The 57,671-nt window shown below is 41.3% G+C and carries 47 protein-coding genes (2 of these 47 cut by a window edge); 42 read left to right on the top strand and 5 right to left on the bottom strand.

Annotation, left to right across the window (positions count from 1 at the left end; genetic code table 11):
- From BLP87_RS04290 to BLP87_RS04380, 19 genes are all read left to right on the top strand, one after another.
- Positions 1-376: the 3' end of an ABC transporter substrate-binding protein gene (locus BLP87_RS04290; protein WP_074461597.1), read on the top strand. It extends 743 nt beyond the left edge of the window; only the last 376 of its 1,119 coding nucleotides appear in the window; the start codon falls outside the window, past its left edge; its stop codon occupies positions 374-376.
- A gap of 82 nt (positions 377-458) precedes the next feature.
- Complete coding sequence (locus tag BLP87_RS04295; protein WP_074461695.1) at positions 459-1,970, top strand: sugar ABC transporter ATP-binding protein; 1,512 nt, start codon at positions 459-461, stop codon at positions 1,968-1,970.
- Positions 1,970-3,028: an ABC transporter permease gene (locus BLP87_RS04300; RefSeq protein ID WP_074461598.1), complete on the top strand. Its 1,059-nt coding sequence runs from the start codon at positions 1,970-1,972 to the stop codon at positions 3,026-3,028. Before BLP87_RS04295 ends, BLP87_RS04300 begins: the two co-directional genes overlap by 1 nt.
- Complete coding sequence (locus BLP87_RS04305) at positions 3,025-4,056, top strand: ABC transporter permease subunit (protein WP_074461599.1); 1,032 nt, start codon at positions 3,025-3,027, stop codon at positions 4,054-4,056. The genes BLP87_RS04300 and BLP87_RS04305 overlap by 4 nt, the downstream gene beginning before the upstream one ends.
- Positions 4,057-4,221: 165 nt before the next feature.
- Positions 4,222-5,406, top strand: a complete 1,185-nt coding sequence (locus tag BLP87_RS04310) for a nucleotide sugar dehydrogenase (protein WP_074461600.1) — start codon at positions 4,222-4,224, stop codon at positions 5,404-5,406.
- Positions 5,407-5,441: 35 nt separating this feature from the next.
- The gene (locus BLP87_RS04315) at positions 5,442-6,281 is read left to right on the top strand and encodes a metallophosphoesterase (protein WP_074461601.1); all 840 of its coding nucleotides are present in this window, start codon (positions 5,442-5,444) and stop codon (positions 6,279-6,281) included.
- Positions 6,282-6,509: 228 nt separating this feature from the next.
- A complete protein-coding gene (locus tag BLP87_RS04320; RefSeq protein ID WP_074461602.1) occupies positions 6,510-7,376 on the top strand; it encodes a TFIIB-type zinc ribbon-containing protein in 867 nt (288 codons plus the stop codon).
- A gap of 48 nt (positions 7,377-7,424) precedes the next feature.
- Complete coding sequence (locus tag BLP87_RS04325) at positions 7,425-8,648, top strand: adenylosuccinate synthetase (protein ID WP_074461603.1); 1,224 nt, start codon at positions 7,425-7,427, stop codon at positions 8,646-8,648.
- A 584-nt stretch (positions 8,649-9,232) separates the two neighbouring features.
- Positions 9,233-9,892 (top strand): glycosyltransferase family protein, encoded by a 660-nt coding sequence (locus BLP87_RS16290; RefSeq protein WP_242871810.1) that lies wholly within the window; start codon positions 9,233-9,235, stop codon positions 9,890-9,892.
- On the top strand, positions 9,882-10,844 hold the full coding sequence (locus BLP87_RS04335) for a glycosyltransferase family 2 protein (RefSeq protein WP_074461605.1): 963 nt from the start codon (positions 9,882-9,884) through the stop codon (positions 10,842-10,844). The genes BLP87_RS16290 and BLP87_RS04335 overlap by 11 nt, the downstream gene beginning before the upstream one ends.
- Before the next feature lie 8 nt (positions 10,845-10,852).
- Positions 10,853-11,668, top strand: coding sequence for a glycosyltransferase family 32 protein (locus BLP87_RS04340; RefSeq protein WP_074461606.1), 816 nt, complete (start codon positions 10,853-10,855; stop codon positions 11,666-11,668).
- Positions 11,669-11,701: 33 nt separating this feature from the next.
- A complete protein-coding gene (locus BLP87_RS04345) occupies positions 11,702-13,429 on the top strand; it encodes a hypothetical protein (RefSeq protein WP_143002086.1) in 1,728 nt (575 codons plus the stop codon).
- Entirely contained in the window at positions 13,426-14,847 is a 1,422-nt protein-coding gene (locus tag BLP87_RS04350; protein WP_074461608.1) for a flippase, read from the top strand. Before BLP87_RS04345 ends, BLP87_RS04350 begins: the two co-directional genes overlap by 4 nt.
- A gap of 138 nt (positions 14,848-14,985) precedes the next feature.
- On the top strand, positions 14,986-15,618 hold the full coding sequence (locus tag BLP87_RS04355; protein ID WP_074461609.1) for a hypothetical protein: 633 nt from the start codon (positions 14,986-14,988) through the stop codon (positions 15,616-15,618).
- 85 nt (positions 15,619-15,703) lie between these two features.
- Positions 15,704-17,461, top strand: coding sequence for a hypothetical protein (locus tag BLP87_RS04360; protein ID WP_074461610.1), 1,758 nt, complete (start codon positions 15,704-15,706; stop codon positions 17,459-17,461).
- A complete protein-coding gene (locus tag BLP87_RS04365; RefSeq protein WP_074461611.1) occupies positions 17,461-18,429 on the top strand; it encodes a glycosyltransferase family 2 protein in 969 nt (322 codons plus the stop codon). Before BLP87_RS04360 ends, BLP87_RS04365 begins: the two co-directional genes overlap by 1 nt.
- Positions 18,430-18,448: 19 nt before the next feature.
- A complete protein-coding gene (locus BLP87_RS04370; protein WP_074461612.1) occupies positions 18,449-18,949 on the top strand; it encodes a hypothetical protein in 501 nt (166 codons plus the stop codon).
- A gap of 36 nt (positions 18,950-18,985) precedes the next feature.
- Positions 18,986-20,647: a hypothetical protein gene (locus tag BLP87_RS04375; RefSeq protein WP_074461613.1), complete on the top strand. Its 1,662-nt coding sequence runs from the start codon at positions 18,986-18,988 to the stop codon at positions 20,645-20,647.
- Complete coding sequence (locus BLP87_RS04380) at positions 20,622-22,040, top strand: hypothetical protein (RefSeq protein WP_074461614.1); 1,419 nt, start codon at positions 20,622-20,624, stop codon at positions 22,038-22,040. Before BLP87_RS04375 ends, BLP87_RS04380 begins: the two co-directional genes overlap by 26 nt.
- Before the next feature lie 61 nt (positions 22,041-22,101).
- Here the strand turns inward: BLP87_RS04380 and aroA are convergent, their stop codons facing one another.
- Positions 22,102-23,433 (bottom strand): 3-phosphoshikimate 1-carboxyvinyltransferase, encoded by a 1,332-nt coding sequence (gene aroA, locus BLP87_RS04385; protein ID WP_074461615.1) that lies wholly within the window; start codon positions 23,431-23,433, stop codon positions 22,102-22,104.
- Between the two features lie 17 nt (positions 23,434-23,450).
- Complete coding sequence (locus BLP87_RS04390; protein ID WP_074461616.1) at positions 23,451-24,545, bottom strand: prephenate dehydrogenase/arogenate dehydrogenase family protein; 1,095 nt, start codon at positions 24,543-24,545, stop codon at positions 23,451-23,453.
- A gap of 241 nt (positions 24,546-24,786) precedes the next feature.
- Between BLP87_RS04390 and fusA the strand changes: the two genes are divergently transcribed.
- The 18 genes from fusA (at position 24,787) to BLP87_RS04485 (ending at position 48,625) form a co-directional block, all read left to right on the top strand.
- Entirely contained in the window at positions 24,787-26,877 is a 2,091-nt protein-coding gene (fusA, locus tag BLP87_RS04395) for an elongation factor G (protein ID WP_074461617.1), read from the top strand.
- Between the two features lie 273 nt (positions 26,878-27,150).
- Complete coding sequence (locus BLP87_RS04400; protein WP_074461618.1) at positions 27,151-27,903, top strand: DeoR/GlpR family DNA-binding transcription regulator; 753 nt, start codon at positions 27,151-27,153, stop codon at positions 27,901-27,903.
- A gap of 16 nt (positions 27,904-27,919) precedes the next feature.
- Positions 27,920-28,825, top strand: a complete 906-nt coding sequence (gene pfkB / locus BLP87_RS04405; RefSeq protein WP_074461619.1) for a 1-phosphofructokinase — start codon at positions 27,920-27,922, stop codon at positions 28,823-28,825.
- Positions 28,826-28,841: 16 nt separating this feature from the next.
- Complete coding sequence (locus tag BLP87_RS04410) at positions 28,842-30,755, top strand: PTS fructose transporter subunit IIABC (RefSeq protein WP_074461620.1); 1,914 nt, start codon at positions 28,842-28,844, stop codon at positions 30,753-30,755.
- Positions 30,756-30,833: 78 nt separating this feature from the next.
- The gene (locus BLP87_RS04415) at positions 30,834-31,097 is read left to right on the top strand and encodes an HPr family phosphocarrier protein (protein WP_026513795.1); all 264 of its coding nucleotides are present in this window, start codon (positions 30,834-30,836) and stop codon (positions 31,095-31,097) included.
- A gap of 34 nt (positions 31,098-31,131) precedes the next feature.
- A complete protein-coding gene (ptsP, locus tag BLP87_RS04420; RefSeq protein WP_074461621.1) occupies positions 31,132-32,835 on the top strand; it encodes a phosphoenolpyruvate--protein phosphotransferase in 1,704 nt (567 codons plus the stop codon).
- A 917-nt stretch (positions 32,836-33,752) separates the two neighbouring features.
- Positions 33,753-34,565: a GNAT family N-acetyltransferase gene (locus tag BLP87_RS04430; protein ID WP_074461623.1), complete on the top strand. Its 813-nt coding sequence runs from the start codon at positions 33,753-33,755 to the stop codon at positions 34,563-34,565.
- A 97-nt stretch (positions 34,566-34,662) separates the two neighbouring features.
- Entirely contained in the window at positions 34,663-34,974 is a 312-nt protein-coding gene (locus BLP87_RS04435; protein WP_074461624.1) for a TIGR04076 family protein, read from the top strand.
- Positions 34,975-34,986: 12 nt separating this feature from the next.
- Positions 34,987-35,571: a DJ-1/PfpI family protein gene (locus BLP87_RS04440; protein WP_074461625.1), complete on the top strand. Its 585-nt coding sequence runs from the start codon at positions 34,987-34,989 to the stop codon at positions 35,569-35,571.
- Positions 35,572-35,857: 286 nt separating this feature from the next.
- Positions 35,858-38,893 (top strand): glycoside hydrolase family 2 TIM barrel-domain containing protein, encoded by a 3,036-nt coding sequence (locus BLP87_RS04445; RefSeq protein WP_074461626.1) that lies wholly within the window; start codon positions 35,858-35,860, stop codon positions 38,891-38,893.
- A 207-nt stretch (positions 38,894-39,100) separates the two neighbouring features.
- Positions 39,101-40,486, top strand: a complete 1,386-nt coding sequence (argH, locus tag BLP87_RS04450) for an argininosuccinate lyase (protein WP_074461627.1) — start codon at positions 39,101-39,103, stop codon at positions 40,484-40,486.
- Between the two features lie 23 nt (positions 40,487-40,509).
- Positions 40,510-41,595 (top strand): aspartate-semialdehyde dehydrogenase, encoded by a 1,086-nt coding sequence (gene asd / locus BLP87_RS04455; RefSeq protein WP_026513783.1) that lies wholly within the window; start codon positions 40,510-40,512, stop codon positions 41,593-41,595.
- A gap of 17 nt (positions 41,596-41,612) precedes the next feature.
- Entirely contained in the window at positions 41,613-42,989 is a 1,377-nt protein-coding gene (locus BLP87_RS04460) for an ATP-binding protein (protein WP_074461628.1), read from the top strand.
- A complete protein-coding gene (locus BLP87_RS04465; protein ID WP_074461629.1) occupies positions 42,982-45,084 on the top strand; it encodes a DNA topoisomerase in 2,103 nt (700 codons plus the stop codon). Before BLP87_RS04460 ends, BLP87_RS04465 begins: the two co-directional genes overlap by 8 nt.
- A 1-nt stretch (position 45,085) precedes the next feature.
- Positions 45,086-45,760: an LbetaH domain-containing protein gene (locus BLP87_RS04470; RefSeq protein ID WP_074461630.1), complete on the top strand. Its 675-nt coding sequence runs from the start codon at positions 45,086-45,088 to the stop codon at positions 45,758-45,760.
- A 224-nt stretch (positions 45,761-45,984) separates the two neighbouring features.
- Entirely contained in the window at positions 45,985-46,677 is a 693-nt protein-coding gene (locus BLP87_RS04475) for an iron-sulfur cluster assembly scaffold protein (RefSeq protein ID WP_026513780.1), read from the top strand.
- A gap of 22 nt (positions 46,678-46,699) precedes the next feature.
- Positions 46,700-47,719 carry a GGGtGRT protein gene (locus BLP87_RS04480; protein ID WP_074461631.1) on the top strand — a complete coding sequence of 340 codons (1,020 nt, stop codon included), beginning with the start codon at positions 46,700-46,702 and terminating at the stop codon, positions 47,717-47,719.
- A 333-nt stretch (positions 47,720-48,052) separates the two neighbouring features.
- Positions 48,053-48,625 carry a VanZ family protein gene (locus BLP87_RS04485; RefSeq protein WP_074461632.1) on the top strand — a complete coding sequence of 191 codons (573 nt, stop codon included), beginning with the start codon at positions 48,053-48,055 and terminating at the stop codon, positions 48,623-48,625.
- A gap of 66 nt (positions 48,626-48,691) precedes the next feature.
- On the opposite strand, the gene BLP87_RS04490 is transcribed toward BLP87_RS04485, so the two are convergent.
- Together BLP87_RS04490 and BLP87_RS04495 are read right to left on the bottom strand one after the other, a co-directional pair.
- Positions 48,692-49,732, bottom strand: a complete 1,041-nt coding sequence (locus BLP87_RS04490) for a GGDEF domain-containing protein (protein ID WP_074461633.1) — start codon at positions 49,730-49,732, stop codon at positions 48,692-48,694.
- A 113-nt stretch (positions 49,733-49,845) separates the two neighbouring features.
- A complete protein-coding gene (locus tag BLP87_RS04495) occupies positions 49,846-51,309 on the bottom strand; it encodes a GGDEF domain-containing protein (RefSeq protein ID WP_176756602.1) in 1,464 nt (487 codons plus the stop codon).
- Positions 51,310-51,489: 180 nt separating this feature from the next.
- On the opposite strand from BLP87_RS04495, the gene BLP87_RS04500 reads away from it, so the two are divergent.
- From BLP87_RS04500 to BLP87_RS04520, 5 genes are read left to right on the top strand one after another with little or no spacing between them, the layout of a single operon-like run.
- Complete coding sequence (locus BLP87_RS04500) at positions 51,490-51,939, top strand: NfeD family protein (RefSeq protein WP_074461635.1); 450 nt, start codon at positions 51,490-51,492, stop codon at positions 51,937-51,939.
- A 25-nt stretch (positions 51,940-51,964) separates the two neighbouring features.
- Positions 51,965-52,879, top strand: coding sequence for an SPFH domain-containing protein (locus tag BLP87_RS04505; RefSeq protein ID WP_083334472.1), 915 nt, complete (start codon positions 51,965-51,967; stop codon positions 52,877-52,879).
- Between the two features lie 34 nt (positions 52,880-52,913).
- A complete protein-coding gene (locus BLP87_RS04510; protein ID WP_242871811.1) occupies positions 52,914-54,665 on the top strand; it encodes an ABC transporter ATP-binding protein in 1,752 nt (583 codons plus the stop codon).
- Complete coding sequence (locus BLP87_RS04515; protein WP_074461638.1) at positions 54,662-56,470, top strand: ABC transporter ATP-binding protein; 1,809 nt, start codon at positions 54,662-54,664, stop codon at positions 56,468-56,470. Before BLP87_RS04510 ends, BLP87_RS04515 begins: the two co-directional genes overlap by 4 nt.
- Positions 56,467-57,360: a metallophosphoesterase family protein gene (locus BLP87_RS04520; RefSeq protein WP_083334473.1), complete on the top strand. Its 894-nt coding sequence runs from the start codon at positions 56,467-56,469 to the stop codon at positions 57,358-57,360. The genes BLP87_RS04515 and BLP87_RS04520 overlap by 4 nt, the downstream gene beginning before the upstream one ends.
- Positions 57,361-57,363: 3 nt before the next feature.
- Here the strand turns inward: BLP87_RS04520 and BLP87_RS04525 are convergent, their stop codons facing one another.
- On the bottom strand, positions 57,364-57,671 hold the 3' portion of the coding sequence (locus BLP87_RS04525; protein WP_074461639.1) for a hypothetical protein. 82 nt of this gene lie beyond the right edge of the window; 308 of the gene's 390 nt are visible here — the last part of the coding sequence; its start codon lies beyond the right edge, outside the window; the stop codon is at positions 57,364-57,366.

The following is a 57,671-nucleotide window of genomic DNA, read 5'->3' on the forward strand; positions in this document are numbered from 1 at the left end:
CAATGTTGTTATCTGTCAGAATGATAACGAAGCATTCGGTGCTATAGATGCTATGAAGGCAGCAGGTGTTTCATACGGTGTTGACGGTGATGTTATCGTTATTTCCTTCGATGCTTGTACAGCAGGTCTTCAGAAGGTTCTCGACAAAGAGATCAACGCTGACTTCCAGTGCAATCCTCTTCAGGGACCCGATTGTCTTAAGATAATACAGGCTCTTCAGGGCGGACAGACTGTTGAGAAGCAGACATTCATGGAAGAGCCCTGGTTCGTATCAGAGGATGTTCTTAAGGACATTTCTTACAAGAACAATTCAGGCAAGGATGTTACAGAACCCCTTATCGTAGTTGATAAAGCAACTGTTGATGAAGCATATTGATTTTGTTCATTAGAAAAGCAATTAAAATAGGGTGGTTCATATGAACTGCCCTATTACATTTAAACAGAGAAAGGTATTATTTATGGAGCAAAATGAACTAATTGTTATGCGTGACATAGTGAAAGCTTTTCCGGGTGTAATAGCACTTAATCACGCACAGCTTACACTTCATAAAGGCGAGATTCACGCACTGATGGGCGAAAACGGCGCAGGAAAGTCTACCATCATAAAATGTCTCACGGGCGTGTATGAGCGTGATGCCGGCGAGGTTTACGTGCAGGGCGTGGAAGGAAATGTCTTTAACCATTCTACGGAAGATGCACAGAAAGTAGGAATAGCAACTGTTTATCAGGAGGTCAATCTTTGCCCGAACCTCTCGGTTGCGGAAAATCTTTTTATCGGACGCGAACCCGTGACCAAATTAGGAACGGTTGACTGGCGTACCATGAATAAGAGGGCAAAAGAGATAATGACGGGGCTTGGCATATCTATTGATGTGACGGTTGCTCTGGAAAATTATTCGCTTGCGATCCAGCAGATGATAGCTATTGCAAGAGCGGTAGATATGGAATGTAAGGTACTCATTCTCGATGAGCCCACATCTTCACTTGATGACAACGAAGTTGAAAAGCTTTTTAACGTAATGAGGGATCTTAAGGCAAAAGGAGTCGGAATAATATTTGTCACACATTTCCTTGAACAGGTTTATGCGGTGTGCGACAGAATCACGGTTATGAGAAACGGAAGCTTCGTAGGAGACTATTCAATAAGCGAACTTCCCAGAGTTAAGCTGGTAGCTGCCATGCTCGGAAAAGATTTTGACGATCTTGCGGCGATAAAGCCTGAGGGAAATGTCGAGATAAATCCCGAGATAATGCTCAAAGCAGAGGGGCTTAGCCATAAGGGAACGGTAAAGCCGTTTGATTTTGAGATTCACAAAGGCGAAGTAGTGGGAGTTACAGGTCTTTTGGGAAGCGGGCGAAGCGAGATGGTGCGCTGTATCTACGGCGCAGACAAAGCTCAGACCGGTAAAGAGTATATAAAGGGAAAAGAGATCAATATAAAAGCACCTATCGATGCCATCAAGGAGGGTATGGCTTATCTTCCCGATGACAGAAAAGCCGACGGATGTATAGGGGATCTGTCTGTCAGAGATAATATCATTCTTGCGCTTCAGGCAAGAAACGGAATGTTTAAAAAAGTTTCAAGAGCAAAACAGATTGAGATCGCTGATAAATTTATAGATATGCTCCAGATAAAGACTGCGAGCAGAGAGACGCCTCTTTCACAGCTTTCGGGAGGAAATCAGCAGAAGGTTATTCTTGCAAGATGGTTGTGTACACATCCTGATTTTCTTATTCTTGATGAGCCTACAAGAGGTATTGATATCGGAACAAAGACGGAGTTCCAGAAGCTTATTTTGCAATTTGCACAAGAAGGAATGAGTGTGGTATTCATATCTTCCGAGATAGAGGAGATGCTTCGAACCTGCACCAGAATGTGCGTTATGAGAGATGGTGAAAAAGTTGGGGAAATCGACGGCGATATGACGCAGGAAAGTGTGATGAGTGCGATCGCGGGAGGTGAGAAGTGATGGAAAAAATAAAGAAACTAACGAAGCAGCAGTTGTTTTTGCCTTTCTTCTGCCTTCTTTTGGTTCTACTTATAAATTTGATAAAGAATCCGGCATTTTTCAGTATCGGTATTCAACATGGAGTGTTGTATGGAAGACTTATAGATATTTTGAACAGAGGTAGCGAGATAGCAATACTTGCGGTGGGGCAGACGCTTGTTGTTGCTGTATCTGCGGGAACAGATATTTCTGTGGGATCTGTTATGAGTTTATCTGCTTGCGGAACCTGTATGATGCTTGCAGGCTACGGCGTTAACTCGACAACAGAACTCGCCGTTCCGATGGGAGTGGGAATCCTTTTCGGAATATTTTTAGGCGGTGTGTGCGGTGCAATGAACGGTGCACTTGTTGCCAAGTTAAAGATACAGCCTATGGTCGCTACACTTATTCTTTTCACTGCGGCAAGAGCCATCGGCCTTCTTATGTGTAACAATCAGATCACATATATAAGATACGAGCCTTACAAGTACCTCGGTAATTTCATACCGGGATGTCCCGTTCCGACAGCCATCTTTGTTACTATAGCGGTTATCGCGGTTGTGACGCTGTTCCTTAAAAAGACGGCGCTTGGCCTTTACATTCAGTCGGCGGGTATCAATAGCAGAGCGGCGAGGATTTCCGGTATCAATTCGGCACTTATATGTTTCCTATGTTATGTGATCTGCGGTGTCTGCGCGGGAATCGCGGGAATGGTCGCAAGCAGTCGAATTTATTCAGCCGATTCCAACAATATCGGACTTAACTATGAGCTTGATGCGATCCTTGCGGTTGCACTTGGCGGAAACTCACTTGGCGGCGGTAAGTTTAATCTTGCCGGTGCGGTGATAGGAGCGTATACAATTCAGGCCATCACGACAACGCTTCTTGCCATGGGTGTTTCGACGGATCAGGCGCCTGTTGTTAAGGCTATCATAGTTATTATCATCGTAGTTGTTCAGGCACCTACTTTTAAAGAGTGGATCGCAAATGCTGAGGCAAAAAGAAAAGCACTTAAGGTGGAAGGAGGTCAGCAGGCATGAAGAGTTTAAAGAAATTCAGCGGAAACACGCTGCTCCTTTTGATCACCATAGTTCTTTTTGTTGTGATGTATGCGGCAGGATGTGTTGTTTATTCGGCTAAGGGATTTACACATGTACAGACATTTTTAAATCTCCTTATTACAAATGCGGGACTTATCTGCGTTGCTTGCGGAATGACCTGTGTAATGCTTACGGGAGGAATTGATATTTCGGTTGGATCGCTTGTTGCGATGGATTGTATGATCCTCGCATATGGAATGGGCGTAAAGGGATGGCCCTGTATTCCGCTTATTATACTCATACTTGTTATAGGACTTGTATTCGGCGCGGTTCAGGGATTTCTTATCGGATATCTCAAGATTCAGCCGTTTATTATTACAATGGCAGGCATGTTCTTTGCAAGAGGTATGACGGCGGTCATCTGCACGGATCAGATATCTATCACACAGCAGATGAATCCTACGTTCTATAAATGGGCAAATGCCAAGATAAATCTTCCGAAGTTTCTTGGTTATGTAAACAAAAAAGGTAAGACTGTAGTTCCTTTTATCAGACCTACGGTAGTTATAGCGATTTTGGTCGTGGCACTTATTTTTTTCCTACTTAAATATACTAAGTTTGGAAGAAGCCTGTATGCGGTTGGCGGAAACCAGCAGTCGGCTACAATGATGGGACTTAATGTCAAGACTACAAAGATGAAAGCCTACATGCTTTCTTCATTCCTTTGTTCCATCGGAGGAATATGCTATTGCCTAAATACTATGTCAGGTTCCGTTCAGCAGGCACTCGGATTTGAGATGAATGCGATCGCGTCGGCGGTCATCGGCGGAACGCTTCTTACAGGCGGTGTCGGCAACGTTATCGGATCGCTCTTTGGTGTTCTCATAAACGGAACAATCTCGACGCTTGTAACAACCAACGGAAAGCTTTTATCAAGCTGGAGTAATATTATGACGGCGGCGCTTCTGTGCTTCTTCATAATTTTGCAAAGTCTGTTCGCCTATTTCAAAAATAGGAACAGCAGATAAATATATTGTGTGTGAGCCACCCCGCGGATTGTATAGTCCGCGGGGTGGAGCTTTTTATACCTTTAATTTGCTTTACAAGACGTTTTTTATTAAAATGATTCAGGAGTGCGTGCGCTCCATATAAAATGGGTTTATAAAAATACCAAAAATTCAGAGGTGAATATAATGAAGATAGCTGTAGTTGGGACAGGATATGTTGGGCTTGCGATGTCAGTTCTTCTTGCGCAGTACAATGATGTAGTGGCAGTGGATATTGTTCCTGAGAAAGTTGACAAGATCAATTCAGGAATCTCTCCGATTGTTGATAAGGAAATTGAAGAATATCTTAAAAAGGGGAATTTAAGACTTACGGCAACCTGTGATCTTGCACAGGCTGTTAGGGATGCCGAGTTTGTTGTTGTTTCGACACCTACTAATTACGATGAGAAATTAAATTATTTTGATACGTCTTCCGTAAAGAGTGTTATAGATAAGGTGAGAAAAGAGAATCCGGATGCGTTTATCGTTATCAAATCAACGATTCCGGTTGGATATACCGAGTCGGTAATGGAAGAGTATGAAACGGATCACATTCTCTTTTCACCGGAGTTCTTGAGAGAGGGACGTGCGCTTTACGATAATCTCTATCCTTCAAGAATTATTGTCGGTTTCGATACCGATTCCGAGGAGGCTGCTGAAAAGGCAGAGCTGTTCATGGGGCTTCTTAAGCAGGGAGCACTTAAAAAAGATATTCCGACACTTCTTATGAATACGACAGAGGCTGAGTCGGTTAAGCTTTTTGCAAATACGTATCTTGCACTCAGAGTTTCATTCTTTAACGAGCTTGATACATATGCTGAGGTCAGGGGACTTAACACCAGAAATATAATCGACGGTGTGTGCCTCGATCCGAGAATAGGCGATTTCTACAACAATCCTTCGTTTGGTTACGGCGGATATTGCCTTCCTAAGGATACCAAGCAGCTTCTCGCAAACTATGAGGATGTTCCGAACAATCTCATCACTGCGATCGTTGATGCGAACAGAACTAGAAAAGATTTCATAGCGGACAGAGTATGGGCTCTTCATCCCAAGAAGGTCGGTGTTTACAGACTTACAATGAAGGCGGGTTCCGATAATTTCAGACAATCGGCGATTCAGGGTATTATGAAGAGAATCAAGTCTCGTGGTATCGAGTGTGTTGTTTACGAGCCTGCGCTCAAGGAAGACAATTTCTTTAATTCAAAGGTTGTTCGTGACCTTGATGAGTTCAAGAGAGAGTGCGACTTTATTATCGCAAACAGGATAACGCCCGAACTTCAGGACGTTGTTGATAAGGTTTATACAAGAGACCTTTTTGGGAATGAGTAAGCGTTTGTTATTGATGTAATAGAATTTGTAGTATTATGAAAGCTTTTTTTAGAAATAATAAGAAAATACTCTTAAAGTTGCTTGCGGTCATTGCAATAGTAATGATTGCTGCAACAATATGGTATGAAGTGCCTGTAACGGAGCATATAACAATAAGCGGAGAGGGAAAGATTGGTTTTCCCGTAAGATTTGCTCTGGTTACGGACCTTCATTCCTGCTATTATGGCAAAGATCAGTCGCAGCTTATAAGGATGATCGACAAAGAAAAGCCTGATGCGATTCTTTTGTCGGGTGATATATTTGATGATAGATTGGGGCAGAAAAATGCGCGGATATTTATCGAAGGTGTGGCGGACAGATATCCATGCTTCTATGTTACAGGGAATCATGAGTTCTGGAGCAAAAAAGAAGATGAGATGAAAGAGTTTCTTGCATCAAAAGGAGTTACTGTGCTTGAAGGAAATGCAAGAAACATAAGCATAAACGGAAATGATATTGATATATGCGGAGTTGACGATCCGACATATATGACTGAATCAGAGTGGGAAGAGAGGCTTGACGGGGCGGATAAAGAATCCAATTCCGAGAATTACAGGATTCTTTTATCTCACAGACCGGAGAAAGTTGAAGCTTACAAGAAGTATGATTTTGATCTTATCCTATGCGGACATGCTCATGGCGGACAGTGGAGAATTCCTTTTACGAAAAGAGGCGTGGCTGCACCAAATCAAGGGCTTCTTCCTGCATATGTCGACGGATTGTACGAGCTTGATGACGGTTCGGAGATGATCGTCAGCAGAGGACTAGCAAGAGAGCGTATGCCATATCCGAGATTTTTTAATCATCCGGAAGTGGTAATCATAGATATTGGATAAAAGACAGTGGAAAGAGTCACATATTGTGGCTCTTTTTTTCTGCGCTTTTTTACTTAAAAACAGATTTACTGAGATTGAAATTAGTTTGACTTTGTGATAAAATGTTAATGTTTTATTACAAAAATGTTTCTTGGATAATAAAAAAATCTAAGAAATATCAAATGAGGGGATAACGCTGATGCATAAGACTGATTGATTAGTACTATGTGAAAGGGGAAGAGTAGTGAAATGATAACTTACAAGTGCAGAAATTGTGGTGCACAGCTTAAGCTTTCCGACGCGGGGGGATTTACATGTCCATACTGCGGAAGCAGGTCTTTTATGTCGGATTCGGAGCTTAAGGGTAATAACGAATTTCGTAAGAAAATGGTTACTTATTACAGTGCAAGAGCAATGGAAAAGGAGAATGATTATTCGGGCGATACGCTCTGGGAAGAGACGGGCAGAGTTGAATATATAATGGAAAATGGCAGTGAGCTTACGATTGCTTATATGGATAAGTATGAGTATCCGCGTATGACTTGCTATTTAGCTATGAAAAATGTTGTTTATATATTTGATAATAACGAAGAGGCAGATCTGTTTCTGTGGGGACTCGACAGTCTTGTTTTTCCTGAAGCGGATATGAAACTTGACAGGTGCTTTCCTGTACTGAGACAGCGAGTGTCACTTGAAGGCGGAAAAGAAGTTTTGGTATTTGTGCGTAAGCCCTACTTTTATCCGGCTGAAGTTTTTGCGCCGTTTGAACCGGAGCATTTGGCGTGGGTTATCTCTCGAATGGAAAATATGTGTTGCGCGCTTGAATATTCGGGAGTTTCTCATGGTGATATCAGCACGTTTAGCGTATTTGTAAATCCGCTGACGCATGAAGGAATGCTTTTTGGCGACTGGAGGAAAGTGGGAGTGAAGAGATCGAATTTGGATCTTAAGCTTGTAAGAGAGACTGCAAAAAAAATCATGGGCGGAAACGGACAGCCTGTGCAGCTGACAGAGTTTTTGCGATCCATGCCAAGAAGAGATGCATACGAAGATTTTGAATATTGGGACACCGTCATCGAGAGGGGATTTGGCGGTCATAGATTTAAAAAGTTGTAAAAAGATATAGGGGAGAGAAGAAATGGGTTATGGAAGTGATTTGAAGTTATGAGAACGGTTGCCGTTATTGGAAAAAATTTTGGCGATGAGGGAAAAGGTCTTGTCTGTGCGAGCCTTTCAAAAAAGGCAAAAAACACTCTTATTGTTAAACATAACGGCGGGGGGCAGGCCGGACATACTGTGGAGAGTATAGATGGTAAGCGGTTTATACATCATCAGATAGGATCGGGAGCAGAGTTTGGAGCGGCAACATTGCTTGCGGACACATTTATGGTCGATCTGTATCAGCTTACGGAAGAAGTGAACAGCTTTGAACATATATATGGCATCATACCGGAAATTTATGCCGAGAAAACTACGCATATTACGGTTATTGATGATGTGCTTAGAAATATGTTCATTGAGTCAGCGCGCGGAGCAATGCGCCACGGAAGTTGCGGCATGGGGATTAATGAATGTAAGATGAGGCAGGCGGAAGGTTTTTCTCTGACTCTTGAGGAAGTAAGAGACCTTAATCCGGGAGAACTTTTTCGAAGACTCAAAAAATTCCGCATTGAATATGGACAAAGGGATATAGAAGCGCTCAAAGCCAAGTTCAAGAAGAATAATCCGGGTGAACATGCCGATTATTACGATATGCTCACGGATGACGGAGTTCTTTTTACCTATGTGAAATATCTGAAAGAGGGTATGAGGTCCATCAAACTTGTTGATGCAAGTAAGGAATGGCTTTCGGGATATGAGCAGATAATATTTGAAACGGGGCAGGGACTTCTTCTTGATGAGGATTATACGATTTATGCACCTCACCTTACGCCGTCCAAGACAGGGCTTCACAATATTGCGCAGTTTCTTGAAAAGAGAGAGATGCTTCTCAATGAATTTATCTATGTCACAAGGCCTTATGTGACAAGGCATGGAAACGGACCTTTGCCGCATGAGATAAAAAGGGAAGAACTCCCAGGAGTCGGCAAAGACAGCACTAACATGGATAACGAGTGGCAGGGCAGTATCCGCTATGCAAAACATGAGAGCTTGCAGAGCTTTGACAGGCCTGTAAGAGATGATGTAAAGAGCGTCTTGCATATGAAATGTATGCGTGGTGCAATGGTGTCGATTCTTTTGACACATTTGGACGAAACGAATGATATTGTTTATTTCCACGATGGCGATATTCATTCGGATGATCTTGTGAAAAAGCTGCTGGAAGATTATGGATATACGAGGGTATACACGTCACACAGCAGATTTGATGCAGATATTGCAAAATGATATAAAAAAAAATAAATAACCGCGCGGTGCTTGAAATAATAAGCACTACGCGGTTATTTGCGTAGTGCAATAAAAATTTGTAAATAAAAATATTAGATTGATAACCAAAAACTTTTGCAGTACAATGGATAACGATTGTTTTTGAAATCATCTTGTTTTGAATATGTTTTAACGTTTTATGCAGTATAATTTTAAGACTTTTAGGACTTGCTATGTTGAATGACTTGGTAAAAGGGAAACGAGTTTTATTTATTACTACAAGAAACATTGATTATATTCGTAATTCCCAAGAAAAGAAATTATTAGAAAAAAATGCAGAATCTGTGGAGTTTATCTATTCCACAAAGCACAGTTATCCATTGCGTCTGTTGGATATCTACGGCAATATTGTTTATGAAAAAGTAAAAGGTCTTTTTCATAAAGGCAAGATTTATGATTGCAATATTGTATTTATCGGGTTTGCACCCCAATTAGTTCTACCTGTATTCAAAAGTTTTTTCCACGAAAAAAAAATTATTATTGATTTTTTTATTTCTGTCTATGACACCATGATATGTGACAGGCAGAAATTCAGAGATGGCGGAGTGATCGCAAAAATCTGTAAATTTTTTGACGAGATCACTTTGAGATTTTCCGATTATGTGATCACAGATACCAAGGCGCAAGCCGATTTTTTTATTAAAGAGCTTGGAGCGGTTTCGGAAAAGATTGAGACAATCTATCTTGAGGCGGATGAAAAGATTTATTACCCGCGAACGCAGGTAAAGTCTGATGAGCTGAAAGATAAGTTCGTGGTCTTGTATTTTGGCAGTATCTTACCTCTTCAGGGGGTAGATGTTGTATTGGAGACCATAAGAAAGCTTAAGGGTAGAGATGATATTTTCTTTGATATCATAGGCCCTATTCCCCAATCTTTGCAAAAGCCGATTCAATCCAATGTGCGTTATACGGATTGGCTTTCGCAGGAGGAACTTGCGGAAAGGATTGCAAGCGCGGATCTTTGCCTGGCAGGACATTTTAACGGCAGCATAGCTAAAGCTGACAGAACAATTCCGGGAAAAGCCTATATTTATGAGGCAATGAAAAAGAAAATGATCCTTGGGAACAGCAGTGCAAACAGAGAATTATTCAGGGAAGATGCAATGCATGGTTTTGTCACTATGGGAGATTCTAATGAAATGTGCAGGTTATTGCCGGAATATATAAATAAAAACGAAAGAGAGCAGAGTAAAATTGCTTATTAGCGTGATCGTACCTGTTTATAACATTGAAAAATATATTGGAAAAGCAATTGAAACAATTATAGGTCAGACTTACAGGGAGTTGGAGATAATACTTGTAGACGACGGATCGACGGATAGAAGCGGTGAAATATGCGAGTTTTATGCCGGTAAAGACGATAGGATCGTAGTTGTTCATCAAGAAAACGGAGGTCTCTCAAAGGCCAGAAATACCGGGACAAAAATTGCAAAAGGAGATGCGATTGCCTTTATTGACGGTGATGATTATATACATCCTTGCTATTTTGAGATACTTGCAAAAAATCTTACGGAGCACGATGCCGATATCTCTGTATGCGGAATGCAAGTCGTTTCCGAGGATGAATATTCGAAGCTGATGTCGGTAAAAAATGTTGAAGATTCAGCTATAGATATTTCTTCCAAAGAAGCGATAGAAGGTATGTTATATCAGAAGCTTTTTTCACTTTCTTCATGTGCTAAATTATACAAGCGAAAGATTGCTAAAAGTCACTGCTTTCCGGAACGGGAACTTTTTGAAGACTATTATACCGTCTATAGATTTTTTACCGAAGCAACTGCGGTTACATACACAGATGCCCGTTTATATTACTATCTGAAAAGAGCAGGAAGCATTACCAAGAAAAAATATTCGCATCAGATGATGGATTATATAAAGCACGGAGAGCAGGTGACCGATCATGTTGAACGAAACGGGCGTCTTCTTTTTGATGCTGCGATTTCCAGACTTGTATGGGCCTGCTTTTATATAGTTACTCATATAGATGATTCGTCGAAGTACAGAGAAGATGAAGAATATTGCTGGAACTATATAAAAAAATACAGAAGGAAAGTTATCAAAGATAAGTCCGCAGTAAAGAAAGAAAAGATTCTTTGCGCACTTAGTATGTTTGGTAAAAGGCCATTAAAACTTGTATATAAAATGTCGTTGAGGTGAAAAAAACTATGATTCCAAAGATTATACATTATTGCTGGTTTGGCGGGAATGAAAAACCTGAAAGTGTCCTTAGATGCATAGAGTCATGGAAAAAATATTGTCCGGATTATGAAATAAAAGAGTGGAATGAAGATAACTTTGATATAAACATCAACAACTATGTAAAAGAGGCGTATCAAAACTCTTTTTGGGCATTTGTCAGTGACTATGCAAGGTTTTTTGTTTTATACAAATACGGTGGATTATATTTTGATACCGATGTAGAACTGATAAAACCTATCGATGACTTGGTGGAAGAAGGCCCTTTTTTTGCGAGAGAGCATAAGGATAAACTTATAATCGCAACAGGGTTGGGGATGTGTGCACTACCGGGAATGAATCTGTACAAAGAAGTTTTGGGATATTATGACACAATGCATTTTGTATATGAAGACGGAACTTTTAATAAAAAAACCGTCGTGGATCATGTGACCAAAGTGCTTGTCAAAAATCCAAATGAGTACAAGAATATGGATACTGTTTTTAAAATTCAGGATATAAGCATATATCCCAAAGAATTTTTTTGCCCCATTGATTATCTTACGGGAGATGAAGAGTATACCGAGAATACAAGGGCGATTCATCACTATGATTCGACATGGCTGTCTGAAGGTGAAAAGGAGATCAATCAAAAAGTACGTAAAGTAAATAAGAGGTTTGGTCACAAAATAAGTTTGGTTTACAAGATTTTACTTGAGACTGATTCAATATATAAAGAGGATGGATTAAAAGCTTCTTTTCGCCATATAAAGATCAGAATGAGAAACTGGTCAAAAAATATGTGACAGAACAAAATTGAAAAGGAAGATATGACGGCTTTGGGAAAAAGAAAAGATACTTATTATGCTTTGATATGCTTTTTTGTGTGTTTTATTCCAAGGATCATCATCAATTTGGGAATAAAGGCGAGTACCGGAGGACACGATGATCTTGGTTTTTTGGCTGTACCCTCTTACTTGGCGGGATATGACTGGAGTGGAGTAATCAAGCATACATCATATTATGGATTTGGTTTTTCAGCTTTATTTATGACTCCTATCATAAAGATATTCGGCGGCACACCTTTTTTGATGTTTCAGATCATGTGGGCGACAGTTGCCGCATTTCAGTCTCTTGTGGCGGTAGCGGTATATTATATAGCGTACGATCTCTTTGAATATAAAGACCGGAATTTCTGTGCGATATCAGGAATAATAATGTCTTATCTGACATTCTGCTCGTCATGCAGATTGGAAAACGATTCGGTTATGCCTTTGTTTATATGGGGAATTATTCTGATATTGTCATTGCTGATAAAAAGTGATGAACACAGAATGGAAAAAACTATTTGTCTTGATCTCGTGGTGATTTTTTTACAGTTTATGCATACAAGATCTGTTATTATATGGATCGCGTTGTCTATTGTTGTTATTATCTACAGAATCATGGAAAAAAGATGGCCGGTGTGCCCCAAGACTTATTTGGCAGGTATGGTGATCGGAACATATCTGGTTAAAAAAACAGTTTCTTATGTCCAGACGGTTGTCTGGGGAACTACCGATCTTGCCAATTCTTCCGCGGGTTTGAAAAACCAGTTGCTTAGCGGTGCGGAGTCGGGAAGTGCCATTGAGTATATCAGATCTTTTGTTTTCTTATGTGCAGGTGAATTGTTCACCATAATTCAGTTTTCAAATATATTATTTGCGGTAGGGCTTGTTTCAATCCTGTTTTTCTTGTTTGACAAAATAAAAAGAGATGACAGAAAATCAGAATTTTATAGTCTTATTTTTCTTTTGATATTATTTATGGGAATGTTGGGAGCTTCGGGGCTTTATTGGAACGAAGATGCAAGGAATGCAATGGCGTCGGGGGAGTTTTCAAAGGGGTTCTTTTATTTGAGGTATATTTCTACATTTGCCATGCCTATAGCCTTTTGGGGAATTGCATTAACGCGTGATATCAATATGAAATATATGGCGTTACTATCTTTTTTTTATATAGTATTATGCCTGTTTGTTATCAGCAATATAGGTGCGTTACCCAATCAGGATTTATGGGCGACTTTTGCATCAAAATATAAGGGAAACTTTAAATCTATGCTTACCCAAAACGATCTTTCAATTGTGAGCATAGTCAGTCTGTCTGTATTCTTTTTCTTTTGGTTGCTATGCAGAAAACCAGGCAAGATCAAAGCATTGTCAATGATATTTTTGCTTGTTGCGACTTTTTATAATTATACTTATCAGATCCAAAACGGCGCAAAGATGTGGGGAGAAAGCGTATATAACAGCGTTGACGGATTAAGAACGCTTAATACGGCTTTTCTTGATGATTTTAATATCTATTGCAATGATGATATTCAAAAATATGCGCTCCAGTTATCTTATCCCAGGATAGCGGTGAAAGATTATGAGGATTATAACGGTGAAAAAAAATCGGTATTGATATCTCGTGATACGGATGGCATTAAAAAGACCGATCTTTATTATGTTATCTGTGATGACGAAGTGATTTATTTTTCTGATGCCGAAACAAAAAAATCAGTCTTGGAGCGGATAAATAAATGAGTACGATTAAAAAAAATTCTATACTGAATGTCCTTTATACTCTGGTCAACATTCTTTTTCCCATAGCTGCAAGCGTCTATGCGGGAAGGGTACTTATGGCGACAAGAGTCGGAACCGTGACTTATGCGCAAAACTATGCGTCATATTTTATAATGATTGCGTCAAGCGGAATGGATATATATGGCATCCGTGAAATATCAAAGATAAATAAAGGCGATTCAAAGAAGGGGGAAGTGGAAAAAGTTTTTAATGAGCTTTTTTCCATAAATTTCTTTCTGACTTTATTCGCACTTTTATGTTATGGCATTATAAATATTTTTAGAGGTAATGCGATCAATCCGATTTATCTTGTATTTGGGCTTCAGATTCTTTTTAATTTTTTTAATGTTGATTGGTTTTATCAGGGAATTGAAGATTACAAATATATAGTTAAACGAGGCGTGATAGTAAAAACATTGGTCCTTATAATGATCTTTTTGACTGTAAAAAGTGAGAAAGATTATGTTATCTATGCCATGTGGATTGCATTGGTCGGCGTGCTTAATTATATATGCAATTTATGGAATCTGATGAAGCAGATAAAGATCAGGATTGTGGTTGTGGGATTGCGTAAGCATTATATGCCCTTACTTATGCTTGCGGTCAGTACATGGTTATCGCTGTTCTACAGCAAACTGGATATATCAATGCTTGGAGTGATGAAAGGAGATACCGCTGTAGGATTGTATTCTACGGCACACAGGGTTATCTTCATGATTGTTACTGTTTCAACGGCGGTCTCGAATGTGTTTTTTCCCAAAATGAATGTTCTTTACAAAGAGAATTATGATAAGTTCTGTAAGCTGATCACGGCGGGAATTGAGTATATTTCGGCGATTGTCTTTCCGATGATAATCCTGTGCATTTATTACGCCGGAGAGATGATAGTTTTTCTGTGGGGAGAGTCTTTTAAGGGGACGGAATATATTTTATTGTTCCTTATACCGATTGCTTTTTTTCAGAGCTTTGGAAATTTGTTGTGCTATCAGCTGATGATATGCATAGGAAAAGAAAAAGAGCGTATACCTGCATATGCAATCGCATGTATTTTGAATGTTATATTGAATATATTGCTTATACCAAAGTTTGGGGCGATAGGGGCAGCCATAGCGTCGTCTTTCTCCGAGATGTCAGTGAATCTGGTGCAATTTATTTATGTGAGAAAAATAATCAATATAAGGGTAGCGCCAAAGAGTGTGCTCGGAATTTCGACTAGCATTTTTTTAACTTTTATTATTACGGCTTTTATTCACCATATTGTGACAAATTTTATTCTGGGAATGATTTTTTCTGTTGCCGGAATAGCGACAATTCAAGGAATACACGCTATTTTTATAGATAATAGCAATATTAAGGATAAAATATTAGAAAATATTTAAAGTAGCTTTAATTGTGAAAAAAATTCGAAAAATACGAATAGAAGTTTACAAAGGATAAAATTGTGCTATTATAAGACACATGCGAAAAGCAGAAGATTCTGTTTTTTCGTAAAAAAATAATAAGGGAGAGCATTTGTTATGAGTATTAAAACATTTAAGAGAATTCTTGCAGTAACAATAGCAACTTCAATGCTTGCTATGCCTCTTACTGTAGGAGCGACTGACTCAGCTGACTCAACAAGTTCTGATTCATCGGTGACAAGACACGAAGCAGCCTCTGTTAAGACAACCAGCGAAGTCTCTGTTAATGATTCAGTAGTACAGAACGAACTTCCTGGTATTTTTGAGATTACTGCATCGCCTGCGGTTACAGGTATTGCAGTAAGAGGAACGGCAGCTCAGATTAAGCAGAAAGCAGGTCTTTCAGGTAATGAATCACCTCTTGTAAGAGCTTATTCGGTAGAACGTAAGAAAAGCCCTGCAGTTTATGCAAGCTTTGATGCAGCTGCATCAATTGTTGGAGGTAAACTGGTCGGCGGAATCAATGTTGACCTTGGTAAGGTTGCAGAGGGAAAGTATACAAAGCTTCCTGCAGAAGTTTCTGTTCCTGCAACAATTGGAATAAAGAATTATAATCCTAAGCTTAATTATTATGTTGCTAAAGTAGTTTCCGGTGGAGCAATCGAACTCATTCCCGTAAGTGTTGAAAAGGGAATGGCTACGGTTGATATTACCGGAGGATTGGCCGGATATGGCCTCATAGTAAAGTAATCTTTATGACTTTGAGGAATATACAATTTTATATTGGAGGGGGAATGACAGATACAGTCATTCCCTATTTTATAGTGAGGGGTGCATGAATATAAAAGAAAGCAGCTTTAGCTACATAGCGGTAGTTGCGGTAACTTTGGTTTCTCTTGTGTGTTTGTGCATGTATGGTATTCAGGGAATATACAGCTTTTCATTGTTCCCTGATGAATTCGGCTATTGGGCCGGTGCGGCAAAGGTTTTGGGATATGATTTCAGTGAGATCACATCAATCGGATCATTTTATTCATTTGGCTATTCTTTGATACTTATGCCTGTAATGAAGATTTTTTCTGATTCCGTGCTTGCATATAGGGCAGCAGTAGTTGTTAATTTACTGTTGCAGGTTTCATCTTTTTTTATCTTTACTAAAATAGCGGATAGGTTATTTGAAAATACCGACAGACTGACCGGGGCGATTCTGAGCGGAATTGCGGTCTTATATCCTTCGTGGGTGTTTTATGTACAGATGACTATGTCCGAAGCGTTGCTGTTCTTTATGTATACGCTTGTAGTTTTTCTCATGATGTTTTATTTGGATAATCCTTCTGTTTATGCGGGAATTTTAGTGGCGATAGCTGCTATATATGTATATTCCGTGCATATGAGGACAGTGGGGATTCCGATTGCGGTTATTTGCACTATTTTGTTTGATTGTGTTTTGAGGCAAAAAAGACATGGATCCGGCAAGTGTTTTTTAATTGCAGGCATGTCTGTGTCACTTATTATTTGTGGTTTTATCCTTTGTCTTTTTCTAAAAAAATACATGATTGGAGTTTTGTACTCCGGTGGTGCCAAGAATGTTACGGCAATAAATGATTATTCCGGACAGATGTCCAAATTTGCCGAACTTTTTACCGTTGCCGGGATAGGCAGATTTTTTGCAGCCATGTCAGGCAAGGTATTATATCTTGGATGTGCAAGCTTTGGAATGGGTTATATTGGTATCTATGCCCTTGTTAAACGCGTAATACGCAAGGATGTGAAGGCATTATTTGTTTTGCTGGCATCTCTTTTCCAGTTTGTGGTGATGTGTATTTATCTTATTCACAGTGCTGATGTTGTAGAGGAACGGTACGATCTTTTTCTTAACGGCAGATATATTGATTATGTTGTACCGCTTCTGACAGTGATAGGGATGAATGAAGTTTTGCATTGCCGCGTAAATATAAGGATAATTGCAAGTCTTGTATCAGTGATGATAAGTTCTGCTGCAATTTCCTGTATGGTGGTTTTGAGAAATAAAGTTGGGATGAGAGATCCGCATGGGATGCTTATGGTAGGCATGAGCTATTTTATGGATGAAAAAAATGTCAGACCTGCACGGACGATTATAATCAGTACCGTTTTTGCATTACTTGTCATGTTTGTGATGATGGGGATTGCATTGTTTTATCAAAAGAGTGGAAATTTTTATGTTTTATGTATTATTCATCTGTTTCTTATTGGACTGTCTTATAATGCGTGCGATCATTTCATTTATATCGGACAATCATATATATATGGCGACATACAGGTGGCTGATGAAATTGCGGGTTTACGTAAAGAAGGACATAGTGGGGAAGTAATTTTAATATATGAAGGCGGACTTGAGTATATTGACACGGTTCAGTTTAGGCTTCGTGATGAACATATCGGAGTGATCTATGCAGGTATACGTGGAGAGTTGTCGAAACTTAAGGACGATGATCTTGTTTTGGTTGATTATGAAAGTGATCTGAATGCAGAGCTTTCTAAAAAATATGACAGTTCATGGGAATCGGGACATTTTGAGCTATATTACAACAAAGTTGGGAGAGAAAATTAATGAAGCTTATTATTCAGATACCATGTTACAACGAGGCAGAAACGCTTGAAGTTGCGCTTAACGACCTGCCAAAACACATAGATGGAATTGATGAGATTGAGTATCTTATCATCAATGACGGAAGTAAAGATAATACAGTAGATGTTGCCAGAAAATGGGGTGTCCAGAACATAGTAAGCTTTAAACAGAATCAGGGGCTTGCTAAAGGCTTTATTGCGGGACTGGACGGATGCCTTAGAAGTGGCGCGGATATTATTGTAAATACTGATGCAGACGATCAGTACAAAGGAGAGGATATCGAGAAGATTGTACGCCCGATACTTGACGGTGAAGCGGATATCGTTATCGGAGCAAGACCTATTGATGATACCGAGCATTTTTCTTTTGTGAAGAAAAAGCTTCAGCATTTTGGAAGCTGGATAGTAAGAAAGGCATCGAGTACCACAATTCCCGACGCACCGAGCGGTTTCAGAGCTTTTTCAAGAGAAGCTGCAATGAAGCTCAATGTAGTAAATGATTATACATATACCTTGGAGACCATTGTTCAGGCCGGAAGAGAAAAAATCCCCATGACGAGTGTTCCGATCAGAACAAATGCCGAACTTAGACCGTCAAGATTGTTTAAGAGCATTTGGGGATATGTAAAAAAATCAATGATAACCATACTCAGAGCATATGTCTTATATAAACCTCTTAAGGCGTTTTCATTGTTGTGCCTGCCGTTTTTGACAGTAGGAATGGCTATAGGTGTAAGATTCCTTTGGTTCATGGCTCACGGAACAAGCGGCGGACATGTTCAGTCTCTTATACTTGGATGCACGCTCATAATAATCGGCTTTTTGATTTTTGTAATAGGTGTTATGGCTGATACACTTGCTGCAAACAGGCGTATTTTGCAGGATGTGCAGTTCCATGTAAAGAGTATGGAATACATGAGAAGAGCCGGTGGGAATCAATTTGAGATATAAAAATTGGGGAGTTGAATAAATGATATCATATGTAAAAAGAATTGAGAGAATCAGAATTATAGTCGGATTGTTGCTGTTCTTTGGTGCTTTGTGTTGTTATTGCCTCAATATATCAGCTTCCGAGCAGGTAACCGGGAGTTTACAGACGGTAACGGAAGACATAGTTGCATACGATTCAATGGATGTATCTTCGGGAAGAGTAGATATTAAAGCGGGCGAAATAATACTTGTTGCTGACGAAGATTCGGAATGGTTGCATGTTTTATATCAGGGAAGCAATCTGTATATAAAGAAAACTGATGCTTCTGCCTTTGGAAAACTTGAAAATGAGGACGCTGCAAAGGAACTTGAGAAGACTGCACAAATGGATAAATCTTGGATAGAATCCTATATTGTGCAGATGAAAGCTATAAGAAGCGGAAGGATATGGAGAACTGTCATAGCGGTAATGATCGTAGCGGTCATTGTATTTATAGTGATGAATAGTATCAGAAGAAATACTTCTGGAAAAATAAAGTAAAGGATAGTTATACGTTGTAGTTCTGTATATTTTGCTATGAAACGAGATGAGAAGAAAGTAGATTATTGTTTGAATCATATAAGCGGAGGGAAAGATTCTTTTGAGGATTTAAAAAACAGGATATATGAATATATTAATCCGGAGCCTGACAAAGGCTCCGATTATCTTGTTGATTATCTGGTAAGAGTCCTTCTTTTTTTGTTCCCGTTATATGTTTATGACAGTGTCGGAGTTATGGGGATATCCATGAAAGATATTCTTTTTGGCATTGTTGTTCTTATTATGACCGTGCGTTGTATAAGAAGTTTGCTTCGGAAAAAGATCTGTTTGGGAAAGAAAGAGCTTTTTATACTTGGAATTTTTGTAAGTGTGCTGGCATGTTTTTGTATACAGACAATAGCGCTGAGTGCTGAGGTTTCGCATACATATTTTTATGTCGGGATGTTTCTTTTGCCGTTTTGTGTAGGCTTTATTGAACGTAGCAAAAAATATTATATGAATATATTTGTTTCATCATACATCATTGTATATCTGAGTATATTTATATATATCTTTACAGCGAAAGCGACGTTTCTTGGTTTTGAAGAATATCTTGATGAAAGTTACAGGCTTGTGCCTTCTTTTTTACTTAGCAGTGCTGTTTGTGCCTTTTTATATATCATCGAAGAAAATAAGAAGAAGCAGATCTTATATCTTGTGCTGGAAGCGGTCGGATTGATTGTCCTTTTTCTGTACGGAGATACGGTGGCATTTATGATGCTGCTTATTTTTTTGATGTGTCTTCAGTTTGTAAGAAGAGCGACAGTGAACTTTGTTAAGAAGAATCTGATCCTTTTGTTTGTATTTGCCTTTTGTGCATCCAATGTTCCGATACTTGCGCGTTTTGGAACAATCGGGATCAATAGATCGTTTAATCTTAAATATAGTATTTGCATAGATATGTTTATTGCGATAGCCTGCTTTTTTATTGCCGGATATTGGGATCGTATTCCAAAAGATCATAAGGAAGATTGCATTGTTATGGTGAAATTTTCTGCAATATTTAAGCAAGCTGTTCTTATACTGATTGTTCTTCTCGGTCTATGCTTTGTTTTTGGAAGTAAGGCGGATAGTCTTTTGGGAGGATTCGGAGGAGAGGTTTTAACGGGATTTTCCGGGGCTTTATGGGATTCTGTCAGCAGTTCATACGGTGAATTGTGGCATGTGCTTGAAGTATATGGAATTGTCGGAAGTGCGGTGCTGATCATATTCTCTGTGTTTATCTTGAATATACTTTATAAAGCCTGGAAGAATCATGAGACAACAGAAGAAGAGAAGGGATATATCATGATAACTCTTCTTTTTATAGTGCAGAGTTTATTTTATCCTTTTACTTCTGTGTCAATGCCTTCATTTCTGATATTTGCGGGATTTGCGTTTAAGGCGGCATGGAAGAGTAATTACATATCGAAAGATGAGAAAACAGATTCGGGCAACAGTTTTGATGCGATTTCAAAAATGGAGATTTTCTTTATAACAGTATTTTCATCGGCACTACTTGTTTTGGTAGCTTTTGCATTATATAGGACCTTTGTTCCTGCAGGCGCCGAAGGCGGTGACAGCTCACTTGTGCAGACAGTGATCGAGCAAAAGGAACAACAGACTATAACTATGGATGAGAAAGAGAATAATAATGAAGAGAAAGAAAATGGCTTATAAGAATAAAAAGCTTGGGCGGGGATTGTTTATTGGATTAATGTGCCTGATAGGAATAACCATTATTATCGGAGCTGCGTTTATTGTGCTAAGGCCTTACAAGATTACACTTGATCTTGGTGACGGATCGGCACCTATGACAAAAATATACACGGTAAACGCGGGAAAAATAGATTTGGGCATACCTAAACGTTCAGGGTATAGATTTACGGGATGGACAGGTTCGAACGGAACCAAACCGCAGATAGATATTGCAGTCGGAAACGGAGTGCTTGGAAATCTCTGCTATACAGCCAATTGGTCAACCAATCTCGATGTTACATGTCAGGACTGGATAGTTGATAAGAATGGAAATATGATACGAGAGATAACTGATGAAGTCGATCGGTTTCTTGATGAAGGCGGAAGCTCAAAGGAATATACTGTCCAGAAAAGGACTGTTCAGGTTAAAAAGGGAACGGTAGTGAGCGCGTCGAAATGGGGAGAAGACAAGGATTATAAAGCATATTCCGACAAATATATGTATGTCGGTGCATCAAAGGATGTTACCGTAAATGAAGACGGAGCGGTGCTTTTTAGATATTTTTATCCGATTCTTGATGTGAATTATGCTTTAGATGGCGAGAATGCCACAAATAATGCTGATATAGCTTTTTTTGATCTGTATGTAGACGGAGAACTTGTAGATGAGGGTGCTTATGATTTTTGCGGTGCCATACCTTACGGATCGGAATATAAGATTGCATTAAAGAATGTCAATCCTCTTTATCAGTACGACAGTACGAAAGAAATTGCAGGTAAAATGTCTGATTCAAGAGGTGTGGCAACCGCACGTTTTATGACCAGAGAAGGTAATTGTAAGGTTACCTGTGAAGATTGGGTTATAGACGCATCGGGCAAGAGAATAAAAGAAATTACTTCTGAAGTTGATAAATTTCTGGCTGAAGGTAAGAGTAAGAAAGAGTATCATTCTCTTGGCAGAAATGTGAATTTTAGCAAAGGTGATATTGTCAGCGGAGAACTTTGGGGATGTGATAATTCCAAAGGAGCTTATAGCAGCGGCTATGTATATGTATCTTCTTCAAAAGGAGTTTCGGTCGATGAAAAGGGTGCGAAAGTATATCGCTATTTTTATCCGGTTCTTGATGTGAATGGTGAGCTAAACGATGAGGTCTTAAAAAATACAAGTAAGATAGCGAAGTTTAATGTATATGTCGATGGAAAGGCTGTTGCGGAAAATATTGCAGATTTCTTTGAAGGAGTTCCTTATGGATCGGAGTATGAAATAAAAGATATTAAAACTGAAACCGGATATGAGCTTTTAAAAGATGACTATTCGGGAGTAATGGGAACTATAGAGAACTGTGTGGATTTAAGATTTAAAGCTGCAAGCTGATAAAAAATGAAGGTGCTGTGAAAACGATTTTTGATATTTCACAGCACCTTTGATTTTTATATTATCTTGTCAGGTTCTTCAGATCTTCAAAGAATGTAGGATAGGAGATTGATACGCACTCCGAATCCTGTATGACGGTTGGGCCTTCAGCGGCGAGCGATGCAATCGCAAAGCTCATTGCAAGTCTGTGGTCGGCGTGACAGTTGATGCTTGCACCAAATAGCGGTTTTCCGCCACGGATTATCATACCGTCGTCTGTAGCTTCCGCATCGCAACCCATTGCGGTGAGGTTCTCGACAACAGAGGCGATACGGTTTGATTCTTTTACTTTGAGTTCTGCGGCGTCGCGGATAATTGTCTCACAGTCGGCAGTTGCGGCAAGAACCGCAACTACGGGAAGTTCATCTATCATAGTCGGTATGTCTTTTCCGCCGATAATGAATTTACCGTTTTCGTTTCCGCAGAGCTTACTGTATCTTACGAGGATGTCGGCTCTTGATTCCTGAGAATTGTCTTCGTTAAGGAGAGTGATGTCTGCCCCCATTTTTTTCAAAACATTTATGATTCCCGCGCGTGTCTTGTTGACACCGACGTTTTTGATAAGAAGCTCGGATCCGGGAACGATAAGAGCTGCTGCGATAAAGTAGGCGGCAGAAGATATGTCGCCCGGTACATTGATGTCGATTCCGTGAAGCGCCCTTCCGGGATGAAGGATGGCAGAGGCTGTTCCGTCATTTGCAGTCTCGTTGTGAATGTCGGCACCAAAAGCGGAGAGCATTATCTCTGTGTGGTTTCTTGAAAGAGCAGGTTCGTGAACGATAGTATCGCCTTCGGCGTAGAGCCCTGCGAGTATGATCGCGGACTTAACCTGTGCGGAGGCGACGGGGCTTGTATAATCAATTCCTTTTAGTGTCTTGCCGCCTTCGATATTAAGCGGAGCACAGCCGTTTCCGCGCGCGGATGTTATAGATGCCCCCATAAGTGTAAGAGGATCGATAACTCTTTTCATAGGACGCTGTTCTATTGAAGAGTCGCCTGTGATCGAGGTGTCGAAAGGTTGCGCTGCAAGAATTCCGGACATGAGACGAGTCGTTGTTCCGCTGTTTCCGGTATAAAGAGTCTCGATGGGAGCGGAGAGACCGTTTAATCCCTTTCCGTGAACGGTTATCTTTTTGACATTTTTATATTCGTCTTCTTCGCGGTCTATTGTTATTCCGAGCTTTCTGAAGCAGTCAATGGTTGAAAGACAATCGGCACTTTCAAGAAAACCCGTGATGGTGGTATCACCCTCGGCAAGTGCGCCGAACATAATGCTTCTGTGAGATATTGATTTATCGCCTGGAACTGTAACTTCCCCTCTTAATGGACCTCTGGCTTTTTCTAGTGTAGTCATGTGAGTCTCCTTGTTTTTTACAGATAGATGTTATAACCGTTACTTTTAAGTACGCTGTTTGCTTTGTCGAGACCTTCCTTGTCGTGAAGTTCGATCCGTAATGTACCGCGCTCGTATTCCCTGTTGTGCACGATACCGATGTTTTTAATATTAATTTCATTGTCGGACAAAAGAGTCGCAACTTTGGCAAGTCTGCCCGGATGGTCGTCAATCTCAACCGTTATCTCGTAAACTTTCTGAATGGGGCCGCTTGATGTCGTGATAAATGACTCTCTGTATTCTCTCGCTTTTGAGAAAAATTCAAAGAGTTTCTCATTGTCTTTTTCATCGATTGCAAGTTTGATGTCATATAAGGAATCGATGTATTTTGACAAAAGATCTGAGATATTTGCCGAATTGGTCGTACAGATCTGTTGCCACATAACGGGAGAAGATGATGATATTCTTGTTATGTCCTTGAAACCGCCCGCTGCGATTGTTTTCATAAGTTCATCTTCAGAATCGTTGTCTTTTACAAGGTTAACGAGCGAAGCGGAGATCACGTGCGGAACGTGGCTTATCGCCGCAGTGATATAGTCGTGCTGCTTATATTCAACAACAAGCGGGATCGCACCGATCGTCTTTACCAGGTCATAGTATCTTTTTAACCTGTCTTCATCCGTGATGTTTGTCTTTGTCAGGATGTAGTACGCATTTTGCAAAAGAGAGGACTTGGAGTTGTTAAAACCGATCCTTTCGGTACCTGCCATTGGATGGCCGCCGATAAATTGATCTTCAAGTCCGAGTTCTTTTATCTTCTCATGTATTCCGTTTTTGACGCTTCCGATATCCGTGAGCGTTGTTTTTTTATTCAAAAAAGGAAGGAGCTTTTGGATATTATCATTGTTGCACTCAACGGGAGCGCACAAAAAGATATAATCGCAATCGCTGAAATCTGCGCCGATCTCATAGAGGGGAGTGTCGATTATCCCTTCGGCATGCGCGGTATCTACGGTCTCTTTGTGAGGAGTGTAGGCGATTATCTTTGAAGACGGCTCATTTTCCTTTATTGCCCTGGCAATCGATCCGCCGATAAGTCCGAGGCCTATAAAACCATAGGTCGTATTGTTCATAAAAGGTAGAACCCCCTAAAATCATGTATTCTTGTGAAAAAACTATAACACTTTAATGTGCGAAAATCAATTATGAACCCTTACCATATGTGGCGGAAAAAGATACTGCAACTTTTGTGCATAATCGCCCAGAATACTTGTTTCAGATACATGTTTTTAGTAAAATATTATTATAAGTCTTTGGGGAATTGTATCATATCTCATACATAATACCCAAAATTGAGCGACTGGAGGATAAGATATGAACGTTTACACAACTGATAAGATTCGTAACGTGGTACTGCTCGGACATGGTGGAGCCGGAAAGACAACCTTAGCTGAAGCAATGGCTTATCTTGCCGGTATTACATCAAGGATGGGGACAGTGGAGGATGGAAATACTCTGAGTGATTTCGATAAGGAGGAGCAGAAGAGGCACATTTCTATAAGCACATCGGCTATTCCGCTTGAGTGGGACGGACACAAGATCAACATTTTGGATACTCCCGGATTTTTTGATTTTGTCGGGGAAGTAGAGGAAGCAATCAGCGTAGCGGATGCAGCGATTATCGTCGTTTCCGGAAAAGCGGGAATTGAAGTCGGAACAGAGAAGGCATGGGAACTTTGCGAGAAATACAAGATTCCGCGCATGGTATTTGTTTCCGATATGGATATAGATGATGTTTCCTACAGACAGGTTGTGCAGGATATGACTGATAAGTACGGCAAGAAGATGGCTCCTTTTAACCTGCCTATCCGTGAAAATGAGAAGTTTGTGGGATATGTAAATGTAATTCAGGAGAAAGGTTTTAAGTGGTCGGGAAAAGAAGTTGTTGAGTGCGATGTTCCCGAGTACAACCTTCAGAATCTTAAGATATGCAGAGATACCCTTATTGAAACCGTTGCGGAAACTTCGGAAGAGTTTATGGAAAGATACTTTAACGGTGAGACTTTCTCAGAGTCCGAGATAAGAGCTGCGGTAAGGACCAACGTGTGCGACGGAAGCATTGTTCCCATAGAGATGGGATCGAGTACGCTGTGTCAGGGTATCTACACGCTTCTTGACGATATCGTAAAGTACATGCCAAGTCCCGAGAATCGCAAGATGGCGGGTATCAATACAAACACAAACGAGATTTTTGAAGCGGACTTTGACTTCTCCAAGCCAAAGACAGCTTTCGTATTTAAAACAATGATCGATCCTTTCATCGGTAAATATTCACTCATAAAGGTAAGATCCGGTGTCCTTAAGCCCGATGATGTTATGTTCGTTGCGGATAAGGATATGGAAGTTAAGATAGGAAAGCTCTATATTCTTCAGGGAAATAAGACAACAGAAGTTTCGGAGCTTCATGCGGGCGACCTAGGTGCACTTCAAAAGATTGATGTTGCAACGGGAGATACTCTTTCTACCAAGGGAACACCCATACAGTATGCAAAGATGGATATTTCGCAGCCGTATACCGTTATGAGATATCATGCGCAGAATAAGAGCGATATTGATAAGATCGCACAGTCTCTTGCCAAGATAGCTGCGGAAGATCAGACGATAAGGGTTGTGAATGATGCGGAGAACCGTCAGACACTTCTTTACGGAATGGGTGACATGCACCTTGAGGTTATCCAGAATAAGTTAAAAGATGTATATAAAGTTTCGATTGACCTGACTAAACCCAAGGTTGCATTTAGAGAGACAATCAGGAAAAATTCCGATGTGGAATACAAATATAAGAAGCAGACCGGCGGACACGGACAGTACGGACATGTTAAGATGCGCTTTGCGCCTCTGGGAGATCCTACGGTTCCTTATACATTCGATCAGGAAGTTGTCGGCGGCGCTGTTCCTAAGAACTTCTTCCCTGCAGTTGAAAAAGGAATCGCAGAGTCGGTGCAGAGAGGCCCCCTTGCGGCATATCCCGTTGTCGGCGTTAAAGCAACTCTTTATGACGGATCGTATCATCCTGTTGACTCGTCCGAGATGGCATTTAAGGTTGCTGCATCAAATGCTTTCAAAAAAGGCTTCATGGATGCAACTCCCGTTCTTCTTGAGCCTATAGTATCTCTTAAAGTCACGGTTCCCGAAAACTATACAGGTGACGTAATGGGTGATCTTAACAAGAGAAGAGGCAGAGTGCTCGGAATGAATCCATCGCTTACGGGCAAGCAGGTTATTGAAGCTGAGATTCCTCAGATGGAACTCTATGGCTATTGCACACAGCTTCGCTCAATGACCGGCGGAAGCGGAGAGTACGAGTATACATTTAACAGATATGAGCAGGCACCTTCGGATGTTCAGGCAAAAGAAGTTGAGGCAAGAGCAGAAAAGGTTGCTGCTGCAAATGCAGAAGAATAAAATTGGTATTTTACATTAATTAAAATAAGAGCGCGAAATCTTAAGCTTTAAACAGACTTGGGAGGTCGCGCTTTTTGTTTTCGGTTGGGCAGGTACGCTGAAACGATTTTGTAATTAATTATTAACAAAAATGACGGCTCGGAAATGTATAGATTGAACGAAAATGATTAAGTGTGATTATTTATGATTGAATATGATTGCAAATTGATTTTTTGAGTGCTATATTTTAATTAGAAAATCACAAATTAACATTTTTGCTCAAGGAGATTATGAATGCTGACTGAAGAGAGAAGAGCACGTATTGTTGATATTGTAAATGAAAAGAAAGCTGTTTCCGTAAATGAGCTGATCGAGCTTTTGGATACATCTGCAGCGACCATAAGACGAGATATAAGCGCGCTTGATCGTTCGCGCAAGCTTATAAAGGTCTTTGGCGGCGCGACTGCACTTGCTTCAAGGAATGTTGATACCAAAGAAGATGCGGTAAAGATGAAAGTTCAAAGGAATGTGCGGGAGAAGGATGCTATAAGCAAATTTGCTGCAGAGCTCATTGAGGATGACGATTTTGTCTATATCGACGCGGGCACGACAACACTGGCAATGATCGAGTATTTAACAAATCACAATGCAAAATACATAACAAACGGTGTTGTACACGCAAGACGCCTTATGGACAAAGGCTTCGAGACGATAATGATCGGAGGAAGGCTCAAGGCTTCCACGGAGGCGGCGGTCGGAACCGATTGCGTTGAGTTTATTCGCAAATATCATTTTACGAAGGCTTTTATGGGTACAAACGGAATTTCAGTTCACGCAGGATTCACAACACCGGATGTTGACGAAGCGATGATCAAGACAGCGGCTATCAAGCATGCTTACAGGTCATATGTACTTGCAGATCATACCAAGTTTGACAAAGTCAATTCCGTGACTTTTGCAGACATAAAGGAATGCAGCGTTATTACAGACAGACTTACGGCAAAAGAGTATGTGAATCATACAGAGGTATTTATCTGTTGCAAGTAAAGATGGAGGGATATTGATGATTTATACGGTTACTTTTAATCCTGCGCTTGATTATGTAGTCAGAATGGATGGTGAATTACAACCGGGTATGACAAACCGTTCTACCAGTGAGGAGTTCTACTACGGCGGGAAGGGCATAAATGTATCCATGGTATTGGCGGAACTTGGATTTAAGAGTACGGCTTTAGGATTTGTGGCAGGCTTCATAGGACGCGCCATTGATGAAGGCGTTAAGGCAGCAGGCATTGACACCGATTTCATTCAGCTTAAGGAAGGAATCTCCCGGGTTAATGTCAAGATTAAGGCAGTAGCGGAAACAGAGATAAACGCTCAGGGTCCTAAGATCAGTGATGAGGCGCAAAAAGAGCTTTTTGACAAGCTCTCGAGACTCAAAGAAGGCGATCTTTTGATACTGGCGGGATCTATCCCCGGCTCGCTTCCGGACGATGTATATGAAAAAATTCTTTCTATGCTCGACGGTAGGGGAATAGAGTTTGTTGTTGATGCGACGAAAGATCTGCTCACAAATGTTCTTAAGTATCATCCGTTTCTCATTAAGCCGAATAATTTCGAACTTGGTGAGATCATAGGAAAAACACTTGAAACGGATGATGATATATACGAAGGCGCGGTCAGTCTTCAGAAGATGGGAGCAAGAAATGTTCTTATCTCTATGGCGGGAGACGGAGCGATGCTGGTTGACGAAAACGGCTTGAAATATCGCATCGGAGTTCCGAAAGGAACAGTCAGAAATTCAGTCGGTGCGGGAGATTCTATGGTAGCAGGTTTTGTGGCAGGGTACTTAAAAACAAAAGACTACGAGACTGCACTAAAAATGGGAACGGCTGCAGGTTCTGCAACGGCATTTTCGGATGGCCTTGCAACAGCTGCAGATATAGAGAAGGTTATAAAAAACATGTAATTTTTTAGGAGGTATTATGAGGATTACAGAGTTTATCGATCCTAGGGGGATCAAGCTTCAGGCAAAGGTGTCTGATCAGAATGAAGCAATCGATCAGCTTATCGCACTTCACGAGTCAGCCGGAAATCTTAAGGATGTTGCAGGATTTAAGAAAGCTATCCTTGAACGTGAGTCTAAGGGCTCAACGGCAATCGGAAACGGAATCGCGGTTCCGCACGGCAAATCTGCATCTGTAAATAAGGCAGGACTTGTTGCAATCACATGTCCCAAGGGCGTGGATTACAAAGCACTCGACGGTAAGCCGAGCAATCTTTTGTTCATGATCGCTGCACCTGAAAATGGCGCAGATACACATCTCGAGGTACTTGCAAAGCTTATGGGAATGCTTATGGACACAGAGTTCTGCAAGAAACTTGTGGATGCCAAATCGGTTGACGAGTTCCTTAAACTTATTGATTCCAAGGAAACAGAAAAAGATGCTGAGAATGGAGCGGTTAAGTCTGAAGCACCTTCTAAAGCAGGAAAGAAGATCGTAGCGGTTACAGCTTGTCCTACAGGTATTGCACATACATTTATGGCTGCTGAGGCACTTGAGCTTAAAGCAAAAGAGCTCGGAATTACTTTCAGAGTTGAAAAAGACGGATCGGGCGGAGCAAAAGATCCTCTTACAGCAAAAGAGATCGCTGAGGCAGATGCGGTAATCGTTGCATGTGACAAAAATATAGATATGGGACAGTTTGACGGTAAGAAGGTAGTTATGGCATCAACGAAGGAAGCCATCCACGAACCCGAAAAGCTGTTTGAGAAAGTTGACAGAGCTTCCGTATATCATCACACGGGAGCAGTTACAAGAAAAGAAGACGCAGCAAATGAGTCGCTTGGCCGTAAGCTTTACAAGCATCTAATGAACGGTGTATCACATATGCTTCCGTTCGTTATTGGAGGCGGTATCCTTATTGCGATAGCATTCCTCCTTGATGATTATTCAATCGATCCGAGCAACTTCGGTACAAACACACCTGTAGCTGCATGGTTTAAGACAATAGGCGGAGCAGCATTTGGATTTATGCTTCCGATACTTGCGGGATTTATAGCAATGTCGATAGCTGACAGACCGGGTCTTGCAGTCGGCTTTGTAGGCGGATATCTTGCATCAACCGGTGCAACATTTGCAAATCCCGGAGGAGATATTCCGTCAGCATTCCTCGGAGCTTTGGTAGCCGGTTTTGTATCAGGTTATCTTGTTCTTTGGCTTGAAAAGATATGTAACAAGCTTCCTCAGTCACTTGAAGGAATAAAGCCTGTTCTTATCTATCCTCTTGCAGGTATCACGATGGTAGGTCTTGTTATGTGCGCAATCAATCCTGTTGTGGGAGCACTTAATAACTGGATTTCAGGTGTACTTACAGGTATGAGCAGCGGATCGATAATCGCACTCGGTATCCTTCTCGGAGCAATGATGGCAACAGATATGGGAGGTCCTCTCAACAAGGCGGCATATGTATTTGGTACAGCAGCTCTTGCTCAGCAGAATGAGACAGGATGGATGATCATGGCGGCAGTTATGGTAGGCGGTATGGTTCCTCCTATCGCTATAGCTCTTGCTACACTTATCTTCCCTAAGAAGTTCACTGTAGCTGAGAGAAAAGCAGGCCCTGTAAACTTCATCATGGGATTCTGCTTCATTACAGAGGGCGCTATTCCTTATGCGGCAGCAGATCCTATCCGTGTAATTCCTTCACTTATGGTCGGATCGGGTGTTGCAGGAGCTCTTTCAATGGCATTTAAGTGCACACTTATGGCACCTCACGGCGGAATCTTTGTATTCCCTGTAGTAGGAAACTGGGCACTTTATCTTGTTGCACTTGCAGCAGGTGCGGTTGTAAGCTGCCTTATGCTTGGTGTATTGAAAAAGACAGTTGAAGAATAAAAAATCATATGATGTAGGTGTTGGAAAATATTTTTTGGCACCTGCATCATAATTCATACAAAAAGGAGAAAAAGTGTAATGGTTTCAAAAACAGTAAAGATCGTAAATGAACAGGGAATGCATATGCGTCCTGCGACAGTTTTCAGTCAGGCTATGATGCATTTCTCATCAGAAGTAAATCTTTGCGTTAACGGTTCAAAGTATGACGGGAAGAGCGTCATGATGCTTATGGCGGCATGCATCAAGTGTGGCGCCGAAGTTGAGGTTACCTGCGACGGTCCTGATGAAGAGGAAGCACTTGCAAAAGCGGTTGAGCTTATTGAGAGCGGTCTCGGAGATTGAAGCAAAGGAAATCTTTTACGGGAGGTCATTATCTATGTATAAAGGCATAGAAGCATCAAGAGGAATAGGCATTGGCAGTATCTGTCTTATAACAGATTATGATCTGTCATTTGAAGCCAAACATATTGAAGATACAGAAGCAGAAAAAAACAGACTTAGAGCGGCTGTGGAGGTTTTAAAAGTTAAAACATCCGCTATGGCCGATAATATAAGGAAAACTATCGGGGCCAAAGAAGCTGAGATTATGGAAGGTCATATAGCAATGATCGCCGATCCCGCTATGTCGGGTGAGATGAACAAGATGATCGATGCAGGGCAGTGCGCTGAAGCTGCAGTCACTGCTGTATGCGATATGTTCATAGGTATGTTTTCCAAAATGGAAGATGATATGATGCGCCAGCGTGCATCTGATATTTCCGATGTGAAAACAGGTCTTTTGAAAGAACTTCTTGGAATAGAAGATGTAGACATAAGCAAAGTGCCGCAGGGTACTGTGCTTGTTGCTCATGACCTTACTCCTTCAATGACTTCACAGATAGTTAAAGAGAATGTTGTAGGCATTATCACGGAAGTTGGCGGAAAGACCTCACATTCAGCTATTCTTGCAAGAGCACTTGAGATTCCTGCCGTTCTTTCCGTACCGGGAATAACAGAGAAGGTAAAAGATAAAGATACCGCCGTCGTCGATGGCACAGAAGGCGTTGTATATATTAATCCTGACGGGGAGATAGTTTCAAAATATGTTATCAAGAGGGAAGAATTTATACGCGCGCAGGCTGAACTTGAGAGTTTCAGGGGGGAAGAAACTCTTACGGCTGACGGCATGAAGGTAGAGCTTTTCTGCAATATAGGTACGCCTAAGGATGCAAAGAAGGCTATAGAATGCGACGGGGAAGGTATAGGTCTTTTCCGCTCGGAATTTTTGTTCATGGACAAGTCTCATCTTCCTTCCGAGGATGAACAGTTTGAAGCATACAAAGAAGCGATTGAGATCATGAACGGTAAGACGGTTATCATCCGTACTCTTGATATAGGCGGAGATAAAGAGATTCCGTATTTGGGGCTTGAGAAGGAGGACAATCCGTTCCTTGGATACAGGGCGGTGCGTTATTGTCTTGCAAATCCGGAAATTTACAAGACGCAGCTTCGCGGAATCCTTCGCGCAAGTGCATTCGGTAAGGCAAAGATCATGGTTCCGCTTGTTACCTGTGTCGATGAGATCCGTGCAGTGAAGGCGCTTGTTGAAGAGTGCAAGAAAGAGCTTTCTTCTGAGAATATTGGTTTTGATGAGAAGATAGAAGTCGGATGCATGGTCGAGACGGCGGCAGCTTCGCTCATAGCCGATATGCTCGCAAAAGAAGCGGATTTCTTTTCAATAGGAACAAACGACCTTACGCAGTATACAATGAGTGTCGACCGCGGAAATGCAAAGGTTGCATATCTTTATTCCGCATTCCAGCCTGCGGTTCTTCGCTCGATAAAGAATATAATCGAAGCCGGAAAGGCAGTAGGAATTCCGGTGGGAATGTGCGGTGAGGCGGCAGCAGATCCGCTGATGATACCGCTCCTTATCTCCTTCGGGCTCGATGAGTACAGCGTGAACTCAGTACTTGTACTGACCGCGCGCAGCATCATCTCGAAGTGGTCAAAGGCCGATGCGGATGCTCTGGCAGAGCAGGTGCTTGCACTCTCCACAGAGGCAGAGGTCGTTGCCGCACTTAAAGCTGCGGCAAGATGATGGTGATTAAGAGAAGGTATTTTATAAAGGGTATTTAAGAAATATATTTACGGAGAGAAAAGTGACTAAGAACGGCAGAAAATGCCGGTTTAGTCACTTTTTTGCTTTCTATCAGAATCCGGACGGTACAGAACGACTCAATCCTCCGCCTTGTACATGAATTATTTCACTTCGTAATTGATCAAAATTCAGCTTGTCTAGTCAAAAATGTCTTTCACGTTTTCACTTGCTGCCTATTTAGAACGGTAATCCTAAAAAGGATTGCCTATATAGGATAATAAAGCGGGCTTATTGAGCGACGGCAACATTGGCCACAAAATGCCTTTCGCTTGTCGTATACGTTGAGCAACAAAAAATTGAAAATCCCCAGGAATTGATGCTTTTAACTTTGCTGATAGAGTCGGCTCGGCATCGAAAAATCTGGAAACGTAGTATTTTTGATGCTGTGAACATACTAATGCATCTTGTAAAGCATCGAAAAGCTCAGGTATTTATAGTTATGATGCTTTTCGTTCTGATGGACTAGATAGAGCCGGTACAGCAGCAAAAACCTTGAGATGAGTCAGGCTTGATGCTTTCAACAGATGCTTTTCATAGGAGGCAAGATATATGATATATTTAAAAATGTGTGATTATCAGATTGCGTATACGTGATAGGTACATATATTGAAGAGAGTAGGTTAGAATAAAGATGTTGGGGAGGGGATTTCATGGTTATAGCGGTATTATCAGACATCCATGGAAATCTGTAATGAAAAATACGGAGAGTGCAACTGGCCTAAAGTGCCGGAAGAGTGCATGGCAGAAGCATTTGACGAAATATATAAGAGCCGTTGATGGAAATGGATAAGAAATGCACTGTCAAAAAATGCAATCAGCAGAAAATAGACAGAATCATAGCGGCAGGAGAATAATTAATGGATTTAACAGTAATTGAAAATTTGTCTATAGACCGCATAATAAAGCGGGGCACAGCGGAAATAATCGAAAAGGATGTCGATGCGATATTGCTTAAAGATACGGTCAGCAAAGGGGTGATGTTAGCTTGTGATGATGCAGAAAAAGGAATGGAAATTCTTACGCGTAATATCAAGGAAACTCACCCGCTTTTAATGATTTCAAATCCTGAAATAGGAAGAAGAGCTGTTGACAAATTTGGATACAAAGAAAGTATGGAATGCTATCAGTTGGCATACTTATCAAAAGAACTGCCAAAAATATATTCGAAAGAGCCGATAATAGCGTATTCAAAAGAGTTGCCACAAATAAATTCAATAGAACTGACAAAAACATATCAAAAGGCTGCTTCTGAGACAGTGGATTTAAATGGTGCTACAGGAAATCAGAACATGCAACCCTATGGTATTCTTGAATATAGAGTGGCAACGATGGAAAATTTTCCTCTTATATCAAGAGAGTATGGCCTTGTGAGTGAGGATGAGTTAAAAGAGCTTATTGAGCGCGGCAATATTATCATGGGCTACAAAAATGGCAAAGCAGTCGGATTTGTCGGAGAGCATTTGGAAGGAAGCATTGGTCTTTTGCAAGTCTTTGAAGAATACAGGCGAAAGGGCTATGGCATGGCGCTTGAAGCAGAGATGATAAGGCGGACAATCAAAAAAGGCTATATACCTTTTGGCCAGGTTGTCGTTGACAATACGGCATCACTTGAACTTCAGAGAAAGCTTGGTTTAACCAGGTCTGAAGGGACTATATTCTGGATGTGGTAAAGAAGGAGATGAAGATAACTATAACAGTTTGAATGAAATTACAGAAATCCGCACTGGTTGCGGATTTTTTGTGAGAATATGATTCGGGAGTGAGGGTATGAGAGTAAAAATATCTGTGATCAGGAAAGAGTTTTATGGGGATCTTGCCGAGGAATATCTGGTGGATGGAAAAGAGGCCGGAGCGTGTCCTGTGCTTGAAGTTGGAAATGAGTTTTTCTATGAAGGCGGAGCGGTAATGCCTGAAGGTTTTTGCCCTGTTGCATGGCTTGATATTTATTCTTCGCTATGTGCTTTGATGAGTGGAAATAATATAATCAGCGATTGGTATAAGAATCCCAAAACAAAGATTTTATGCTGCACAGACGGTACAAGGCCTGTAGTTTTCAAGCTGGAACAAGTTACAGATTGACAGGAGCGAAAGATGAAAATATTACTGTTTTGTTGTAAAGGTTTTGAAATGCTTGAGTTTGCGCCGTTTTATGATGTGGCAGGCTGGGCGAAGAGTGAGTATGGATATGATGTTGAGCTTGAAACATGCGGATTTGAACGCGAAGTGCCAAGTGCGTTCTGGAGAACCAGGATAAATACAGATAAACTCATAGATGAAATAGATGTAAATGATTATGATGCACTTGCAATTCCCGGAGGAGATCATAATTTCGGCTTTTTCGAAGACGCATATGATGAGAGGTTTCTTGAACTTATCCGTAAGTTCAATGACTGCAGGAAAATTATCGCGAGTGTTTGCGTTGCGGCACTTCCTATAGGAAAGAGCGGAGCGCTTGCTGGAAGGAAAGGCACAACATATCATCTGTGTGACGCCTACAGGCAGAGAGAGCTCGCGGAATTTGGCGTAAATGTGATAAATGAACCTGTCGTGATCGATGACAATATCATAACATCGTACTGCCCGCAGACAGCTCCGCAGGTTGCTTTTGAGCTGCTTGAAAGACTTATTGGAGAGGAGAAGACAAATTTAATAAAAACCGGGATGGGATATATCTGAGAAAAAAAGTGTGCTGACACACTGACAATTGATTTCGTAGTTCAATAATTTATCAAATTGTCAACGTGCCAGCACTTTTTTTATTGAATTTCTCTGAAATTCCCTATTCAATAAAAACGCTCCGCTAAGGATGCGCAGCTCGCGGAAAAGAATATATTGTTTATGCAATCTGTTCGCGTGCGAGAATATCGCAAGCGGCATTCTTTATTCTCGAAAAAAAGTTATACTTAATGTATGATTAAATAATCAGCAAAACACGTTTTATAGTTAAAAAGGAGACAAACGTATGAAGAGACTCTTTAATGACGGCTGGAAGTTTTGGAAGTCTGAATATGGCACCGGATACGAGACTGCTTTAAAGAGTGCGGATAAGTTTACAAGTGTTGAGATTCCGCATGATTGGATGATTGAGGATCCTCATAATCTGTATGGTACAAATACCGGATGGTACAGCAACAGGTTTGAAGTAGTAAATCCTGATAAAAAGACATTTTTAATATTTGACGGTATCTACATGGACAGCATCGTGTACATAAACGGACAGGAAGTCGGTGAGTGGAAGAACGGGTATACGCAGTTTGTGCTTGATGTCTCCGATTATGTGAAAAAAGGCGAGAATGATATATATGTCGGTGTAAGATGCAGATATCCAAGTTCAAGATGGTACTCGGGCGCCGGAATTTACAGAAATGTATGGATAGATGAACTTGATGACACATATATACCTGAGAATGGCATTTATGTTCATTCCGAGAAAACGGGAAATGATTATAAGCTTACGATACAGACTGAAGTTTTGGGAACAAAGGCCGGAAAAGCGGAAGCGCTGTATAGGTTATTTGATGATGAGAACAGAGAAGTTGATTTAATCGGATCGGGAGGCGGAGAAGTTGACTTATTCGGACAGGCAGACGGTGAAGTTAAGTCGTTCGGACGGGGGAATGTAGGTGCCGAAGATAAAACGTGTGCATTGTCTAAACAGATAGATTCAATCGGCGAAAAAGAGATTTCTTTTTTCATAAACGATCCTAAATTATGGAGCCCTGAGAATCCTAACCTTTATAAACTCGAAGTTATATTATCGATAGATGGAAGGTGTATTCAGAAGAAAAAAATCAATATCGGCTTTAAAGATTTAAAGCTCGATTCGACGGAAGGCTTTTTTGTAAACGGAGAGCATACCAAGCTTCAAGGCGTTTGCATACACCACGATCTTGGCGCTCTCGGAGTTGCTTTTAATAAAAATGCAATGAGAAGACGATTATGCCAATTTAAGGAACTTGGTGTAAATGCGATCAGGCTTACGCACAATGTCTATGCTCCGGAGCTTCTTGATCTTGCGGATGAAATGGGCTTTTTTATCATATCGGAAGCGTTTGATATGTGGGAGAAAGCAAAGACGGAGTATGATTATGCGCAGTTTTGGAGAGACTTTCATGAGAAGGATACGGAGAGCTGGGTAAAACGCGACAGAAACCATGTCAGTGTGATCATGTGGAGTATCGGAAATGAAATTTATGACACTCATGCGTCCGAGCGCGGCGTTGAGATAACCAAAGAACTCAGGGGACTCGTTGAAAAATTCGATCCTTTAAAGAATGCACTTGTTACGTCGGCTTCCAATTATATGCCGTGGGAAAATGCGCAGAAATGCGCTGATGAACTTGAAGTTGTAGGATATAACTACGCTGAGAGATTATATGAGAAGCACCATGACAAGCATCCCGACTGGATCATATACGGAAGTGAGACTTATTCGCTTGTTCAGAGCAGAAATGTATATCATTTTCCTCTTGGAGAAAAGATATTGATGGATACTGATCTTCAGTGTTCATCTCTTGGAAACAGCACAACAGGCTGGGGCGCTGAGAGCTTTGAATACGCAATCTGCATTGACAGGGATCTTAAGTATTCGCTTGGTCAGTTTGTTTGGACGGGCTATGACTATATTGGCGAGCCTACGCCTTATCAGACCAAGAATTCATATTTTGGACTTGTTGATACTGCGGGATTTAACAAGGATGCTTATTATGTATGGAAATCGGCGTGGGTGAGCTGTAAGAAGGATCCTTTTGTACATGTATTTCCGTACTGGGACTTTAATGAAGGCCAGCGCATTGATGTCAGGGTGGCGAGCAATTGCTGCAAGGTGGAGCTGTTCTTAAACGGAAAGAGCCTCGGCGCGCAGGAGCTTAGTAACAAAGTAGGAAGCGGCAATCATATTCTTGCAGACTACAGCGTGATATATGAAAAAGGAACACTTGAAGCTGTGGCATATGATGAAGTCGGCAACATAATTGCGAGGGATATTAGGAAATCCTTTGGAGATGTAGCTTCGATTACGGTAAAGGCGGATGCCGAGAATACATTTGGCGATCTTGTTTTTGCAGAAATAAGCGCTTTTGATGCAGACGGAAATCCTGTAGAAAATGCAAATAATTATGTACATGTTTCCGTAAAAGGCGGAAAGCTGATCGGTCTTGATAACGGTGACAGCACTGATTATGACAGTTACAGATCAGATACAAGAAGACTTTTTGGCGGAAAACTCCTTGCCATTGTAAAGGCTGACAAAGAAGGAACGCCTGTTAAAGTTGATGCCGAGCTGCCGCAAAAGACAGATATAAGGACGATCAAGCTCTTTTCCGAAAAAGGACAGAAATTGAGCCCTGATGTGAAGTCGACCGTTGTCACGGCAGAAATCTTCCCTGCAAGCGCGCCTATGCAGAAGCTTAAATTCAGGGTGCTCAACAGAAAAGGGAAAGATACAAAACTTGCACAGGTAAGCGCAGACGGTAATAGAGCCATAATCACTGCATTGGGAGACGGATATTTTAAAATAAGATGCGAAGCATATAACGGCGCCGATTCTGCGAAAGTAATATCTGAGCTTGATTTTACAATCAAGGGAATCGGTGACTTGATCGCAGACGGCACTGAAAAAGAGCTTAGAACCTACACGGAAATATTGGCGCCTGAAGCAGATTCAATCTACGGCGACAGCTTCCTTAAGTTAAATGATATTGTTCAGGGCATTGGAAACAATGTAACCGTGGGCTTTGGTATTCTTGATTTTGGAGACAAAGGAGCAAACAAAATTGTCATAACGGGAAGAGCAACAAAGGGAGCCAATACAATACATCTTCGCTTCTATGATGAAGAGAGCGGAAAAGAGGAGCGGGAATTACTGGAATTCCCCGAAAATCAAGATTATGCTTCCGAAACTTTTGATATCGGAAACAGAAGCGGTAAGTGGGATGTGTCATTTATCTTCCTGCCCGGAAGCTATTTTGATTTTAGATCGTTTAAATTTTTAGAATAAGATACTGCATAAATCTCATGAACAAAATGGGAGATATTTACAGCAAATGTCCGCGTGTCGCGGACATTTGTTTTTTTACACAATAAATCAACTTAAACCAATTAAGATTTGAGCAATATTTTACATTGTTTTTGAAAGTCTCTTATGTTAAGTTGTGATTATAATTTTTTGTACTTTACTATGAAAAAGTGGGAAGGATAAATAAATATGGCACAGCTTTGGGGAGGCAGATTCACCGGCAGCATAAATGAACTGGCTTGGAATTTTAATGCATCCATCAGTTTTGACAAGAGATTTTTGGAACAGGATGTCAGAGGCAGCAAGGCACATGCGACTATGCTTGCCAAGCAGAACATCATTTCCGAAGAAGAGAAGAAACTCATAACTGAGGGACTTGATTCTATTTTAGAGGACGTTAAGGCCGGAAAACTTGAGATAACAAGCAAATATGAGGATATTCACAGTTTCCTTGAGGCTAATCTTATAGACAGAGTCGGAGATGCGGGAAAGAAGGTTCATACCGGACGAAGCAGAAACGATCAGGTCGCTCTTGATATGAGACTTTATGCAAGAGGCGAAGTTGAGCACATGGCAGATCTTTTGAACAATATGCTCGTTACGCTTCTTGATATTATGAAAGCGAATACCGAGACCTATATGCCCGGTTTTACGCATCTTCAGAAAGCACAACCCGTTACACTCGCACACCATGTGGGTGCATATTTTGAAATGTTTAAAAGAGACCTTCTGAGAATGAAGGATATACGCGAGAGGATGAATTATTGTCCGCTCGGAGCGGGAGCGCTTGCGGGAACGACATATCCGCTTGACAGAGATTACACTGCGGAGCTTCTTGATTTTTACGGACCGACACTTAACAGTATGGATTCCGTATCAGACAGAGATTATCTTATTGAGTTCCTTGCAGCTCTTTCGACTGTAATGATGCATCTTTCAAGATTCAGCGAAGAGATCATCATCTGGAACTCTAACGAATACAGATTTGTTGACATTGATGATGCATATTCTACTGGAAGCAGCATCATGCCTCAGAAGAAGAACCCCGATATCGCGGAACTTGTAAGAGGAAAGACCGGAAGAGTTTACGGAGACCTCATGTCGCTTCTTACAACGATGAAGGGAATCCCGCTTGCATACAACAAGGATATGCAGGAGGACAAGGAGGCTGCGTTTGATGCCATTGATACGGCTTCAAATTGCCTGACTCTTTTTACCGACATGTTAAGGACACTCAAGTTCAACAAAGAGAACATGGAAAAGAGTGCGATGATGGGCTTTACAAATGCCACTGATGCGGCAGATTACCTCGTTGTTAAGGGTATGCCTTTCAGAGATGCACATTCCGTTATCGGAAGACTTGTTCTTCATTGCATAGATAAAAAGTGTGCGATAGACGATCTTAAGATTGATGAACTTAAGAGCTTTTCGGAGCTTTTTGACGAAGACATCTATGATGCGATCAGTCTTGAGACTTGTGTAAACAAGAGGCTTACGGTCGGAGCACCGAGCCCTGTTGTAATGAAAAAAGTAATTGATGTTAATGAAGCTTTTTTAAAAGAATTTAAGCTTTAATATATGATAACTAGGAGGACATTATGAGCGAGAAATTGAAGGTTGCGGTACTTGGCGGAACAGGAATGGTAGGACAGAGATTTATTGATATTATCAAGGATCATCCCTGGTTTGAAGTTACAACAATTGCTGCAAGCCCAAGAAGTGCAGGACAGACATACGAAGAGGCTGTAGGAAACAGATGGAAGATGGACGGACCTATTCCCGATTCCATTAAGAACATCGTTATCAAGGACGTTACAGATGTAAAGGGCGTTTCAGAGGACGTTGACTTTGTTCTTTCAGCAGTAAATATGTCAAAGGATGAGATCAAGGCTATCGAGGAAGAGTATGCCAAGACAGAGACTCCTGTAGTTTCAAATAACAGCGCACACAGATGGACTCCCGATGTTCCTATGATCATCCCTGAGATCAACCCTGAGCACATGGATGTTATCGAGTTCCAGAAAAAGAGACTCGGAACAACAAAGGGATTCATCGCAGTTAAGCCCAACTGCTCAATCCAGAGCTACACACCCGCTCTTACAGCATGGAAAGAGTTTGAGCCTTACGAGGTAGTTGCTACAACATATCAGGCTATTTCAGGTGCGGGCAAGAACTTTGACGAGTGGCCGGAGATGGTTGGAAACGTTATTCCTTTCATTTCAGGTGAAGAAGAGAAGTCAGAGAAAGAGCCGCTCAGAATCTGGGGTAAGGTTGAGAACGGTGTTATCGTTCCTGCCGATGATGTTAAGATTACATGCCAGTGCATCAGAATCCCTGTACTTTACGGTCATACAGCTGCTGCTTTCGTTAAGTTCAAGAAGAATCCTACAAAGGAACAGCTTATCGAGAAGCTTGAGAAGTTCTCGGGACTTCCTCAGGAGCTTAAGCTTCCCAGCGCTCCCAAGCAGTTTATTCAGTATATGCAGGAAGATAACAGACCTCAGATCACACTTGACGTTAACTATGAGAACGGCATGGGTGTAAGCATCGGACGTATCCGTGAGGATTCTGTTTATGATTGGAAATTTGTAGGTCTTTCACACAATACACTTCGCGGCGCTGCAGGTGGTGCGGTTGAGTGTGCAGAGCTCTTGAAGGCAAGCGGATTTATTAACAAAAAGTGATAAAGATAAAGTAAAGTATGGAAGAGCAGAGACAGGACGATTTAAGTTTTTTAAACAGATATTATGAGAGTGGTTTGTCCAATATTCTTGTTGTCTACGGACACAGAAATATTGAACAGGATGCTTTTCTTATGAAATTCATGGAAAACAGAAAGAGCTTTTTCTATTCGGCGCGTTCCGCGTCGGGTAGAGAACAGCTCAGGCTGTGGACCGAAGAGTTAAAAAACGACGGGATTGTTGCGGATAAAATAGACAGCTATTACAATCTGTTTGGTATTTGCGCCGATTCTGTCGGAAGAGTTCCTGTTGTTTTTGTGATCAGAAATTTTGAGAACATTTTAAAGACAGATCAGACATTTATGAGTCAGTTGACAGATTACATTGAAAAGAACGGTAAGTTCAAGCAGATACTTGTTCTTCTTGTAAGTTGCGATGTCAACTGGGTTGAAAACAGTATGGTGGCAAGTCTTGGGAATCTTGCGGCAAATATCGCGGGATTTAGGAAGATAAAGCCACTTCCGTTTTCTGACCTCAGATCTTTTTATCCCGGAATGTCCTATAAGGATGCGGTGATGACGTATTCGGTGCTCGGAGGACAGACCGGACTGTGGAAATATTTTGACGGTTCGCTTTCTTTTAAAGAGAACGTTTGTAAGAATATTTTGAATAAGGATTCTTTTCTCTATGGTGAGGCGCAGAGGCTCACATCGGAGAATCTTAGGGAGACTTCTGTTTATCACACGATCCTTTCCGTGATGGCAAGAGGCATCAATAAGCTCAATGATATATATCATGAGACGGGGTTCTCGAGAGCAAAGATTTCTGTTTATCTCAAGACTTTGATAAATCACGATTTTGCCTATAAAGCATATTCGTTTGGAAATGTGGGAAGAGAAAATGTTGTTAAGGGTGTGTACAAGATAGCCGATCCCCTTATGGATTTCTACTTCAGTTTCATCTTCCCGAATGAAAGTAATCTTATGCGGATGCCTGCCGAAAGATTTTATGATATATTTATATCTGCAGGAATTCAAAATTATGCTGCGGAGCATTTTAAGTCTGTTTGCCGCGAATATATCTTGCACTGCGACGAGAAAGGTCTTTTTCCTTTTGAGATAGAGGAAGAAGGAGAGTGGCTCGGTAAAGAGGGCAGTCTTGATATTATCGTCCAGAGCGATGTCGGAGATACGGCGATCGGAATGTGCTGTTGGCAGAGACAGGCTACACATGATGACCTAATAAGCATAGAGTCCTGCGCAAAAAAAGCAAGACTTGAGGGAGATTATTACTATTTCTTTTCAACTGTGGGATTCGATGCGTGGCTGCAGGATGCAGCAATGAAGCCCGAAAGTAAGATACGGTTGATTGGGATAGACGAACTTACGAATGGCTAAACAGGTTTATATAGCGGAAAAACCAAGTGTTGCTCAGGCATTTGCCTCGGCGATGAAAATAAATTTTACCAGGAGAGACGGTTACCTTGAGTCGGACACCGCCATCGTTACATGGTGTGTCGGACATCTGGTAACCATGAGCTATCCTGAGGTCTATGACGAAAAATATAAAAGGTGGTCTTTGGACACACTTCCTTTTATTCCGGAAACCTTCAAATATGAGGTCATCGGAAATGTCTCAAAACAATTCAAGATAGTAAAAGAACTGCTTAACAGAGAAGATGTTGATACGATATATATCTGTACCGACTCGGGACGCGAGGGTGAGTATATATATCGTCTTGTTGATATGCAGGCAAATGTAAAAGACAAGAAACGAAAGAGGGTTTGGATCGACTCGCAGACGGAAGATGAGATTCTGCGCGGAATCAGAGAAGCGAAGGATGACAGCGAGTATGACAATCTCGGAGCGTCCGCGTTCCTCAGGGCAAAAGAGGATTACCTCATGGGTATCAATTTCTCCAGAGCCCTTACTTTGAAATATGCCTACTCCATCAAGAACTATCTCAATATAGAAAAATGTGTTGTTTCGGTCGGACGAGTAATGACCTGCGTTTTGGGAATTGTCGTTGAGAGGGAGAGGGAGATAAGAGAATTTGTTAAGACTCCTTTTTACCGTGTTATTTCCAAGGTCGATATAGCGGGCAAAAAATGTGATGCAGAGTGGAGAGTTACGGACGATTCCAAGTACAATGGCTCTTTTGATCTGTACAGTGAAAAGGGCTTTAAGACAAAAGAGGGTGCAGAGAAGCTGATAAAAGCGCTCGGAGAGACTCCTGTCAGTGCATCGGTACTTAAGTGTGAGAAGAAAAAAGAAGCCAAAAATCCGCCTCTTTTGTACAATCTTGCGGAGCTTCAAAATGACTGCTCGAGATTTTTTAAGATAAGTCCTGACGAAACGCTTGCCGTGGCTCAGGAACTCTACGAGAAGAAGCTCACGACTTATCCGAGAACGGACGCCAGAGTTATGTCATCTGCGATTGCCAAAGTGATAGATAAGAATATCGGCGGACTTTTTGCATATGAACCGTGTGCGATATTTGCAAAGTCGATATTACAGCACGAAGCGCACAAGGGCATTGAGAAGACCAGATACGTAAACGATAAGGCTATAACCGACCACTATGCGATAATACCGACAGGTCAGGGATTATCGGCGCTTCAGGGACTTAGCCCGACATCGGCTAAGGTCTATGAGATAATAGTAAGAAGGTTTCTGGCTGTTTTTTACCCACCTGCGAATTATCAGAAGGTTGCGCTTGAGCTTGCGATGGACAATAAGGAAGAAGAGGGCAAGAAAGAACATTTTTTTGCAAACTTCAAGATACTTACGCAGAAGGGCTATCTTCACGTGATGGATTATTCTTTTTTCAAGGATAAAGATAAGAATAAAAAAGCGGACGATGAAAAAGAAAACGAGAGCGAAGACGAGACCGTAACGGATGAGGAGCTCTTTGAACATCTTCAGAAGCTTAAGAAGAACGATGTTCTTAATGCTGAATCTTTTGAACTTAAGGAAGGTGAGACAACACCGCCAAAGCGCTATAACTCTGGTACGATGATCCTTACGATGGAGAATGCGGGACAGTTTATCGAAGATGAGGAGCTTAGAGCGCAGATAAAGGGTTCGGGAATAGGTACGAGCGCTACGAGAGCGGGAATACTCACGAAACTTGTAAATATTAAGTATCTTAATCTGAATAAAAAGACGCAGATAATAACGCCTACGCAGCTTGGTGAGATGATATATGAGACTGTTGCGTGTTCCATGAAGCCTATGCTGAATCCGGCACTTACGGCAAGCTGGGAAAAGGGACTTACAGGCGTTGCGGAAGGTACGATTTCTGAAAAAGAATATATGGAAAAGCTTGATGATTTTGTGAGCAAGCGAACGAATCTTGTAAAGCAAAATGATTACAGAAGGCTGTTGCTTTCGAGATTTGATTATGTTTCGACCAATTATAAAAAGGCTGAGCAAAAGAAAGGTTCAGCCAAGAAAAGTACTAAAAAGAAAAATACGGTAACGGAGGCGTGAAATGGAAGAATTTAAGATTTCAAACATGTACGATCTTAACGAGACAATAGCGGCAGATTATATGAAGACTAAGGAGTATCCTTGGGAGCTTCTTGCAGGAATCAAGGACTATATCATAGAACTTGGAAATAAGCTTCCTGCAGATAAGTTTGAGAAGCGCGGAGAGAATGTCTGGATTGCAAAGAGTGCAAAGGTTTTTGATTCAGCCTATATCGGAGGCCCGTGTATCATCGATGAGGATGCGGAAGTAAGACAGTGCGCATTTATAAGAGGTAGCGCTATTGTCGGAAAGGGAGCTGTTGTTGGAAATTCCACAGAGCTTAAGAATGTAATTCTTTTTAATAAAGTTCAGGTTCCTCATTACAACTATGTCGGAGATTCAATTCTCGGATTTAAGGCGCATATGGGCGCGGGTTCCATCACATCAAACGTAAAAAGCGATAAAAAGCTCATTGTTGTAAAGAACGGCGCGGATGATAAGGTTGAGACGGGCCTTAAGAAGATGGGAGCGATGCTTGGAGACAATGTTGAGGTTGGATGCAACTCAGTCCTTAATCCCGGAACCGTTATCGGCAGATGGTGCAATATCTATCCGCTTTCATCGGTAAGAGGATGCATTCCCGAGTATCACATTTTCAAAGATAAGGACCATATTGTTAAAAAGGAAGAAGATTGAAGCGGATTGGTGATTAATACGTTAAAAATATAACATTACCATTGAAATATACGCTGATTTATGTAAAAATATTTGTTGGCGAATATATGTGATTCGGTTGTTTTACCGATATATATATTTGCCGTCTCTGACCGTGCTTGGCAGGCACATTTTTGGTCATTCTGTTTTACAGGTAGTTAGTAAGTAATGGTTCATTACTTTACAATATGAAAGGAGATTTTCACATGATTTACTCAACAGAGGTAAAGAATATGTGTCCCGTAACACAAGGGGTACATCATGGCGCTGCGCCCATTCCTGAAGAGGCTAAGTGGGTTCAGTCCAAAGAGATTAAGGACATTTCCGGCTATACACACGGTATTGGTTGGTGTGCACCTCAGCAGGGTTGCTGCAAGCTTTCACTTAACGTTAAGGAAGGTATCATTCAGGAGGCACTCGTAGAGACTATCGGATGCTCAGGAATGACTCATTCAGCAGCTATGGCTTCTGAGATTCTTCCCGGACTTACAGTTCTTGAAGCACTTAACACAGACCTTGTTTGTGATGCTATCAATACTGCTATGAGAGAGCTCTTCCTTCAGATCGTTTACGGAAGAACACAGTCTGCATTCTCAGAGGACGGACTTCAGATCGGTGCAGGTCTTGAGGATCTTGGTAAGGGTACTCGCTCAATGGTTGGTACAACTTACGGAACACTTGACAAGGGACCTCGTTATCTTGAGCTTACTGACGGTTACATCACAGAGGTTGCTCTTGATGAGAACGACGAGATTATCGGATACAAGTATGTTAACTTCGGAAAGATGATGGACTTCATCAAGGCCGGTGATGACGCTAACACAGCAATGGAGAAGGCTAAGGGTCAGTACGGACGTGTTGCTGATGCTGCTAGATTCATTGATCCCAGAAAAGAGTAATTAAGGTAAGGAGGAATTTAAAATGGCTTTATTTGAATCATATGAAAGAAGAGAGCCCCAGATCCTGGCTTGCCTTAAGGAGTATGGGATTTCTTCAATAGAAGAGTGTAAAGATATTACAATGGCAGCAGGCATCGATGTTTACAGCCTTATCGAAGGCATCCAGCCTATCTGCTTTGAGAACGCTAAGTGGGCTTACACAGTAGGTGCTGCTATCGCAATCAAGAAGGGATGCCGCAAGGCTTCTGAGGCTGCTGCTGCAATCGGTATCGGTCTTCAGGCTTTCTGTATTCCCGGATCTGTTGCTGACCGCCGTAAGGTAGGTCTTGGACATGGTAACCTTGGAAAGATGCTTCTTGAAGAGGATACAGAGTGTTTCGCATTCCTTGCAGGTCACGAGTCATTCGCTGCTGCTGAGGGTGCTATCGGTATCGCTGAGAAGGCTAACAAGGTTCGTCAGAAACCCCTCAGAGTTATCCTTAACGGTCTTGGAAAAGACGCAGCTCAGATCATTTCTCGTATCAATGGTTTCACATATGTTGAGACACAGTACGATTACTACACAGGCGAGGTAAAGGAAGTATTCAGAAAGTGCTATTCTAAGGATGCAAATTCACCTCGTGCAAAGGTTAACTGCTACGGTGCTAACGACGTACAGGAAGGTGTTGCTATCATGTGGAAGGAGAACGTTGACGTATCTATCACAGGTAACTCAACAAATCCTACAAGATTCCAGCACCCTGTTGCAGGAACATATAAGAAAGAGCGTACAGAAGCCGGCAAGAAGTACTTCTCAGTTGCTTCAGGCGGCGGTACAGGACGTACACTTCACCCTGACAACATGGCTGCAGGTCCTGCTTCTTATGGTATGACAGATACTATGGGACGTATGCACTCAGATGCTCAGTTCGCAGGATCTTCATCAGTTCCCGCTCACGTTGAGATGATGGGTCTTATCGGCGCAGGTAACAACCCGATGGTTGGTATGACTGTTTCTACAGCCGTTTCTATCGAAGAAGCAGCTAAGGCTGGTAAGTTTTGACCTTGCCAACTTAGCGAGGTCTTGTCGAGCTTAGTTGGCAAGGTCGTTCGATCGAGCGCGAAGTGCGAGAGTCGAACTTCCTTTTGATATCAGCTTAACGAGGTCTTGTCGAGTTTAGTGATCAAGGTCGTTCGGGCGAGCGCTGTGGCGCGAGAGCCGAACTTCCTATTTAAGCCGGATAGCTAATTATAATAAAATAAGGTCGGTTCTGTTTTATACAGAACCGACCTTTTCTTTACGAAAACCAGTCATTATTTGACTTTGAGCCCCTTTCAGTGTTATCATTTCCGCATGTCATAGGCTTTTTGTGACAGCTTGAAAGGAAAGATTTACATGATTCAGATTACTTACTTGGGGATGTTTACTTTTATTACGATATGCTGGATCGTTGCGAGAATAATATGTGCCAGAGTTAATAAAAGTGTGAACATAAGATATGAATTGAAACTTTTGACTATATATGCTTGTTTGGTGGTTATCGCCAGATATGTGTATTTCCCGTTTGAGCTTGAAAACGGACATATTCCTCCTGTAATTTTTGATATTCATAGGGCATATCCGTTTAAGTGTAATTTTAAGATACTTCTTTTTCTTGAGCAGAAATATGTCGGCTACAAAATAAATATACTCGGTAATATTGCGATGTTTATACCTGTAGGAATGGCTTTGCCGTTTTGCTACAAAAAACTCAGCAATATCATAAAGGTTACTCTTATCGGATTATGCTGGACTGTTTTTATCGAGATATCACAGCTTCCTTTATATCAGAGACGCACAGACATCGATGATGTGCTCCTTAACACACTCGGAGTGCTGATCGGAGCCATAATATATTTTGAAGCTAAAGCTGTTTACGAATTTATAAAAGAAGATAAGAAAAGCTCTAAGATGATCACGGAAAATTAGGAATAATTATAAAAGGGTGAAATCCATTTGATACCTATGGATCTCACCCTTATTTTGTCGGAAAACTTATTTTATCATATCCGGATAGTTATAATAGAATTCCTCATTAAATTCCTGCTCGTACTTGTTGGCATATTTCATTGCGCTGTGAAGAGCGCCGTCGGTGTTGTCCGTGTAGTATCCGACTGTGAAATAGAGCCAATCGGGATCGCTTGCAAGGTCCTTGAGATTCTCAATTTTTTCTTCAAACTCTTCTTCGGAGCTTGTCGTTGATATAACTGCGAATTCATCACCGGACGAACGGTATATGTAATCATTATGGAATACTTCTTTGAGCATTTTGCCGGCTTCTTTCAGAAGGTTATTACCAACATCATGTCCCTGCTTCTCGTTAACTGTCTTAAGTGTGTTGAGATAACAGAAAGCAACACTGAACGGGGCGGGAGTGAGCTTTAATTGTGCTGAAAGTTCATCTACCATATTGTTCATTGCAGTTCTGTTATATACGCCTGTCCTTGAATCGATAAGACTTAGGTTTCTTAACCTCTCTATGAGAAGATGATGAGCAACTTCCGATGTGACAAAGGCAGACAGAAGCTCAATAATCTTTTTAAACTCAGCTATCTTTGCAGTATTGAAGTTTGTGACATACATATATCCTATTATGGTATTTTGATGAATGAAAGGGATAAGACACAGAGTCTCGACGCCGTTTTCTTTAAGAGTTTTTACCCAGGCGGGAGAGCGCTTTTCGTAATTATCCATATCTGCACTATTTGTTATGATTATAGAATCATTCTCAAGTGTAAGTTCTTCCCATGTCTCAACCACTTCATACGGAATGTTGTCAAAAACATTTTGAAGCACGATTTCATTGTTTCTTACACTCTCGCCGACAACATTAAATTTGTAAAGATCTCTTGATATTGTCATGATACATGAAGCATAAGAATCGGTATATTCTCTTAAATCTTTGGCGACATTATCCATGCTGGAACGGAAATCTTCGCCCATGCGCATATGTAGACAAGTCTTTATTATGAAGGCCGAAAGATCGGCGGATAATTCTATCTCATCAAAATGCTCAAAAAGTTTATTGAGTGACATTGTTTACCTCCAAAAAGTGCATCTTACCGCATAGTAAATTCATATCTATATTATCCTTAAATTATTGAATAATCAAACAATAAAGTGTGAAAAATAATAAATTAATAATTAAGTTAACGCCTTCTGTCGGGGTGCTTTTCATAGAATTCGTTTTTGTCCCGATACATCCGTTCATCTGCATAGCGCATGGCAAGTTCCAAGGGGCCCGATCCGCCGTCGTGATAGTAACCGATCGCAAAACACAGCTTGTCTGGATCGCTTGTAAGTTCACGGAGTCTTTTTATTTTTTCCTCAAACTCATGCTCTGAGCTGTGCGTTGAGATGATTGAAAATTCATCGCCGCCGGCCCTGTAGATGTTGTCATCTTTAAAGACTTCCTTGAGAATGTCGGCAGCTGCTGCGATAAGCTTGTCACCCGCATCATGACCCAGATTATCGTTTACGATCTTAAGCCCGTTGATATCACAGTATGCGACAGAAAACGGGATGGGATTAAATTTGAATTTAATAGAAAACTCTTCAAGATCTGCATTCATGCAGTTTCTGTTCTTTACGCCTGTCAGAATGTCTATATTGCTGAGGTATTCAAGCTTTTCAAGGAAAAGATGGTTTGCAACTTCCGCAGATAAGAAAAAAGACAACAGCTCGAGCATTTCTTTGACTTTTCTCATCTGACTGACATCAAAATTTGAAATAAACAGATAGCCTATTATGTTATTTTGGCGTAGAAAGGGTACGAGGCACAGACTGAAAACGCGACTGTCTCTCAGAGTTTTTACCCACTCGGGAGCCTGACTTTCGTAATATTCAAGATCCTGCTCGTTCTTAATGATGATCGCATTTGTATGTTTCAGAAGCTTTTCCCAGCTTGCGACAGTTGAGAAAGGAATATTGGCAAATATTTCTTTTATGCTTACTTCATCGACGGTTGAACCGCTTATCACTTCGTATTTTTTTAGGTCGCTCTGGTAGGACATTATACTTGCACCGTAGGCGCCGGCATATTCTCTTATATAATCCGTAACAAGCTGCATGCTGGAATAGAAATCATTTTCACTTTGAAGCTCTAAGCAAGATTTTATGATGAATGAGGCAATATCGGGAGATACCGCGGAAAACTTATTCACATCCATTTCCTTGTTTAATGTGTATATGAAAAGGCAGAAAGCAACGTTGGGTTCTGTTTTATCGCTGCTTACTGCGACGGGCAGGAAAAAGTTTTCGGTCCAGTATCCGTACATTTTTGTCGTATCTACATAGTTATGGATGGGCTCTCTTTTCCATGCCGCTCTGAAACAGGCATCTTCAAATTTAAGCTCCTTTTGAACATTTGCTGTATATAATTCACCCTCAAGCCTTGATTCTACTTCTTTCAGTCGTTCTTCTCTGGTTTTACTGTTATCTGATTCGTCTTTAAAAAAAAGATACAAAGAGTCGGAAATAAATGAATCGTTCATGGTAAAGTAGCGAAGCTCGTCGCAATTTCCGTTACCGTCTTTTTTGACGGACAGGATTGCGGCTGAAAGAGGTATTGAATTTACGGCTGTTTTAAGCTCTGTATATAAATCATCGATCATATGCATAAGTCCTTTCCCCTATAATATATAATAGCCGTGATTTGAGTAATAATCAAATGGTATAACGATAAGAAGTTTACCTGATATATACATGGATTTCCCGCTGAAAAGAATGTATAATATGAGTAATACGTTACCCAAAACAGCGGTAGCGGCGATGCAATGGGGAAGGGGGTATCTATGGATTTTATTTCTACACCGGCAGGTTATTGGCTGGTAATCACTGTTGTATTTGCATTAATTGAACTTGCAACCGTCGGACTTGTGACGATATGGTTTGCTGCAGGTAGTTTTATCGCGATGATACTTGCACTGGCAGGAGCGGGACTTCCGGCTCAGGTTGCCGTGTTTGTGCTTGTTTCAGTCGTATGTATCGCGGCGGTAAGACCTATTGCAGCCAAACATTTTAATAACAATCTGACCAAGACCAATATTGACTCCGTTATCGGTAAAAAACTGATCGTAAAGACCGGGATCGATAATATGAAAAATAGCGGTAAGGTTGAGCTTGAGGGTTCAATCTGGCTTGCAAGATCGACTGATGACAACATTACAATCGAAGAAGGAGAGGAAGTTGTCGTCGAAAAGATTGTCGGAAATAAACTGATCGTAAAAAAAATAACTTATTAAAAATTGAGAGAGAGAGGACATAATTATGTTTATTTTTCCTATTGTGGTAATTCTTGTGATTATTTTGCTTGCGGCAAATATCAGGATCGTGCCTCAGGCACATTCATTTATCGTTGAGAGACTCGGAGCATATAAGGAGACATGGGATGTAGGTCTTCATATAAAAGTTCCTTTTATAGACAGAGTGGCAAGACAGGTTGATCTTAAGGAGCAGTATTGCGACTTCCCGCCTCAGCCCGTTATCACACAGGATAACGTAACAATGCAGATTGACTCTATCGTATTCTTCAGAATTTCAGATCCTATGGCATTTGCATATGGTGTAAGAAATCCTATCGGAGCTATTGAGAATCTTACTGCTACAACACTTCGTAATGTTATCGGATCGCTTACACTTGATGAGACACTTACATCAAGAGATCAGATCAATGCGCAGATGCAGGATGCTCTTGATATCGCAACAGACCCTTGGGGAATCAAGATTACAAGAGTTGAGCTTAAGAATATCAATCCTCCCGAGCAGATCCGTGATGCGATGGAGAAGCAGATGAAGGCTGAGCGTGAAAAGAGAGAGAAGATTCTCTTTGCAGAAGGTGAAAAGCAGTCTCAGATCACTGTTGCAGAAGGTGAGAAGCAGAGTAAGATCCTTCAGGCCGAGGCTGATAAACAGGCTACTATCCTCAGAGCTGAAGCTGAGAGAGAAAAGAGAATCCGTGAGGCCGAAGGTCAGGCTGAAGCTATCAAGAATATCCAGGAGGCTAATGCAGAAGGTATCAAGATGCTCAAGGAAGCCGGAGCAGATGAGTCTGTTCTTACACTTAAGAGCCTTGAGGCGTTTGAGAAGGCTGCAAACGGACAGGCAACCAAGATAATCGTTCCTTCAAACATTCAGAGCGTTGCGGGACTTGCAGGATCATTAAAAGAAATAGTAAAAGGATAATATGATCATATTATATTTTCTTGAGGGGAGCTTATTGATTTTTTTAATAAGCGTGATATTTTCGGTTATTGTGACGTTTCTTGACATGATAGGACCGAAGATAATTCAATATACGATTGATTTTTGTATTGCGGACACTGCCTTAAATGAGGGCAGTGTCCCTGCATATATGGAAAGATTGATCGAAAAAGCAGGCGGCAGGGTGTTTCTTAAAGAGAACCTTGTATATGTAGCGGCTGCTGTTATTACAGTTGCGCTTCTTGCGGCGCTTTGCAGATATCTTTTAAAACTTACCAATTCCATTGCGGCGGAGAGATTCGTTCGCAGAATGAGAGATAAGCTTTTTGAACATATTATGGAGCTGCCTTTTTCGTGGCACAGCGAAAATCACACCGGCGATATCATTCAGCGTTGTACATCGGATGTTGATACGATAAAGATGTTTGTCTCGGAGCAGCTTCATTCTCTTGTAAGAACGGTGATAAGGATAGTTGTAGCGGTATATTTCATGATCGGCATAAATAAGACCATGACTTTGATATCCGCGGTTTTTATTCCTGTCATAGTTCTTTATTCATGTTTTTTCCATAACAAGATAAGAGTGGGCTTTGAACAGGCGGATTCGGAAGAAGGAAGACTTTCTTCGACTGCGCAGGAGAATCTTACGGGAGTTCGCGTAGTAAGGGCATTTGGAAGAGAAAAGTATGAAAGAGACCGCTTTGAAAAACAAAATTCGCATTATACAGATCTCTGGATAAGGCTTATAAAGATTCTGGCGGCGTTCTGGGCATCAAATGATCTGATTTCGGGATTACAGGTCATGATCATAACGGTGGTCGGAGCGGTATTTTGCGTAAAAGATACAATAACTGTCGGCGAGTATATCGCTTTTGTTTCTTACAACGCCATGCTCACATGGCCTGTACGTGCGCTTGGAAGGATCATCTCCGAGATGAGTAAAGCAAGGGTTTCTATAGACCGTATTGCTTATATTATGAACTCCGAAGTCGAAAAAGACGCAGAAAACGCGGTTGAACCCGATATGAACCGCGATATAAGATTTGAAAATGTTTCTTACAGATACGACGAAGGTTTGAGCGAAGTTGTCGAAAATGTAAGTTTTACAATAAAAGCAGGAACAACGGTTGGAATACTTGGAGGAACGGGATCCGGTAAATCTACTCTAATGTATCTTTTGGACAGATTATATAAGTTGCCTGAAGGATGCGGAAAAATCTACATAGGAGATACGGATATAGCCGATATCAAAGCAAGTCATTTAAGGAAAAATATAGGACTTGTCCTTCAGGAGCCATTTCTTTTTTCAGGGACACTTTCTGAAAATATCGGAATAGCGGGTAATAATCCGAATATGAAAGAAATCAGAGAAGCGGCTAAGATAGCGGCGCTTGATGATACCATACTTTCTTTTAACAAAGGATATGATACCTATGTGGGAGAGAGGGGCGTTACCCTTTCGGGAGGCCAGAAGCAAAGGACCGCGATAGCGCAGATGCTGATGTCAAAGCCGCCTATCATGGTATTTGATGACTCACTGTCGGCTGTAGATACCGAGACCGATATGAAAATCAGGAAGGCGCTTTCCGAAAATGCAGGAAATTCAACGGTTATAATAATATCCCACAGGATAACGACTCTGATGCACGCGGATAATATCATTGTGCTTGATAAAGGAAGGGTGGCGCAGATCGGAAACCATGATAAGCTCCTTGAGCAGGATGGAATCTATAAAAAAATTTATGATATACAGATGCAGGGAATATGAAAGAAGAAAATAACGTAAAGCTGCCGTTTTTTGGCATACCAAAACTTTATACGTATATAAAACCTTATCTTCCGAAGATCATCCTGATGGTTTCTTTGGGCGTGATAAGTTCGCTCTTTGATTCTGTTTTTCCGATATTTAACAGGTTCGCGCTGGATAATTTTGTGGCAAAAAAGACATTGGAGGGGCTTCCTTTATTCATTGTCCTTTATTTTGTGATCCTGATTATCCAGGTTGTCGACAATTACGTGACCTGCGATCTGTGCGGACAGGTTGAGATGGGGATGGACAGAGATCTTAGAAATGCTTCTTTTAACCATCTTCAGGAACTGTCATTTGACTATTTTAACAGAAACAATGTCGGATATATTCACGCGAGAGTAATGAGCGATACGGGAAAGATCGGCGTTATGGTGTCATGGAGAATGATGGATATCATATGGAACGGCGCTTACATTGTGTGGGTGCTCGTTATGATGCTTGTGATGAATGTAAGGCTCGCGGCATTTGTGATCGTGATGGTTCCTGTTGCGGCCGTGATCGCGATGTATTTCCAGAAAAAGCTCCTTGTGCTTAACAGAAAGATAAGAGAGATAAATTCGACGATAACGGGAAATTTCAATGAAGGGATTACCGGTGCCAAGGCGATAAAGTCACTTGTTGTCGAGGATAAGATAAAAGAGGATTTTGAAAAAGATACGGAGAAAATGCGGAGAGAATCGGTTCATTCCACGCATTATTCGGCTCTTTTTACTTCTCTTATAACCATGCTGTCTTCGTTTGCGCTTGCACTTGTATTGTGGAAGGGCGGTAATCTTACAGAGAGCGGTATCATACAGATAGGTACGCTGTCGGTGTTCCTGTCATATGCGCTAGGGCTTCTTGAGCCGGTACAGAATGTGATCGTCACGATATCAGAGATGATCGCGGTTCAGGTAAATGTTGAGAGGCTCTTCAGACTCCTTGAGACAGAGTCTGATGTCTCTGATTCTATTGAAGTAATTGAAAAATACGGAGATACTTTTAATCCCAAAAAAGAGAACTGGGAACCTTTGATAGGAGATATTGAATTTAAGGATGTTTCTTTTAAATATCCGGACGGCGATGAATATGTCCTTGAAAACTTTAATCTCAAAGTGCCGAAAGGAACGAACGTCGCAATAGTGGGAGAGACGGGCGCCGGCAAATCGACGCTTGTAAATCTTGTTTGCAGATTTTTTAAACCGACAAAGGGACAGGTCCTTATCGATGGAAAAGATGCGGCTCTTAGGTCGCAGTTATGGCTTCACAGTAATCTTGGATATGTACTTCAGACGCCGCACTTGTTTTCGGGTTCCGTAAGAGATAATCTTAAATACGGAAAGCCTGATGCGACCGATGAAGAGATAATGGGGGCGCTTAGGCTCGTATCTGCCGAAGATATAGTAAAGAAGATGGAGAAGGGGCTTGACAGCGACGTCGGAGAAGACGGCGACATGCTGTCGACGGGTGAAAAGCAGCTTCTTTCGTTTGCGAGGGCGATACTTGCAGATCCAAGGATTCTTATTCTTGATGAGGCGACATCCTCGATCGACACAGTTACGGAGAGGGCGATTCAGGATGCCATTGTCACAGTTACGAAGGGAAGGACATCTTTTGTCATAGCACACAGGCTGTCAACTATCGTAGATGCTGATATAATATTGGTGGTAAGAGACGGTAAGATAACAGAGCGCGGCAAACACGCGGAGCTTATGAAGCAGAAGGGTTATTATTACGAACTCTTTACCAGACAGTTTGATGAACGGAGCTTTAGTCTTATATGATTGATATTGCGGTATTTGCCGATATACACGGCAATCATTCTGCGTTGCAGGCTTGCATAGATTATGCCATGGGGAGGGGGATAACGAATTTTCTTCTTTTGGGGGATTATGTGTCGGATTGTCCGTATCCTCAGAAAACGATGGAACTTATCTATGTTCTGAAGCAGTATTTTAATACCTGCATAATACGCGGAAACAGGGAGGAATACCTTCTTAATTACAGGAAAAAAGGCGGTGAGGGCTGGAAAGCCGGATCGTCGAGCGGAAGCCTTCTTTACACTTATAATAATCTCACGGATAAAGATTTTGATTTTTTTGCTTCGCTTCAGAATCAGGGAGTATATGAGATGCCGGGGATGCCTAAGTTTCAGTATTGTCACGGATCGCCGGAAAATACAAGCGAGGTGCTTATCAGGGAAAAGAGAAATACCAAGAGGATACTTGCGCATATGAATACGTCGCTCCTTCTCCACGGACACGTGCATATTCAGGATGCATATGTTTATAGGGGCAAAAAAGCCGTTGGCCCCGGATCTATCGGGATTCCCTGGTCTCACGGCGGGAAAACGCAGTTCTGTATACTTCACGGAAACGGGAAAACATGGGAAGAAGAGCTTATTCAGCTTGAGTATGACAGGAAAGAGATATTAAAGGAATTTAAAGAGTCAGGTCTTTGCAATACCGCACCTGCGTGGGCTGCACTGGCCATGCATACGATAAGGACCGGAGTGGACCTTAGTGAAACAGTTCTGCTCCGCGCCATGCGACTATGCGAACAGGAACGCGGAGCAGTTAAATGGCCGGATATACCGGAAAAATACTGGGCTATAGCTCTAAAAGAGAACTATATTGATCTTTCGGGAAAAGAAATTCCTCACAAAAAAGATTAAAATTCAAGTTGTTGTATCGATTGATATTGATGTATCGGCGGCGGTAGTTTTACTGCCGTCTTTTTCGTATTGTTTAAGCTGGTTGTCGAGCCAGTTTGATCTGAATTTCTCATATTTGTCAGCAGTAACTTTGGCTGTGTCTTTGGTATTTGACGTAGAAGTTACTTTCTTGGAATCGGTTGTCTTATCCGGATCGGAGACGGAAACGTTTGCCGTGCTTCCGGTTTCTCTGTATGCGTTGAGCGCTGCCTGATTGCCGACTTTTTTCACATATGATTTCATAAGCGACCTGTAAGAGCCGTTTTTAATGC

It is taken from the genome of Butyrivibrio hungatei (assembly GCF_900101605.1).
Taxonomy (GTDB): Bacteria; Bacillota; Clostridia; order Lachnospirales; family Lachnospiraceae; genus Butyrivibrio; species Butyrivibrio hungatei_B.

Excerpts from the sequence above, each read along its gene's own strand:
- BLP87_RS04295 (WP_074461695.1), top strand. The coding sequence starts at position 459 with ATGGAGCAAAATGAACTAATTGTTATGCGTGACATAGTGAAAGCTTTT.
- BLP87_RS04300 (WP_074461598.1), top strand. The coding sequence starts at position 1,970 with ATGGAAAAAATAAAGAAACTAACGAAGCAGCAGTTGTTTTTGCCTTTC.
- BLP87_RS04305 (WP_074461599.1), top strand. The coding sequence starts at position 3,025 with ATGAAGAGTTTAAAGAAATTCAGCGGAAACACGCTGCTCCTTTTGATC.
- BLP87_RS04310 (WP_074461600.1), top strand. The coding sequence starts at position 4,222 with ATGAAGATAGCTGTAGTTGGGACAGGATATGTTGGGCTTGCGATGTCA.
- BLP87_RS04315 (WP_074461601.1), top strand. The coding sequence starts at position 5,442 with ATGAAAGCTTTTTTTAGAAATAATAAGAAAATACTCTTAAAGTTGCTT.
- BLP87_RS04320 (WP_074461602.1), top strand. The coding sequence starts at position 6,510 with ATGATAACTTACAAGTGCAGAAATTGTGGTGCACAGCTTAAGCTTTCC.
- BLP87_RS04325 (WP_074461603.1), top strand. The coding sequence starts at position 7,425 with ATGAGAACGGTTGCCGTTATTGGAAAAAATTTTGGCGATGAGGGAAAA.
- BLP87_RS04340 (WP_074461606.1), top strand. The coding sequence starts at position 10,853 with ATGATTCCAAAGATTATACATTATTGCTGGTTTGGCGGGAATGAAAAA.
- BLP87_RS04350 (WP_074461608.1), top strand. The coding sequence starts at position 13,426 with ATGAGTACGATTAAAAAAAATTCTATACTGAATGTCCTTTATACTCTG.
- BLP87_RS04355 (WP_074461609.1), top strand. The coding sequence starts at position 14,986 with ATGAGTATTAAAACATTTAAGAGAATTCTTGCAGTAACAATAGCAACT.
- BLP87_RS04360 (WP_074461610.1), top strand. The coding sequence starts at position 15,704 with ATGAATATAAAAGAAAGCAGCTTTAGCTACATAGCGGTAGTTGCGGTA.
- BLP87_RS04365 (WP_074461611.1), top strand. The coding sequence starts at position 17,461 with ATGAAGCTTATTATTCAGATACCATGTTACAACGAGGCAGAAACGCTT.
- BLP87_RS04370 (WP_074461612.1), top strand. The coding sequence starts at position 18,449 with ATGATATCATATGTAAAAAGAATTGAGAGAATCAGAATTATAGTCGGA.
- BLP87_RS04375 (WP_074461613.1), top strand. The coding sequence starts at position 18,986 with ATGAAACGAGATGAGAAGAAAGTAGATTATTGTTTGAATCATATAAGC.
- BLP87_RS04380 (WP_074461614.1), top strand. The coding sequence starts at position 20,622 with ATGAAGAGAAAGAAAATGGCTTATAAGAATAAAAAGCTTGGGCGGGGA.
- aroA (WP_074461615.1), bottom strand. The coding sequence starts at position 23,433 with ATGACTACACTAGAAAAAGCCAGAGGTCCATTAAGAGGGGAAGTTACA.
- BLP87_RS04390 (WP_074461616.1), bottom strand. The coding sequence starts at position 24,545 with ATGAACAATACGACCTATGGTTTTATAGGCCTCGGACTTATCGGCGGA.
- fusA (WP_074461617.1), top strand. The coding sequence starts at position 24,787 with ATGAACGTTTACACAACTGATAAGATTCGTAACGTGGTACTGCTCGGA.
- BLP87_RS04400 (WP_074461618.1), top strand. The coding sequence starts at position 27,151 with ATGCTGACTGAAGAGAGAAGAGCACGTATTGTTGATATTGTAAATGAA.
- pfkB (WP_074461619.1), top strand. The coding sequence starts at position 27,920 with ATGATTTATACGGTTACTTTTAATCCTGCGCTTGATTATGTAGTCAGA.
- BLP87_RS04410 (WP_074461620.1), top strand. The coding sequence starts at position 28,842 with ATGAGGATTACAGAGTTTATCGATCCTAGGGGGATCAAGCTTCAGGCA.
- BLP87_RS04415 (WP_026513795.1), top strand. The coding sequence starts at position 30,834 with ATGGTTTCAAAAACAGTAAAGATCGTAAATGAACAGGGAATGCATATG.
- ptsP (WP_074461621.1), top strand. The coding sequence starts at position 31,132 with ATGTATAAAGGCATAGAAGCATCAAGAGGAATAGGCATTGGCAGTATC.
- BLP87_RS04430 (WP_074461623.1), top strand. The coding sequence starts at position 33,753 with ATGGATTTAACAGTAATTGAAAATTTGTCTATAGACCGCATAATAAAG.
- BLP87_RS04435 (WP_074461624.1), top strand. The coding sequence starts at position 34,663 with ATGAGAGTAAAAATATCTGTGATCAGGAAAGAGTTTTATGGGGATCTT.
- BLP87_RS04440 (WP_074461625.1), top strand. The coding sequence starts at position 34,987 with ATGAAAATATTACTGTTTTGTTGTAAAGGTTTTGAAATGCTTGAGTTT.
- BLP87_RS04445 (WP_074461626.1), top strand. The coding sequence starts at position 35,858 with ATGAAGAGACTCTTTAATGACGGCTGGAAGTTTTGGAAGTCTGAATAT.
- argH (WP_074461627.1), top strand. The coding sequence starts at position 39,101 with ATGGCACAGCTTTGGGGAGGCAGATTCACCGGCAGCATAAATGAACTG.
- asd (WP_026513783.1), top strand. The coding sequence starts at position 40,510 with ATGAGCGAGAAATTGAAGGTTGCGGTACTTGGCGGAACAGGAATGGTA.
- BLP87_RS04460 (WP_074461628.1), top strand. The coding sequence starts at position 41,613 with ATGGAAGAGCAGAGACAGGACGATTTAAGTTTTTTAAACAGATATTAT.
- BLP87_RS04465 (WP_074461629.1), top strand. The coding sequence starts at position 42,982 with ATGGCTAAACAGGTTTATATAGCGGAAAAACCAAGTGTTGCTCAGGCA.
- BLP87_RS04470 (WP_074461630.1), top strand. The coding sequence starts at position 45,086 with ATGGAAGAATTTAAGATTTCAAACATGTACGATCTTAACGAGACAATA.
- BLP87_RS04475 (WP_026513780.1), top strand. The coding sequence starts at position 45,985 with ATGATTTACTCAACAGAGGTAAAGAATATGTGTCCCGTAACACAAGGG.
- BLP87_RS04480 (WP_074461631.1), top strand. The coding sequence starts at position 46,700 with ATGGCTTTATTTGAATCATATGAAAGAAGAGAGCCCCAGATCCTGGCT.
- BLP87_RS04485 (WP_074461632.1), top strand. The coding sequence starts at position 48,053 with ATGATTCAGATTACTTACTTGGGGATGTTTACTTTTATTACGATATGC.
- BLP87_RS04490 (WP_074461633.1), bottom strand. The coding sequence starts at position 49,732 with ATGTCACTCAATAAACTTTTTGAGCATTTTGATGAGATAGAATTATCC.
- BLP87_RS04495 (WP_176756602.1), bottom strand. The coding sequence starts at position 51,309 with ATGATCGATGATTTATATACAGAGCTTAAAACAGCCGTAAATTCAATA.
- BLP87_RS04500 (WP_074461635.1), top strand. The coding sequence starts at position 51,490 with ATGGATTTTATTTCTACACCGGCAGGTTATTGGCTGGTAATCACTGTT.
- BLP87_RS04505 (WP_083334472.1), top strand. The coding sequence starts at position 51,965 with ATGTTTATTTTTCCTATTGTGGTAATTCTTGTGATTATTTTGCTTGCG.
- BLP87_RS04515 (WP_074461638.1), top strand. The coding sequence starts at position 54,662 with ATGAAAGAAGAAAATAACGTAAAGCTGCCGTTTTTTGGCATACCAAAA.
- BLP87_RS04520 (WP_083334473.1), top strand. The coding sequence starts at position 56,467 with ATGATTGATATTGCGGTATTTGCCGATATACACGGCAATCATTCTGCG.